The 43,727-nt window shown below is 73.5% G+C and carries 46 protein-coding genes (1 of these 46 only partly in view); 27 read left to right on the top strand and 19 right to left on the bottom strand.

Going from position 1 to position 43,727, the window contains the following annotated elements; translation table 11 throughout:
- Positions 1–1,879: LuxR family transcriptional regulator (locus Aru02nite_RS17495; protein ID WP_203658741.1), on the bottom strand; the 1,879-nt coding region annotated here is incomplete at its 3' end.
- A gap of 211 nt (positions 1,880–2,090) precedes the next feature.
- On the opposite strand from Aru02nite_RS17495, the gene Aru02nite_RS17490 reads away from it, so the two are divergent.
- From Aru02nite_RS17490 to Aru02nite_RS17475, 4 genes are read left to right on the top strand one after another with little or no spacing between them, the layout of a single operon-like run.
- Positions 2,091–3,593, top strand: a complete 1,503-nt coding sequence (locus Aru02nite_RS17490) for a dynamin family protein (RefSeq protein WP_203658739.1) — start codon at positions 2,091–2,093, stop codon at positions 3,591–3,593.
- A 41-nt stretch (positions 3,594–3,634) separates the two neighbouring features.
- A complete protein-coding gene (locus Aru02nite_RS17485) occupies positions 3,635–4,333 on the top strand; it encodes a nucleotide exchange factor GrpE (protein WP_203658737.1) in 699 nt (232 codons plus the stop codon).
- On the top strand, positions 4,330–6,210 hold the full coding sequence (locus Aru02nite_RS17480) for a dynamin family protein (RefSeq protein WP_239076747.1): 1,881 nt from the start codon (positions 4,330–4,332) through the stop codon (positions 6,208–6,210). Before Aru02nite_RS17485 ends, Aru02nite_RS17480 begins: the two co-directional genes overlap by 4 nt.
- A 6-nt stretch (positions 6,211–6,216) precedes the next feature.
- Complete coding sequence (locus tag Aru02nite_RS17475; RefSeq protein ID WP_203658735.1) at positions 6,217–6,879, top strand: hypothetical protein; 663 nt, start codon at positions 6,217–6,219, stop codon at positions 6,877–6,879.
- Between the two features lie 141 nt (positions 6,880–7,020).
- Here Aru02nite_RS17475 and Aru02nite_RS17470 read toward each other — a convergent pair whose 3' ends face one another.
- Both Aru02nite_RS17470 and Aru02nite_RS17465 read right to left on the bottom strand, forming a co-directional pair.
- The gene (locus Aru02nite_RS17470; protein WP_203658733.1) at positions 7,021–7,359 is read right to left on the bottom strand and encodes a hypothetical protein; all 339 of its coding nucleotides are present in this window, start codon (positions 7,357–7,359) and stop codon (positions 7,021–7,023) included.
- A 45-nt stretch (positions 7,360–7,404) separates the two neighbouring features.
- Positions 7,405–8,841, bottom strand: coding sequence for an Hsp70 family protein (locus Aru02nite_RS17465; protein WP_203658731.1), 1,437 nt, complete (start codon positions 8,839–8,841; stop codon positions 7,405–7,407).
- A 105-nt stretch (positions 8,842–8,946) separates the two neighbouring features.
- Between Aru02nite_RS17465 and Aru02nite_RS17460 the strand changes: the two genes are divergently transcribed.
- The 3 genes from Aru02nite_RS17460 (at position 8,947) to Aru02nite_RS17450 (ending at position 11,927) form a co-directional block, all read left to right on the top strand.
- On the top strand, positions 8,947–9,747 hold the full coding sequence (locus Aru02nite_RS17460) for a glycerophosphodiester phosphodiesterase family protein (RefSeq protein ID WP_203658729.1): 801 nt from the start codon (positions 8,947–8,949) through the stop codon (positions 9,745–9,747).
- Positions 9,748–9,796: 49 nt separating this feature from the next.
- The gene (locus Aru02nite_RS17455; protein ID WP_203658790.1) at positions 9,797–11,176 is read left to right on the top strand and encodes an MFS transporter; all 1,380 of its coding nucleotides are present in this window, start codon (positions 9,797–9,799) and stop codon (positions 11,174–11,176) included.
- Between the two features lie 76 nt (positions 11,177–11,252).
- On the top strand, positions 11,253–11,927 hold the full coding sequence (locus tag Aru02nite_RS17450; RefSeq protein ID WP_239076753.1) for a thymidine kinase: 675 nt from the start codon (positions 11,253–11,255) through the stop codon (positions 11,925–11,927).
- Here Aru02nite_RS17450 and Aru02nite_RS17445 read toward each other — a convergent pair.
- A complete protein-coding gene (locus Aru02nite_RS17445) occupies positions 11,909–12,949 on the bottom strand; it encodes a patatin-like phospholipase family protein (protein ID WP_203658725.1) in 1,041 nt (346 codons plus the stop codon). The two genes, Aru02nite_RS17450 and Aru02nite_RS17445, sit on opposite strands and share 19 nt — an antisense overlap.
- Positions 12,950–13,084: 135 nt before the next feature.
- Here Aru02nite_RS17445 and Aru02nite_RS17440 point away from each other — a divergent pair, with 135 nt between their 5' ends.
- A complete protein-coding gene (locus tag Aru02nite_RS17440) occupies positions 13,085–14,815 on the top strand; it encodes an acyl-CoA dehydrogenase family protein (RefSeq protein WP_203658723.1) in 1,731 nt (576 codons plus the stop codon).
- A 163-nt stretch (positions 14,816–14,978) separates the two neighbouring features.
- On the opposite strand, the gene Aru02nite_RS17435 is transcribed toward Aru02nite_RS17440, so the two are convergent.
- On the bottom strand, positions 14,979–15,908 hold the full coding sequence (locus tag Aru02nite_RS17435; protein ID WP_203658721.1) for a tyrosine-type recombinase/integrase: 930 nt from the start codon (positions 15,906–15,908) through the stop codon (positions 14,979–14,981).
- A 71-nt stretch (positions 15,909–15,979) separates the two neighbouring features.
- Here Aru02nite_RS17435 and Aru02nite_RS17430 point away from each other — a divergent pair, with 71 nt between their 5' ends.
- From Aru02nite_RS17430 to Aru02nite_RS17420, 3 genes are all read left to right on the top strand, one after another.
- The gene (locus Aru02nite_RS17430; RefSeq protein ID WP_239076745.1) at positions 15,980–16,687 is read left to right on the top strand and encodes a tyrosine-protein phosphatase; all 708 of its coding nucleotides are present in this window, start codon (positions 15,980–15,982) and stop codon (positions 16,685–16,687) included.
- Between the two features lie 74 nt (positions 16,688–16,761).
- The gene (locus Aru02nite_RS17425) at positions 16,762–17,037 is read left to right on the top strand and encodes a helix-turn-helix domain-containing protein (RefSeq protein ID WP_203658717.1); all 276 of its coding nucleotides are present in this window, start codon (positions 16,762–16,764) and stop codon (positions 17,035–17,037) included.
- 57 nt (positions 17,038–17,094) lie between these two features.
- Complete coding sequence (locus Aru02nite_RS17420) at positions 17,095–18,972, top strand: ABC transporter ATP-binding protein (RefSeq protein WP_373324887.1); 1,878 nt, start codon at positions 17,095–17,097, stop codon at positions 18,970–18,972.
- A 16-nt stretch (positions 18,973–18,988) separates the two neighbouring features.
- Here the strand turns inward: Aru02nite_RS17420 and Aru02nite_RS17415 are convergent, their stop codons facing one another.
- Positions 18,989–19,792 (bottom strand): methyltransferase domain-containing protein, encoded by an 804-nt coding sequence (locus tag Aru02nite_RS17415; RefSeq protein ID WP_203658715.1) that lies wholly within the window; start codon positions 19,790–19,792, stop codon positions 18,989–18,991.
- A 55-nt stretch (positions 19,793–19,847) separates the two neighbouring features.
- On the opposite strand from Aru02nite_RS17415, the gene pdxR reads away from it, so the two are divergent.
- The 3 genes from pdxR (at position 19,848) to Aru02nite_RS17400 (ending at position 23,214) form a co-directional block, all read left to right on the top strand.
- Positions 19,848–21,317, top strand: a complete 1,470-nt coding sequence (gene pdxR / locus Aru02nite_RS17410) for a MocR-like pyridoxine biosynthesis transcription factor PdxR (protein WP_203658712.1) — start codon at positions 19,848–19,850, stop codon at positions 21,315–21,317.
- Positions 21,314–22,318, top strand: a complete 1,005-nt coding sequence (locus Aru02nite_RS17405; RefSeq protein WP_203658710.1) for a winged helix DNA-binding domain-containing protein — start codon at positions 21,314–21,316, stop codon at positions 22,316–22,318. The genes pdxR and Aru02nite_RS17405 overlap by 4 nt, the downstream gene beginning before the upstream one ends.
- Before the next feature lie 122 nt (positions 22,319–22,440).
- Positions 22,441–23,214 carry a putative protein N(5)-glutamine methyltransferase gene (locus Aru02nite_RS17400; RefSeq protein WP_203658708.1) on the top strand — a complete coding sequence of 258 codons (774 nt, stop codon included), beginning with the start codon at positions 22,441–22,443 and terminating at the stop codon, positions 23,212–23,214.
- A gap of 2 nt (positions 23,215–23,216) precedes the next feature.
- On the opposite strand, the gene Aru02nite_RS17395 is transcribed toward Aru02nite_RS17400, so the two are convergent.
- Positions 23,217–23,816: a TetR/AcrR family transcriptional regulator gene (locus Aru02nite_RS17395; protein ID WP_203658706.1), complete on the bottom strand. Its 600-nt coding sequence runs from the start codon at positions 23,814–23,816 to the stop codon at positions 23,217–23,219.
- A 70-nt stretch (positions 23,817–23,886) separates the two neighbouring features.
- On the opposite strand from Aru02nite_RS17395, the gene Aru02nite_RS17390 reads away from it, so the two are divergent.
- Positions 23,887–24,768, top strand: a complete 882-nt coding sequence (locus tag Aru02nite_RS17390) for an NAD(P)H-binding protein (protein ID WP_203658704.1) — start codon at positions 23,887–23,889, stop codon at positions 24,766–24,768.
- Between the two features lie 212 nt (positions 24,769–24,980).
- Here the strand turns inward: Aru02nite_RS17390 and Aru02nite_RS17385 are convergent, their stop codons facing one another.
- Entirely contained in the window at positions 24,981–25,553 is a 573-nt protein-coding gene (locus Aru02nite_RS17385) for a hydrolase (RefSeq protein WP_203658702.1), read from the bottom strand.
- A gap of 37 nt (positions 25,554–25,590) precedes the next feature.
- Positions 25,591–26,043 carry a MarR family winged helix-turn-helix transcriptional regulator gene (locus tag Aru02nite_RS17380; protein ID WP_203658700.1) on the bottom strand — a complete coding sequence of 151 codons (453 nt, stop codon included), beginning with the start codon at positions 26,041–26,043 and terminating at the stop codon, positions 25,591–25,593.
- Between the two features lie 239 nt (positions 26,044–26,282).
- Between Aru02nite_RS17380 and Aru02nite_RS17375 the strand changes: the two genes are divergently transcribed.
- Together Aru02nite_RS17375 and Aru02nite_RS17370 are read left to right on the top strand one after the other, a co-directional pair.
- Complete coding sequence (locus tag Aru02nite_RS17375; protein ID WP_203658698.1) at positions 26,283–28,142, top strand: ABC transporter ATP-binding protein; 1,860 nt, start codon at positions 26,283–26,285, stop codon at positions 28,140–28,142.
- Between the two features lie 52 nt (positions 28,143–28,194).
- Positions 28,195–29,013 carry a phosphotransferase family protein gene (locus tag Aru02nite_RS17370; protein ID WP_203658696.1) on the top strand — a complete coding sequence of 273 codons (819 nt, stop codon included), beginning with the start codon at positions 28,195–28,197 and terminating at the stop codon, positions 29,011–29,013.
- A 29-nt stretch (positions 29,014–29,042) separates the two neighbouring features.
- On the opposite strand, the gene Aru02nite_RS17365 is transcribed toward Aru02nite_RS17370, so the two are convergent.
- Entirely contained in the window at positions 29,043–29,474 is a 432-nt protein-coding gene (locus Aru02nite_RS17365; protein ID WP_203658694.1) for a VOC family protein, read from the bottom strand.
- Between the two features lie 80 nt (positions 29,475–29,554).
- Between Aru02nite_RS17365 and Aru02nite_RS17360 the strand changes: the two genes are divergently transcribed.
- From Aru02nite_RS17360 to Aru02nite_RS17350, 3 genes are read left to right on the top strand one after another with little or no spacing between them, the layout of a single operon-like run.
- Positions 29,555–29,878: an ArsR/SmtB family transcription factor gene (locus Aru02nite_RS17360; protein WP_373324884.1), complete on the top strand. Its 324-nt coding sequence runs from the start codon at positions 29,555–29,557 to the stop codon at positions 29,876–29,878.
- Between the two features lie 2 nt (positions 29,879–29,880).
- The gene (locus Aru02nite_RS17355) at positions 29,881–30,336 is read left to right on the top strand and encodes an SRPBCC family protein (protein WP_203658690.1); all 456 of its coding nucleotides are present in this window, start codon (positions 29,881–29,883) and stop codon (positions 30,334–30,336) included.
- Between the two features lies 1 nt (position 30,337).
- A complete protein-coding gene (locus Aru02nite_RS17350) occupies positions 30,338–30,694 on the top strand; it encodes a VOC family protein (protein ID WP_203658687.1) in 357 nt (118 codons plus the stop codon).
- 4 nt (positions 30,695–30,698) lie between these two features.
- On the opposite strand, the gene Aru02nite_RS17345 is transcribed toward Aru02nite_RS17350, so the two are convergent.
- The 4 genes from Aru02nite_RS17345 to Aru02nite_RS17330 all read right to left on the bottom strand — a co-directional run bounded on the left by Aru02nite_RS17345 (position 30,699) and on the right by Aru02nite_RS17330 (position 35,134).
- Positions 30,699–31,367 carry a nucleotidyl transferase AbiEii/AbiGii toxin family protein gene (locus tag Aru02nite_RS17345; protein WP_203658685.1) on the bottom strand — a complete coding sequence of 223 codons (669 nt, stop codon included), beginning with the start codon at positions 31,365–31,367 and terminating at the stop codon, positions 30,699–30,701.
- The gene (locus Aru02nite_RS17340) at positions 31,364–31,702 is read right to left on the bottom strand and encodes a hypothetical protein (RefSeq protein WP_203658683.1); all 339 of its coding nucleotides are present in this window, start codon (positions 31,700–31,702) and stop codon (positions 31,364–31,366) included. The genes Aru02nite_RS17345 and Aru02nite_RS17340 overlap by 4 nt, the downstream gene beginning before the upstream one ends.
- Positions 31,703–31,950: 248 nt before the next feature.
- Positions 31,951–33,378 carry an FAD-dependent oxidoreductase gene (locus tag Aru02nite_RS17335; RefSeq protein ID WP_203658786.1) on the bottom strand — a complete coding sequence of 476 codons (1,428 nt, stop codon included), beginning with the start codon at positions 33,376–33,378 and terminating at the stop codon, positions 31,951–31,953.
- A gap of 883 nt (positions 33,379–34,261) precedes the next feature.
- On the bottom strand, positions 34,262–35,134 hold the full coding sequence (locus tag Aru02nite_RS17330) for a phosphotransferase family protein (RefSeq protein WP_239076752.1): 873 nt from the start codon (positions 35,132–35,134) through the stop codon (positions 34,262–34,264).
- 326 nt (positions 35,135–35,460) lie between these two features.
- Between Aru02nite_RS17330 and Aru02nite_RS17325 the strand changes: the two genes are divergently transcribed.
- Positions 35,461–35,691: a recombinase family protein gene (locus tag Aru02nite_RS17325; RefSeq protein ID WP_239076743.1), complete on the top strand. Its 231-nt coding sequence runs from the start codon at positions 35,461–35,463 to the stop codon at positions 35,689–35,691.
- A 321-nt stretch (positions 35,692–36,012) separates the two neighbouring features.
- A complete protein-coding gene (locus Aru02nite_RS17320; protein ID WP_203658681.1) occupies positions 36,013–36,714 on the top strand; it encodes a hypothetical protein in 702 nt (233 codons plus the stop codon).
- Between the two features lie 126 nt (positions 36,715–36,840).
- Here Aru02nite_RS17320 and Aru02nite_RS17315 read toward each other — a convergent pair whose 3' ends face one another.
- Entirely contained in the window at positions 36,841–37,473 is a 633-nt protein-coding gene (locus tag Aru02nite_RS17315; protein ID WP_203658679.1) for a TetR/AcrR family transcriptional regulator C-terminal domain-containing protein, read from the bottom strand.
- Between the two features lie 91 nt (positions 37,474–37,564).
- On the opposite strand from Aru02nite_RS17315, the gene Aru02nite_RS17310 reads away from it, so the two are divergent.
- Entirely contained in the window at positions 37,565–37,783 is a 219-nt protein-coding gene (locus Aru02nite_RS17310) for a hypothetical protein (protein ID WP_203658677.1), read from the top strand.
- Positions 37,780–37,947: a hypothetical protein gene (locus Aru02nite_RS17305; RefSeq protein ID WP_203658675.1), complete on the top strand. Its 168-nt coding sequence runs from the start codon at positions 37,780–37,782 to the stop codon at positions 37,945–37,947. Before Aru02nite_RS17310 ends, Aru02nite_RS17305 begins: the two co-directional genes overlap by 4 nt.
- A gap of 165 nt (positions 37,948–38,112) precedes the next feature.
- Here Aru02nite_RS17305 and Aru02nite_RS17300 read toward each other — a convergent pair whose 3' ends face one another.
- Positions 38,113–39,138, bottom strand: a complete 1,026-nt coding sequence (locus tag Aru02nite_RS17300) for an NAD(P)/FAD-dependent oxidoreductase (protein WP_203658673.1) — start codon at positions 39,136–39,138, stop codon at positions 38,113–38,115.
- A 63-nt stretch (positions 39,139–39,201) separates the two neighbouring features.
- Positions 39,202–39,804, bottom strand: a complete 603-nt coding sequence (locus Aru02nite_RS17295; protein WP_203658671.1) for a TetR/AcrR family transcriptional regulator — start codon at positions 39,802–39,804, stop codon at positions 39,202–39,204.
- Between the two features lie 72 nt (positions 39,805–39,876).
- Here Aru02nite_RS17295 and Aru02nite_RS17290 point away from each other — a divergent pair, with 72 nt between their 5' ends.
- Both Aru02nite_RS17290 and Aru02nite_RS17285 read left to right on the top strand, forming a co-directional pair.
- Positions 39,877–41,367, top strand: coding sequence for a carboxylesterase/lipase family protein (locus Aru02nite_RS17290; RefSeq protein ID WP_203658668.1), 1,491 nt, complete (start codon positions 39,877–39,879; stop codon positions 41,365–41,367).
- A gap of 48 nt (positions 41,368–41,415) precedes the next feature.
- Positions 41,416–42,006: a helix-turn-helix domain-containing protein gene (locus tag Aru02nite_RS17285; RefSeq protein ID WP_203658666.1), complete on the top strand. Its 591-nt coding sequence runs from the start codon at positions 41,416–41,418 to the stop codon at positions 42,004–42,006.
- Here Aru02nite_RS17285 and Aru02nite_RS17280 read toward each other — a convergent pair.
- The gene (locus Aru02nite_RS17280; protein ID WP_203658665.1) at positions 41,991–42,590 is read right to left on the bottom strand and encodes an SRPBCC domain-containing protein; all 600 of its coding nucleotides are present in this window, start codon (positions 42,588–42,590) and stop codon (positions 41,991–41,993) included. The two genes, Aru02nite_RS17285 and Aru02nite_RS17280, sit on opposite strands and share 16 nt — an antisense overlap.
- Positions 42,591–42,625: 35 nt before the next feature.
- Entirely contained in the window at positions 42,626–43,585 is a 960-nt protein-coding gene (locus tag Aru02nite_RS17275) for a helix-turn-helix transcriptional regulator (RefSeq protein WP_203658663.1), read from the bottom strand.
- 67 nt (positions 43,586–43,652) lie between these two features.
- On the opposite strand from Aru02nite_RS17275, the gene Aru02nite_RS17270 reads away from it, so the two are divergent.
- Positions 43,653–43,727, top strand: partial view of a GNAT family N-acetyltransferase gene (locus Aru02nite_RS17270; RefSeq protein WP_203658661.1) — the 5' end (the start) only. It continues 450 nt past the right edge of the window; only the first 75 of its 525 coding nucleotides appear in the window; it begins with the start codon at positions 43,653–43,655; its stop codon lies beyond the right edge, outside the window.

Here is a 43,727-nt window from a genome sequence, read left to right as displayed (position 1 = left end):
CCACGCTCGCCGCGGCCCGCGCCGGACGCGCCGCCAGCCGGGCCCGCGCGGAGGCCAGCAGCCCGCCGTCCGCCTCGGCCAGGCTCGCCGCCGCCGTCGCGTACCCGTGGGCCACCGCGGGCAGCGTCCGGTCCACCAGGCCCACCGCCCGGCGTACCACGTCGTCGAGCTGCTCGCCGCGCAGCGCCGTGCACCACAGCTCCGCCGCCACGAACCGGGTCTGCCACGAGTACGCCAGGTCGGCGGCGCAGGCGTCCGCGGCGAGCCGGGCGTTGTCCGCCGCCTCGGCCAGCCGGCCGTCCGCGGCGAGCGTCTCCACCAGCAGCCACGCGCTCCACCGGGCCGCGAGCGCGTCGCCGGCCGTACCGGCGGCGGCGGTCGCGGTGGCCAGCGCACGCTCCCAGGCCGGGGCGCGGCGGGCCGCGTCGACCGCGGCCAGCGCGGCGCGCAGCCCGGTGTGCTCCGGCGTCGCGCCGTGCCGGCCGATCGCCGCGGCCGCCAGCTCCACCGCCCGGTCGGTGTCGGTACTCAGCGCGCCCAGCAGCAGCACCCGGTCCCGGGCGGCCACCACGTCGGCACCGGCCGCATCCGGTACGACGGTCACCGCGGCGACCGCGCCGGCCGCGTCACCCAGCTGCAGCAGCGCCTCACCGCGCAGCACGGCCGTGTCGGGGTCCTCGGCGTCACCGAGGGCACGCAGCGCGGCACGCGGCCGGCCCACCTCCAACGCCGCGGCCGCCGCGTCCCGCCGTACCACCGGGCGCGGCTCGGCGCCGGGCAGCCCGCAGGCCAGCAGCAGCAGGTCGGCGCGCTCACCGGCGGTGTCGGCGGCCGCCGCCGCGGCCAGCGCCCGCCGGTATGCAGGCTCGTCGTCACCGGCCGCGGCCAGGTGCCGGGCCGCCTCCGCATCCGGTACCAGATCGGCGAGTCGGCGGTGCAGCCCGGCGCGCTCGTCGGCGGTCAGCAGCCCGGCGGCCACCTCCGCCACGTACGGCGAGACGGCGGCCAGCAGCGGCGCCCCGCCCGCCGGATCGTCCTCGGTGGTGACCAGGCCCGCCTCGGTCAGCTCGTCCACGCCCGGCCCGAGCAGGCCGCGGCCGGCCGGACGGCGCAGCATCCCCAGCGCCGCCATCGCCGTACGCGCCGGGCGGGTCAGGTCCGCCAGCGCCTCGGCCACGGCGTGCGCGACGGTGCCCGCCTCGCCACGGGTGTCGGACTGCGGCGGCGCCGACACCGACTCCGGATGCGTCACCGCGTGTCGCGCCAGCGCCTCCACCGCCAGCGGTACGCCACCGGCACGCGCCACCACCTCGGCCACGCCCGCCGGCCCCAACCCCGGTGCCGTACGCCGGGCCAGCTCGGTGGCCTGCGTCGGGCTCAGCGGTGGCAGCGCCACCCACTCGGCGGCCGCGTCCCGCAGGGCGCGCACGGCGGCCTCCGGCAGCCGGTGCGGCGTACGCAGGGCGACCAGGACCCGGCAGTGCGCGGCCAGCGCCGGCAGCGTCGCCAGGGTCAGCGGATCGGCCCACTGCACGTCGTCGACGACCAGCAGCCCGCCGCGCACCCGGGAGCGGACCGCCTCGGCGGTCAGCGCCGCATCCTCGACCGGCAGGCGGGCACGTACGGCACGCGACAACGCCAGCGCGGGGACGGTGCGTAAGATCGCCAGGCCACCACCGGCACTCACGACACCCGGGAAGGATTCGGCGATCGCACGCAGAGCCGTACTGCGGCCGGCGCCCGGCGCACCCGTCACGACCACCAGGCCGGGCAGCGCCAGCCGGGACAGCAGAGTACGCACCGGATCGGCGTCCCCGGCGGGCTGCCGGTCCGGCACCGGTGGTTCGACGGCAGCCCGACCAGCAGGCGCGTCACGCACGTGGGCCTCCCCCCGCGGGCTGGCACGAATCCGGGATCCTAGGTCGGTGAGGATATGCCTAGGGTTGTGGCCGGTGAGCGCCGGCCACGCCACCGAACCTGACACCAGAGTAGTGGGAGGTACCAGCGGCCATGACTGACGTGGACAGCGGCGGGCGAGCCGACGCGCCCCGTGGTGGCGACACCACGAGCAGCGACGTGGGCCTCCCGGCATGAGCTCCGGTCCACTCAGTTCCCGGGTGCAGGCGCTCTGCGCGGAGTCCGGGCCACGGCTGGCCGGTAACACCCGGGCCTCGGTCGCCGACGTGCAGCGCCGCCTCGGCGAGCCGCTGCGGGTCGCGATCGCCGGGCGACTCAAGTCCGGGAAGTCCACGCTGGTCAACTCGCTGATCGGCCGGCGTGTCGCGCAGACCGAGGTCGGTGAGTGCACCCGGCTGGTCACTCAGTTCCGGTACGGCACGGCCGACCGCGTCGACGTGGTGCGCCGGGACGGTTCCCGGGCGAGCCTGCCGCTGGACGAGTCCGGGATGATCCCGCAGAAGCTCGGGATCGCCCGCGACGACGTGGCGTACGTGGACGTCACGCTCACCTCCGACCGGCTGCGGGACCTGACCGTCGTCGACACGCCCGGCCTGTCGTCGACCAACGCGTCCATCTCCGACGAGGCCCGCAAGTTCCTGTTCAACGAGGCGCCGATCGACGACGACATCGACGACGACTCCGCCGGCGCGCTGTCCGGCGCCGAGGCCATCGTGTACGTGTTCACCCAGTCCGTACGCGAGGACGACCTGCAGGCGCTGGAGTCGTTCCGGTCGATGTCGTCGAAGCTGTCGAGCAACCCGATCAACTCCCTCGGCCTGTTCAACAAGGTGGACAAGCTCGCCGGCACCGGCGACCCCTGGCCGGTGGCGGGGCCGCTCGCCCAGGCACAGGGCCAGGTGCTGCGCCGGGTGGTCTCCGACGTGGTGCCCGTCATCGGGCTGCTCGCCGAGACCACCGAGGCCGGCAGGCTCACCGCCGCCGACTGCGAGGCACTGCGCACCATCGCGAGCATGTCCGACACCGACCGGCAGGTACTGCTGGCCTCCGTCGACCTGTTCACCGCCCGCGACTGCGAGGTCTCCCGCGAGCAGCGCAACCGGCTGCTACGGCTGCTGGACATCTACGGGATCTCGTTCGCCGTCGCGCAGTTCGTCGCCGAGCCGACCCTGGCCACCGGCGAACTGGTCCGGCGGCTGTTCCTCGCCTCCGGGTTCCCCCGCGCCCGCAGCACGCTGGAGCAGGCGTTCCGCTGGCGTACCGACGCGATCAAGGCCGGATGGGCGCTGACCAGCCTGGAGAAGATCGCCGGGCACGCCGAGCGGCCCCCGGACCGGGAACTGCTGCGCGACGCCGTCGAACGGGTGCTCCAGCAGCCCGAGTACCACCGGCTGCGGATGCTGGACGTGGCGCAGCAGGTCACCACCGGTTCGGTCGACCTGCCGGACGAGATGGAGAACGAGCTGACCCGGCTCGCCCTGTCCGACGACCCGGCCTGGATCCTCGGCATGAACGGCGCACCCGCCGACCAGATGGCCAAGGCCGCACTGGAGGCCGCGACCCGCTGGCGGGCGTTCGCGGTGGCCGGCGCCAGCCCCGCGCAGGCCCGCATCGCCCACGTCGTCCACCGCGGCTTCTACCTGCTGTCCCAGCAGGTCAGACAGCAACCCGCCTGAGCCAGCAGATTCGCGACGCGCTTTCGCGTAAAGGAGCTTCGATGTCCACCAGCAACCTTCGCGTCATCGCCGCCGGCATAGCCGCGATCGTCGCGGTGCTCACCGGCATCGTCGCCGGCTGGGTCGGCGCGCAGGCCGGCACCTGCGTACAGGAGGTGAAGAGCGTGCCGGCCGGGCAGAACCCCGGTGGCGGGCCCGGTCAGGGCCTCGGCGACAAGCACGACGACCAGAACCAGAAGACGATCGTCAGCCAGTCCGGCGCCTGCGACAGCAGCTTCTCGGTGAAGACCGCAGCCGTCGGGTTCGCCGGCTCGGCGATCGCAGGCGGCGCGGCCGTGGCGTTCCTGTTCATGGGCCGCCGGGAGGACCGCACCGCGCCGGCCGTGGCGTCCGCGCCGCCCGCCGCCGGCGGCGACCCCGGCCTCGCGCAGCGCCTGGAGCAGGCCGAGTCCGAGCGCGGCAGCCTCGTCCAGACCTGCGTGTACGTGCGGGACCGCGCCACCAGCAAGGCGATCGCCGACACGCTCGGCCGGGCCCTGTCCGACGTGGGTGTCACCACGGTCGCACCGGTCGGGGTGCGGTTCGACCCGGCGCACCACGAGGCCGGCGGCGCCACGCCGACCCGCGACCCGCAGCAGGCCGGCACGATCGCCGCCGTCGAGGTACCCGGCTACGTGGACCGCGGCGTCGTGCTGCGCGCCCCCGTCGTCACCGTCTACAAGGAGGATGGTCGCCAGTGAGCGCCCCGGCCAAGACCAACGAGGCCGCCGCGAACGCCGCGCTGGAGAAGGCGCTGCGCGCCGCCGTCGACGGCGGGCTGGCGCACCTGCGCCGCATCGACCCCGACGCCGCGTCCGACATGGACGTGCTGCGCCGCCGCGAGCAGACCGTACCCAGCATCGTGATCGTCGGCGAAACGAAGCGCGGCAAGAGTTCCCTGACCAACGCGCTGGTCGGGGTGCCGAACCTGTCGCCGGTCGACGCCGCCGTCGCGACCAGCTCGTACCTGGAGTTCGTGCACGGCTCGCAGGTCGCCGCCCGGGCGTACGTGCCGGGGCGGGAGGACCCGATCCCGCTGCGCATGGAAGACGTCCGCGACTACGGCACCGTGCTGGGCAACCTGCCCGACGGGATCCGCCCGCCGCGCCGGCTGGAGATCTTCCACACCGCGCCGATGCTGCAGTACGCGACGCTCATGGACACCCCGGGCGTCGGTGGACTGGACTCGCTGCACGCCGAGGTGGCGCTGGACGCCGTGGAACGGGCCACCGCGCTGCTGTTCGTGGTGGACGCCTCCGCGCCGTTCTCCCAGCCGGAGCTGAACTTCCTCATCGAGGCCAGCAAGCGCGTCAACATGGTGCTGTTCGCGCTCACCAAGATCGACGCGTACCCGGGGTGGCGGACCATCCTGGACGACGACCGGTCGCTGCTGCGGGCGCACGCACCCCGGTTCGCCAACGCGCCGTTCTTCCCGGTGTCGTCCCGGCTGGCGGAGCTGGCGCTGCAGATGCCGAAGGAGGCGGCCAGCGAGGTCGTCAAGGAGTCCCGCGTCGCCGAACTGCAGCACGGGCTGATCGGGCTCGCCGCGAAGGGCACCGCGCTGAAGACGGCGAACACGCTGCGCGCGGTGCGTACCGAGTTCGTGCGGCTCGACATCGGCGTCGGCGACCGGATGAAGTCCGCCGACCCGGACCCGGCGCTGGCCGAGCGGCTCAAGGAAGAACGCCAGAAGGTCAACTCGCGGAAGCGCTCGGAGACCAAGCAGTGGTCGCTGGCGCTCAACACCGAGACGCAGCGCGCCCGGGTCGAGGCGCAGAGCCGGCTGCGGCAGTACATGACGAAGTTGCAGGAGGACTTCGTCAAGTCCATCGAGAAGGGCGCCAACAACAAGCAGCTGCCGTACGAGGTGGACCGCGCGCTGTACGCGGTGTCCGTACGGCTGTCGCACGAGCTGGAGCACCGCTTCCGGGTGATCGGCCAGCGGATCCTCGCCAGCGTGTTCAGCCCCCAGGAGCTGAACTACGTACTGCGCCGGCTCAACGCGCAGCTGCGGCACGCGCTGGCCAGCAAGCCGCAGAAGGAGTCCGGCGGCGACAACTCGATGGTCGTGATGGCCTCGGTCGGTTCCGCGGTGAGCATGGGCCGGCTGGCGATGCAGGGCGCGGCCGGCGCCGCGTCCGTGGCCGGCATGGCCGCCGCCGGCGGCGTGGTGTTCCCCGTCGTCGGCGTGGGCGTGGGCCTCGCGATCGGCGCGTTCATGATGTGGAAGCGCAAGGGGCAGGCCAGCAAGCAGCAGGCGAAGGTGTGGCTGCGGGAAGTCCTCGGCGAGGCGCGCGCGTCGCTGTCCGACGACATCGCCACCCGCTTCACCGACCTGCAGTACGCGCTGACCCTCGCGCTCGACGAGGCCATCGAGCGGCGGCTCAAGCAGCTCGACGCCCAGATCGCCGAGATCGACAAGACGATGGTCGAGGACAAGACCAGCCGGCAGAAGAAGCGTGCCGACCTGCAGAAGGAACGCGAGTCGCTGCGGGCCCGCATCAAGCAGCTCGACGAGGTACTGATCAAGGCCCGGAGCATCGCTCCGGACGCCCCGTCGGACACTCAGGGGGGGTAACGGGCCATGGATCACGACGGGCCGATGGACTTCGGCGACCACGACGGCGAGTACGCCGACGGGCACGGTGGCGACCAACTCGACGCCGACCACGGCGGCGGCGACCTCGCCGACACGCCGGGCGAGCAGGACGCGGCGGCCGGCCACCCCGACGGCGACCAGCTCGACGGCCACGGCTACGACGAGCACGGCTACGAGCCCGACGACACCTCGGGCGGCGAGCACGGCGTGGGGCTGGAGTTCAACGACCTGTCCGACGAGTACGGGCACGGCGACGGCGGGCACGACGCGGCGGACGAGCAGCACACCGACGTCGACGAGCCGGCCGGCGACCACGCCGAGCCCGTACCGGGTGCCGAGCCGGACCTCGACCTGGTCGGCGACGACCCGCACTGGGCGGCCGAGGACCCGTTCCCGCCGCAGCTGGACGTCGGCGAACCGCCGGAGCCCGTCGACGGCTTCCCGTGGAGCGACCCGGCCGTACTCGGCGAGCAGCACGACACCGCCGCCGACACGCCCGGCCCGGTCACGTCCGCGCCGCCGCCGTCGGACCTGCTCGACTACGACGCGCAGGAACTGCCCGACGGCGCCGACCCGTGGCACGCGCTGGCCGGCTCGGAGGACCCGGCGACCAGCTCGCTCGCCCGCTGGTGGGGCCCCGGCGCCTGAGCGCTCGGTCTTCGGTGCGGCCGCGCGTCAGCGGCCCAGCGGTCGCACCCTGAGCAGGCAGGGCTTGCCGGGCCATCGCCCGGACAGTATCTCCAGCGGCAGGAAGCTGCAGGCGGCGTGGCACCGCACCCGACGCTCGGGTCACTCGGCCCGAGCGTCGAACGGGCGGCGCTGACGATCCCGGTGACCGAGGTGGTGCCGCGGCCCCGGGTTCACCTGCTGCCGAGTCGTCACGCGCAGCAGCGGTACGCCCTCGGCGGTGAGCTCGGTGACCGGCGCACCGAGCCCGGCGACCGATCCCGTGTGTCGACGGCCACCAGGTGGATCTCGCCGGCGGGTGGCGAAACGCCGGCGCAGCAACAGCACGCCGACGGCCGTACCGTCGACGAGCGCCAGGTAGGTCGGCGGCGCCGCCGTGTACGGCTCGATGGCGGCAGGGATGCCGAACCAGTCGGGCAACCCCGCCAGCAGCCGACGCACCGCACCCGGGTCGCGTCGACCCCGCAGTACGGTGCAGTCGGGCGGCTACCGCGCCAGGGCGATGATCAGCAGACCGACGAAGCCCAGCACCAGCAGCACCGCCACGATCAGGGTCAGCACCACCGCCGGCTCCTGGTACCAGCGCTTGGAGGAGCCGTCGTCGTCCATCGACGCGGGCGGAGCGGACTGAACCGTCGAGATCGGGCGGGTCGGGGCCGGGGCCACGACCGGCGCCGGGGCCGGGCGCATCGCCGGCGCCTGTACCGGCGGGCGCGGCGCGGCCTGCGGGGCGGGCCGCGGCGGGCTCGGGATCACCGGGCGGGCCGGCGGGCGGTTCACCGGGCCGGGCTGCGGGCCGACCGGCGGGCGCTGCGGCTGCGCCGGACGCGGCGGCATGCCCTGCGCGGGCCGCTGCCCGGGCGGGCCGCCCACCGCGAGGGAACCCTCCACGACGACCGTCTCCGGCTGCTCCAGCGCGGTCGGCGCCACACCCAGCCCGGAGTGCACCAGGTGCCCGGCGAGCGGGATCCGGCTGGAGCCGCCGACCAGGAAGATGCCGACCAGGTCACGCGGGGTCAGCCGGGCCTCGGAGATGGTGCGCTGCAGGCACTCGACCGTCCGCTCCAGGTGCGGGCGGATCAGCCCCTCCATCTCCTCGCGGGTGATGTGGGCGTCGACCTCCAGCGCGGGCAGGTGGATGTCGGCGCTGGAGGTACGCGACAGCATCTCCTTCGCGCCGCGGACGTCCTCGTACAGCATGCGGCGGTAGCGGCGGTCGCCGGACTCCCGCGGCGTGATCAGCCGGGCCCACACGTCCGGGTGGGACTGCGAGTACGTCCGGCCGAGGTGTTCGACGATCGCGTGGTCGAAGTCCAGGCCGCCCACGTCGGGCAGGCCCTCCTCGGCCAGCACCTCGAACCCGGACTGGGTACGCCGCACCACGGTGGCGTCGAACGTGCCGCCGCCCAGGTCGTAGATGGCCAGGGAACGGCCGACCGGGACGGCGGTGCCCAGCACGGCCGTGAAGTACGACGCGGCGCCGACGGGCTCGGCGATCAGCTGCGGGCGGGGCAGGCCGGCGAGCCGGGCCCCCTCCACGAGCAGGCTGCGCCGCCGCTCCCCCCATCGGGCCGGGTGCGTCATCCGCAACTGCTCGGGCATGCCGCCGATCTGCCGGCGAGCCTCCGTGATCACCTGCTCCAACACGTACGCGATGACGCGCGGCACCGGGATCTCCTGGTCGCCCAGGAAAATGGTGCCGTCGTCGATGCGCCGCTTGGGATTCGGCTCGAACCGGGTGGGGTCGACCCGGGCGTTGCGCTCAGCGTCCCGGCCCACCAACATCCGCCCGTCAGGCGCGAGGTAGACCGAGGAGGGCAGCAACGGCGACCCGTCGAACAACAGTGGCCGGACCCTGCCATCAGGCATCCTCAACATGGCCACGGTGTTCGACGTGCCGAAGTCGATTCCGAGCACGCGCATACAAGATCTCCTTCCCGGGGCACACGATACTGCCCGTATGCCCGTCCATGCCGCGCCGGCGGGGCGGGTCGCCACGAGCCGGGCGGAAGCGGGGATACTCCACCCGTGAGCGAGCAGCCGAACCCCCGGGACACCCACCGCGCCGGGTATCCGTACCTGGACTCTGCGTTGCCGTTGGCGTTCGCGCACCGGGGCGGCGCGGCCGACGGCGACGAGAACACCACCGCCGCCTTTCAACGCGCTGTCACTCTCGGCTACCGGTACCTGGAGACCGACGTGCAGGCCACCGCGGACGGCGTACCGGTGATCCTGCACGATGCGAGCCTGCACCGGGTGGCCGGCCGGCAGGAACGCGTCGGCGCGCTGCGCTGGGCGGACCTGGCGACGATCCGGGTCGGCGGCGAGCAGGCCGTACCGCGGCTGGTGGACGTTCTGGGCGCCTGGCCGGCCCTGCGGTTCAACCTGGACGTCAAGGCGTGGCCGGCGGTCCGGCCGCTGATCGACGCGATCCGGCACACCGGCGCGCTGGAACGGGTGCTGGTCGCGTCGTTCTCCGACCGGCGCCTGGCGTACGTGCGGCGCGCGTTGGGGCCGCGGCTGGCGACGTCGCTCGGCCCGGCCGAGGTGGCCCGGCTGCGCTTGGCGGCGCTCGGCCGGCGCGGGATGCTGGGGCTGACGCCGGGCGTACCGGCCGTACAGGTGCCGGTACGGTTCGGCCCGGTGCGTGTCGTGGACCGGTCGTTCGTCACGTACGCGCACCGGCTCGGGATGCAGGTGCACGTGTGGACGATCGACGACCCGGACGAGATGAACCGGCTGCTGGACCTCGGCGTCGACGGGATCATGACCGACCGGATCGAGGTCCTGCGCGACGTGTTACTGAGCCGTGGCCGGTGGGACACCTGAACCTCGCGCGCTGCTGGCACGCTGAGCGTCCCCCTCTTCCGCAACGGAGATCAACGTGACCGTCGGTGTCGACGCACCGGTACCGGGGCTGACCTCCAGCCGCCGCGACCGGATCGGCTGGTACTTCTACGACTGGGCCAACCACGCGTTCATCACGGTGGTGTCCACCGTGTTCCTCGGGCCGTACCTGATCGCGGTGACGAAGGTGGCCGCCGGCTGCGGCGCCGGTGACGCCTGCACCAACCGGTACGTGCACCCGCTGGGCATCCCCGTCGCCCCCGGCTCGTACTTCTCGTACCTGGTGGCGATCTCGACGCTGCTGACGGTCGTGGTGCTGCCGGTCGTGGGTGCGCTGGCGGACCGGTCGGCGCACAAGAAGCGGATGCTCGTCGTCTTCGCGTACGTGGGGGCCGCGGCGACCACGGCGATGGTCTTCGTCACCGGCGGCCGGTACCTGCTGGGCGGGGTGCTGTTCCTGGTCGCGAACATCTCGCTGGGCGCGGCGACGGTCGTGTACAACTCGTTCCTGCCGCAGCTGGCGGGGCCGGAGAAGCGCGACTCGATCTCGTCGATCGGCTGGTCGTTCGGCTACCTGGGCGGCGGCCTTCTGCTGGCGTTGAGCCTGGTGGCGAACCTGCTGAAGCTCGGCGACACGCTCACCGTCGCCCGCTACTGCATCGTCGCGGCCGGGCTGTGGTGGGGCGGCTTCACGCTGGTGACGGTCTTCCTGCTGCCGGAGCGGCACGAGCCGGTCGCGGAGATGCCGACGCGCGGCAGCGTGCTCGGCGCCGGGTTCCGGCAGCTCGGCGGCACCCTGCGCGGGCTGGTGAAGAGCTTCCCGCTGACGGTGTTCTTCCTCGTCGCGTTCCTGATCTACAACGACGGCATCCAGACGGTCATCTCGCAGGCCAGCGTGTACGGCACCAACCAGCTGCAGCTGTCGCAGGCGGTGCTGCTGGTGACGATCCTGGTGGTGCAGATCGTCGCGTTCGGCGGGGCGCTGCTGCTGGGCCGGCTGGCGAAGCTGATCGGCGCGCGCAAGACCGTACTGATCGCGCTGGTGTGCTGGATCGCGGTCATCGTCACCGCGTTCTGGTTGCCCGCCGGCAAGGCGCTGCCGTTCATCGGGCTCGGCGTGGCGATCGGTCTGGTGATGGGCGGCAGCCAGGCCCTGTCCCGTTCGCTGTACTCGCAGCTCATCCCGACCGGCAAGGAAGCCGAGTACTTCGGCATCTACGCCATCGGCGACAAGGGCACGAGCTGGCTGGGCAGCCTGCTGTTCGGGCTGGTGTACCAGTTCACGTTCAACTACCGGCTGGGCATCGTGTCGCTGCTGGTGTTCTTCGTGCTCGGCTTCGTACTGCTGGCCGCGGTGCCGATGCGCCGGGCGATCCAGGCCGCGGGCAACACGCCGCCGCGGCTGCTGTGAGCCCGGCCGGGAGACGCGACCGTACCGGCCTCTAGGCTGTGCGGTCGTGACCTCCGATGACCCGAGCGCGCTGGCCGTGCCCGTACCGCGGCATGCCGGCGCGCACGACCGGTCCTGCCAGCAGGCCACGTTGAAGTTCTTCTACGGCCCGATGGACTGCGGCAAGTCGACGCTGGCGCTGCAGATGGACCACAACCACGCCCGGCAGGGCCGCCGCGGGCTGCTGCTGACCCGGCTGGACCGGTCCGGCCAGCCGCGGATCTCCAGCCGGATCGGTTTGGACCGGCGCGCCATCGAGGTCACCGACGTCCTGGACCTGCGGGACCTGGTCCGCGGCGAGTGGGCGCGCGGACGGCGCGTCGACTACCTGATCTGCGACGAGGCGCAGTTCTACAGCCTGGAGCAGGTCGAGCAGCTCGCCGACCTGGTCGACGAGTCCGACGTCGACGTGTACGCGTTCGGTCTGGCCACCGACTTCCGCAGCGAACTGTTCCCGGCGACGAAACGGCTGCTGGAACTGGCCGACGGGGTGTACCGGCTGCAGGTGGAGGTGCTGTGCTGGTGCGGGCGGCGCGGCCAGCTCAACGGCCGCGTCGTCGGCAACCGGGTCGTACGCGAGGGGGCGCAGGTGTTGACCGGCGACACCGGCGGCGACGACCCGGTGCGCTACCAGGTGCTGTGCCGAGCCCACTACCGGTCGGGTGACCTGGGCCCGGCGGCGCCGACGGCCGGTCAGCTGCCGCTGGGCTGAGCGGCCGGCAGCCGGCCCAGGAACGTCTCGGCGGCGCGCCGGCCCGTCGCGTACAGCGTCTGCTGGGTTTCGCGGTCGATGCCGAAGTCGAGGCCGGAGACCTTGTCGGTGTCGACGAACACGGTGCGGGCCGTGACGTGCTCGTCGTCCAGGTGGTACGCGTCGTGCGCGTCCATCAGCGTGTGCAGCGCGGCCAGGGCCAGGTCGACGGGGCCGTCGACCTTGTGGCTGACCTGCCGGGCGTCGCGCCGCGCGGACAGCTTCACCCCGTACGTGGGCCAGCGGGGCGGCTTCTCGTCGCTGCGGTCGAAGATCTCGATCGGGAAGTTCGACAGCAGCCCACCGTCGACCAGCGTGCATTCCCCGAGGCCCTGCCCGGCGCGCAGGGTGACCGGCCGGAAGAAGAACGGCACCGACATCGACGCCCGTACGGCGGGGGCGACGGGCTGGCTGTCGGCGTCCAGCCCGTACTGGTGGTAGTCCCAGGGCAGCCGGACGAGCTGGCCGCGGGACAGGTCGGAGGCGGTGACGACGAGCCGGTAGCGGCGGTCGGGGGGCAGGCCGGTGTCGGGGTCGTCGTCGATGCGCAGGTCGCCCCAGGTGTGCACACCCAACTCGGCGAGCTGGTCGCGGATCCAGGCCAGCGCGTAGTCGCCCTTGTAGATGCCGTCGTGCAGCAGCAGCTCGACGCCCTTGCCGACGGGGCCGAACCGGTCGAGCAGGGTCGCGTCGGCGAAGCGCCGGTAGTCCAGCGACTCCATCAGTTCGACCAGGTCCTCCAGCGGGCGGCCGGCGCGCAGCGACGCGGCGGTCAGCGAACCGGCGATGGCACCGGCCGACGTGCCGGCGATCCGCGGGAACGTGTAGCCCCGCTCGGCGAGGCCGACGATCGCGCCGAGCAGGCCGATGCCCTTGACGCCGCCGCCTTCGAGTACCAGGTCGGCGCGGTGTTCGGCGGTGGACGCCGGGTCGTCGCCGCGGCGCTGGGTGGGTGCTGGTGGGGTGGGCGGCTCGACGGTCATGGCGGTCCCCTCGCTGCTCGCGCACAGTCGGCGCAACTGTGCGGAATGTCCACCGATGACCCTAGGGCACCGCACAAACCGACAGGTACCACCTTTGGGCTACTCATCGGTAACCGGAGCTGGCAGACTGCACGCATGGACCGGTACGTGCAGACCTACCCCGACCTGCCCGACCTGTACGCCGCGGACACCGTGCTGCGTACCTGGCTGGACCGGCTGCTCGGCGACGACGGGCACGCCGCCGCCCGCGGCCGCCTCACCGAGCTGGCCGCCGACGCCCACGGGCCGCTGCGCGCGGCACACCACGACGCCGAGAACCACCCGCCGGTACTGCGCCGGTACGACGCGTTCGGCGCGCGGATCGACCGCATCGAGGCCGCGCCCGGCTGGGACACGCTGCGCGCCGCGGCGGCCCGGCACGCGCTCGTGGCCCTGCCGTACCAGGCGCAGGCGCGCGCGGTGTGGGGCGCGGCGACCCGCGTCGTGCAGTACGGGCTGCTGTACCTGTACGGGCCGGAGTCGGCGACGTTCAACTGCCCGGTGGCGATGGCCGACGGCGCGTCGGCGCTGCTGTCGCACCCGGACACCGACCCGGCGCTGCGCGAGGCGTGGCTGCCGCGGTTGACCGCCACCGACCCGGACGTGGCCGTCACCAGCGGCCAGTGGATGACCGAGGCGCAGGGCGGCTCCGACATCTCCGGCAGTACGACGGTGGCCGCGCGCGGCGCCGACGGCTGGCGGCTCACCGGCGAGAAGTGGTTCTGCTCGGCGGCCGACTCGGCGATGGCCGTGGCGCTGGCCCGGCCGGACGGCATGGACGGGCTGACCCCGTTCCTCGTCCCCCGGTACGCCGCGGACTCGCCGCTCGGCGCCGGGCTCGCCCCCGACGCCCCCGCCCCCGGCGTACGGGTGCACCGGCTCAAGGACAAGCTCGGCACCCGGGCGCTGCCGACCGCCGAGATCGGCCTCGACTCCGCGTACGCGGTGCCGGTCGGTGAGCCGAGCCCGCACGGGGTGGCGCGGATGATGACGCTGCTGCGGGTGGCGCGGCTGCACAACGCGGCGGCGTCGGCGGCCGGCATGCGCCGCGGGCTGTGGCTCGCCCGGGCGTACGCGGCGGGGCGGCACGTGTTCGGCGCGCCGCTCGCCGCCCAGCCGCTGCACCGCGCGACGCTCGGCCGGCTCGCCGTCCACGCGGAGGCCGCGCACGCCCTTGCGGTGCACGGGTTCTCGCTGCTCGGCCGGGTCGAGGTGGACGGCGACGAGGATGCCGCCGCGGAGCTGCGACTCGCCGCCACGCTGGCGAAGCTCGCCACCGGCAAGCTCGCCGTCTCCTCCGCCGCGGAGTACGTGGAGTGCTTCGGCGGCGCCGGGTACGTCGAGGACACCGGCGTACCGCGGCTGATCCGCGACGCGCAGGTACTCCCGATCTGGGAGGGCACCACCAACGTGCTGTCGCTGGACCTGCCGCGCGCGATCGCGGGTCGTGGCGCGCACCGCCCGCTGCTGGCCCGGGTCGCCGCCGCGGCCGACGCGGCACGCCAGACCGGTGGGCGCTGGCTCGGCCCCGCCGCCCAGACGCTCACCACCGCGCACGCCGAGCTGTCCGCCGCCGCCGACAAGGTCGGCACCGACCCCTCCGCCCGTACGGTGCTGGCCGGGGCGCGCGGGCTCGCGATCCGGCTGGCCGACGCGTACGCGGGGGCGTTGCTGGTCGAGCAGGCCGGTCACCAGCTGGACCGGGGCGACTCGCGTGCCGCTGCGGTCGCCGGGCTGTGGTGCGCCGACCGGCTCGCCGGCGAGGACGTGGCCGCCGACGCCGACGCCGCGTTCGAGTCCCTTGTGGACGGTGCCCCGCTGGCCTGACGCGTCAGCCGCCGACCCGCACCGCTTCCGGGTCGGCGGCTGACGGTGGAAGCGGGTCGGGTGCGGCTGGCGTCGGGCTGGAGATGCGCCGACCGGCCGACACCGACGCGCCTTGCGCGGTGTCGTGGAGCGCCGGAATGCGTTGCGTGGCAACGTTTCCGGCTCAGCGTGGGTCGGTGTCGGCGAGCAGCAGGGCGAGCCGGTGCGACGGGGAACGGTCCAGGTTGTGGCGGGCCCGGTCGTACCGGCGGGTGGTGCGGCTGTCGGCGTGGCCGAGCAGGTCCTGGACGTCGCGCAGCGACGCACCGGCCTCCAGCGACAGCGTCGCGCACGCGTGCCGAAGGTCGTGCGGGTGCAGCGAGTGCGCCAGGTGCGGCAGGGCGTCGGCGGCCAGCGCGCGCAGCAGCTTCCAGATCGCGTGCCGGTCGAGCGCCCGGCCGGTCGAGGTCACCACCAACGGCCCCTCGGTACGGTCGGCCAGGTAGCGGTCGAGGACGTCGGCGGCGCGCGGGGGTACGACCATGGTCTGGGAGCGGCCGCCCTTGCGGGTGACGCGCAGGACCCGGTGGCCCCGCTCGTACGACAGGTCGGGGACGGTGGCGCCGCACAGTTCGGAGACCCGCAGCCCGCAGAGCAGCAGCAGGGTGACGACGACCTCGGCGCGGGCGGAGTGCCGGTGCGCGGCGGCGAGCAGGATCCCGGCCTCGTCGGCGGACAGGCCGGTGGACTGCACGTTGTCGCCGACCTTGGGCCGGCGTACGCGTTGCACCGGGTTGCGGTCGACCAGTTCCTCGTCCATGCCGTACGAGTAGAAGCCGGACAGTGCCGACAGCCGGCGTACCACGGTGGACGGTGCGGCCCCCTCGGCGTCGAGCTGCTCGCGGTAGCCGTCGATGTGCACCCGGCGCGCGGTCAGTACGTCGACGCCGAGCCGGGCGCACCAGTCGAAGTAGTGCGCCAGGTCGTAGGCGTACGCCTCGCGGGTGCGGCCGCTGTGCGACAGCAGGAACGCCGCGGCGAGCCGGCCGGCCGGTCCGGTGTCGGCGGTCGGTGTCGCCACCTCGGCGCTGCGGACCACGACCTCGTTCGACACACCGGGCACTGTAGAGCCCCGCGCGGGCCGGGCGGGTGCCGCCTCGCCGGGCTGTGCCACCATGTTCGACCGTGCCCGACAGAGACTGCGCCTTCGACGGCTGCTTCAACGCCCGCGACCTCGGCGGACTCGCCACCACCGACGGCCGGAGCACCCGGTTCGGCGCGGTGGTGCGCGCCGACCATCCGAACATGCTGACCGCCGCCGGCTGGACCGCCGTGTACGACCACGGCATCCGTACGGTGGTGGACCTGCGCAACGACGACGAGATCCGGGCCGACGCCGTACCGCGGCCGGCGGGGGTGACGACCGTGCACGTCCCGCTGGACGGGGTGGAGGACACGGCGCTGTGGGCGCGGATCGCGGCCGACGGCCTGGACGGCAGCCCGCTGTACTATCCGCTGTTCCTGGCGCGGCGGCCGGACCGGTGTGCCGCGGCCGTCACCGCGGTGGCGCGGGCGGCGCCGGGCGGCGTACTGGTGCACTGCGGCATCGGCCGGGACCGTACCGGGCTGGTCGCGATGCTGCTGCTGCGTCTCGCCGGCGTACGGCCGGACGAGATCGCCGCCGACTACCTGCGCAGTACGGAGCGGTTGGCGGCGCTGTGGCCGGCGCGCGGCCTCGACGACCAGACCGACGAGATCGCCGGGCTGCTCGCCCGCGCCGGTACGACGGCGCGCGAGGCGCTGCTGGCCGCGCTGCCCGACCCCGGCTACCTGCGTACGGCGGGGGTGGCGGAGGCGGACCTGGCGGCCCTGCGTACCCGCCTGCTGGGCTGACGCCGGCGGGGACGGACCGTGAGCTGCGTCCCGGGCGGTGGACCAATACCTATACCGGTATTAGTATCACGTTCGTGATTCGACCGCCGCTGACCGGACCCGACCGCGACCGTGGCCAGCGCCTCGGCGCGCTGCTGCGTACCGCGCGGGGCGAGCGCAGCATGGCCGAGATCGCCGCGGCCGCCGGCATCTCCGCCGAGACGCTGCGCAAGATCGAGACCGGCCGGATCCCGACCCCGGCGTTCTTCACCGTGGCCGCGCTCGCCGCGGCGCTCGGCGTCTCGCTGGACCGGATCGCCGAGTCCTGCGCCACCGCCGGGCTCACCGCGCCGGACGGCCCGCGGCACTGAACCCGCGCACCGCGTTGACTTGAAGCTCGCTTCAGGTTCTAAGGTTGCCCGGTGAGCATGGAGATGACCGCCTGGGCGCAGCTGCACCACGCCCGTAACGCCGAGAAGTCCCGACCGTTCTCCGCCGCGACGCTGCGCCGCGTCCTGCGGTTCGCCCGGCCCCACCGGGCCCGACTCGTCACGTACGTGATCCTGTCCGTCGTCACCGCGGTCACCGCGGTCCTCACCCCCGTACTCGCCGGTCGGGTCGTCGACGCGATCGTGCACCGGTCCGCCTGGACGGTCGTGGCCGGCCTGGCCCTGGCCATCGCGGCGATCGCCGTCGCGGAGGCCGGCATCGGCATCGGCGCCCGCCTGCTGTCCGCGCGGATCGGCGAGGGCCTGATCCTCGACCTGCGCACGGCCGTGTACGACCACGTGCAACGGATGCCGGTCGCGTTCTTCACCCGTACCCGGACCGGTGCGCTGGTCAGCCGGCTCAACAACGACGTGCTCGGCGCGCAGCGGGCGTTCTCCAACACGCTGTCCGGCGTGGTCAGCAACGTCGTCACGCTGGCGCTGACGCTCGCGGTGATGCTGACGCTGTCCTGGCCGGTCACCGTACTGGCGCTGGTCCTGCTGCCGGTGTTCGTCCTGCCGGCGCGGCGGATGGGCCGCCGGCTGGCGCGGATGTCGCGCGAGGCGGCCGAGCACAACGCCGCGATGGGCAACCAGATGACCGAACGGTTCTCCGCGCCCGGCGCGACGCTGGTGAAGCTGTTCGGGCGGCCGGACCGGGAGTCGGCCGAGTTCGCCTCGCGCGCCGGCCGGGTCCGCGACATCGGCGTACGCACCGCGATGGTGCAGTACGTGTTCGTCTCGGCGCTCACGCTGGTCTCGGCGCTCGCCCTGGCCCTCGTGTACGGGGTGGGTGGCGCGCTGGCGCTCGCGCACCGGCTGGCGCCCGGCGACGTGGTGGCGCTCGCGCTGCTGCTGACCCGGCTGTACGCGCCGCTCACGTCGCTGGCCAGCGCCCGCGTCGAGGTGATGAGCGCGCTGGTGAGCTTCGAGCGGGTGTTCGAGGTACTCGACCTCAAGCCGCTGATCGCCGAGCCGGCCGACCCGACACCGCTGCCCGACGGGCCGGTCGGCGTCGAGTTCGAGCACGTGCGCTTCGCGTACCCGGCGGCGGACAAGGTGTCGCTGGCCTCGCTGGAGGAGGTCGCGAAGCTCGACACGCGCGGCGGTACGGAGGTGCTGCACGACGTGTCGTTCACCGCCGAGCCGGGCCGGATGGTGGCGCTGGTCGGCTCGTCCGGCGCCGGCAAGTCCACGATCGCCTCCCTGCTGCCCCGCCTGTACGACGTGGACGCCGGCACCGTACGGCTCGGCGGCGTCGACGTACGGGAGCTGTCGTTCGACACGATCCGCGGCGCGCTGGGCATGGTGACGCAGGACGGGCACCTGTTCCACGAGTCGATCCGGGCGAACCTGACGCTCGGCGCGCCCGCCGCCAGTGACGACGAGCTGTGGGCGGCGCTGCGCCGCGCCCGGCTGGAGGAACTGGTCGCGGAGCTGCCCGACGGGCTGGACACGATCGTCGGCGAGCGCGGCTACCGGCTCTCCGGCGGGGAACGCCAGCGCCTCACGATCGCCCGGCTGCTGCTCGCGCAGCCCCGCGTGGTGATCCTCGACGAGGCGACCGCGCACCTGGACTCGACGTCCGAGGCGGCCGTACAGGAGGCGCTCGGTGCGGCGCTGGCCGGGCGTACCGCGGTGGTGATCGCGCACCGGCTGTCCACGATCCGCGCCGCGGACGAGATCCTCGTGGTGGAGGCCGGCCGGGTCGTCGAGCGCGGCACCCACCCGGAACTGCTCGCCGCCGACGGCCGGTACGCGGAGCTGTACCGCACGCAGTTCGCCGCGGACGCCGACGACGAGGAGTCCGTCGCCTGACCTGTCACCGCCCGCGTCACGGCCGTACGGCGCGGGCGGTGAAGAACGTGTAGTGGAACGTACCGTCGGCCCAGGTCGTACGGTGCAGGTGGGCGATGCCGCGGCGCCAGTCGTCCGGGGTGGTCAGCCCGGCCGCGAGCGCGTCGGCGCCGACCGCGGCCACCATCGCGATGAACGTGTTGCGGGTGAACCCGTCGACCAGGCCCGGCCGGTCCGCATCGACGTACACGGCGCGCGGCGTCACGTCGACCTCGGCGTACCCGGCGGCGGTGAGCAGCGGGTGCAGCCGCCGGCCGATCCGCGCGTCACCGCCGGCCGCCGCCTGGAGACGTACCTGGCAGTCGATGGCGGCGCGGGCGTACGCGCTGTCCGGATGGAAGAACGCCGAACCGTGGTCGCCCTCGACGACGGTGAGCGTGCCGCCGGGCCGCAGCACCCGGCGCAGCGCCGCCAGCGCCGAGCGCGGATCGGGCAGGTGTTCCAGCACGAAGCACGCGAACACGTGGTCGAACGCCCCGTCCGGGTACGGCAGCCGGTGCAGGTCCGCCCGGCAGAACGTCACGTCCTCCCCCGGGTACGCCGCGGTCACCGTGGCGCGGGCGGCGGCCAGCGACGCGGCCGACACGTCCACCGCGACCAGCCGTACGCCGGGGCTGCGGGCCAGCAGGTGCACGGTCTGCGCGCCGACGCCGCACCCGACCTCCAGTACCCTGCTGCCCGCCGGGTACGCGATGCCGGCGTGCAGCAGGTCGGCCAGGGTGTCGGCCTGGTCGCCGAGCCGGCGGCCCTCCCGTACCGAGTAGCCGTGCACGTAGCTCATCGTTCCCCTTTCCCGTGGCCGGTGGTGTCCTTCAGCCTGCTGCCAGAATGGTCCGGTGCACAGGTCCAAAGAAGCGCCGTACGACAGGACCACAACGTCAGGATCGGACTTCCTGCACCTGTCCGCCGGCGACGCGCCGCGCGGCCGGGGCCTGGCCGACTGGCTCGCCGACGCCATCCGTGCCGCCGTCGGCGACGGCCGGCTCGCGGCCGGCGACCGGCTGCCGCCGACCCGGCAACTCGCCGCCGACCTGCGGGTCTCCCGCGGCGTGGTGACCGAGGCGTACCGGCGGCTGGCGGAGGACGGGCACGTCGCCGCCCGCGGCCGGGCCGGCACCCTGATCGCCGCCCCGGTGACCGCACCGCCCGCGCCGGCCGCCGCGGAACCGCCGCCGCGCGAGGTGTTCGACCGGCCCGGCCCGGACGCCTTCGACGCCGTACGGGCCGCCGCCGCGGGCGTCGACCTGACCCCGGGAGTACCGGATCTGGGGGCGTTTCCGCGGGCCGCGTGGCTGCGCGCCGAACGCGACGTACTGGCCACCGCACCGGCGTCCGCCCTCGGCTACGGCGATCCCCGCGGTACCCCGGAGCTGCGCGCGGCGGTGGCCGGCTGGCTGGCCCGGTACCGCGGGATCCGCGCCGACGCGGCCGAGATCCTCGTCGTGGCCGGTACGGCGCAGGCGCTCACGCTGCTCGGCCGGGTGCTGCGCGACGACGGCACCGACGCGGTCGCCGTCGAGGATCCCGGCTCGCTCGGCGCCCGGCAGCACCTGCACGCCGCCGACCTCGCCACCCCGCCGGTACCGGTGGACGACGACGGGCTGCGCGTCGACGCGATCACCGCCCCCGCCGTCCTCGCCACGCCCGCCCACCAGTTCCCGACCGGTGTCGTACTCGGGGGCCGCAGGCGCCGGGAGCTGCTGGCCTGGGCGGCCGACGGTGGGCTCGTGATCGAGGACGACTACGACGCCGAGCACCGCTACGACCGGCCGCCGGTGCCGGCGCTGCGCGCGCTGCTGCCCGACCGGGTCTGCCACGCCGGCAGCGTGTCGAAGCTGCTCGCCCCGGCACTGCGGATCGGCTGGCTGCTCGCACCGCCCCGGTACCGCGCCGCGCTGGTGGACGCCAAGCGTGTCACCGATCTCGGCAACCCGGCCCTGCCCCAGCTGGTACTGGCCCGGCTGATGGCATCGGGCGCGCTGGAACGGCACCTGCGGCTCGTACGGCGCCGGCACCGGGCCCGCCGTGACGCGATGCTCGCCGCGATCCGTACCCACCTGCCGGACGCGACGGTGCACGGCGCGCCGGCCGGGCTGCACCTGACGGTCACGTTCGACGGCGGGTTCGACGACACGACACTGGCCGCGGCGGCGTTGGCGGCCGGCGTGACGGTGCAGCCGCTGTCCTGGCACTGCCAGCGCCCGTACCGGCCGGGCCTGGTCCTCGGATACGCGGCGAACCCGCCGGACGTGCTCGCCGCCGCGGTCGCCACGCTCGCCAACGCGCTGCGTACGGTACGGCGATGAGCGACGAGACGGTGCGCCGCGCCCGGGCGTACGCGCAGGCGGTCGGAGGTGGCGTCCGCGAGCCGACCCCGTACGCCGTGGTGCGCCGGGTGGTCGCGGTGCAGGCGCAGGACCGCACCGCCGCCGACCTCGGCATCCGGGTACGCGGCGCCCGCGTGACCGCCGCCGCCGTGCGCGCCGCGTACGAGCGGGAGCGCAGCATCGTGCGCAGCTGGTACCTGCGCGGGACGCTGCACACGGTCCCGGCCGAGGACGCCCACTGGCTGGGCGCGCTGCTCGGCCCGCGTACGATCGCCGCCTCCGCCGGCCGGTGCGCGCAGCTCGGCCTCGACGCGGACCTGCTGGCCCGCGCCGACCACCTGATCACCCGCGTACTCGCGAACGGACCGCTGACCCGCGCCGAGCTGACCGGGCACCTGGCCGGCATCGGGATCGGGCCGGACGGGCAGGCGCCGTTCCACGCGATCCGGCACGCGGCGCTTCGTGGGCTGGTCTGCCACGGGCCGTTCCGCGCCGACGACGCGACGTACGTGCTGGCCGGGGACTGGCTGCCAACGCCCGGCCGCGTACCCGAGGATCCGGTGGTGGAACTGGCGGTCCGCTACCGCCACGGGTACGGCCCGGCCGGCCCGGCGGACTTCGCCGCCTGGTCGGGTCTGCCCGCCGGCATCGCCCGCGCCGCGTGGCGGCAGACGACCGCCCCACCGGACCCCGACGTACCGGACGGCCCGGACGTACGGCTGCTGCCGGCGTACGACGGGTACCTGCTCGGCTACCGGGACCGGACGCTGTCGGTGCCCGAGCCGTACCGGCGGCGGGTGTGGCCGGGCGGCGGCCAGCTGCGGCCGACCGTTCTCGCCGACGGGCTGGCCGTCGGCACCTGGAGCAGGCAGGCCGGAACGCCCGTCGTGGAGCCGTTCGCGCCGCTGCCGGCGGACGTGAGCGCGGCGCTCGCGGCCGAACGGGACGCTGTCGCCACGTACCTCACGGCCGCCGGGTAGTGTTGCGCTCCACGGCACGACGTCGAGGAGGTGGGCCCCATCAACGCCAGTACGATGCGCCCGCCTCGCGGACTCGCCTGAGTCGCCGCCGGGCGCGCGAGCCCGTCTGCGAAAGGCCCGTGATGCCCGATCCGTTGTTCCCCGTGGTGGCGCGGCTGCGCGCCGCCGGCTGCGTGTTCGCCGAGGACGAGGCGCGGTTGCTGACCGCCGCCACGACCGACCCGGCCACCCTCGTCACTCTCGTCGACCGCCGCGTCGACGGTGAACCGCTCGAACAGATCCTCGGCTGGGCCGAGTTCCGCGGCCTGCGTATCGCCGTCGAACCCGGCGTGTTCGTCCCGCGCCGCCGCACCGAACTGCTCGCCGATCTTGCCGCCCGCCACATCGACGCCACCTCGGTCGTCGTCGACCTCTGCTGCGGTACGGGTGCGGTCGCCGCGGCGCTGGTCGCCGCGCACCCCGGCCTGGTGCCGTACGCGGTGGACGTGGACGCGGCCGCGGTGCGCTGCGCCCGCCGCAACGTCCCGACCGGCCACGTGTACGCCGGCGACCTGTACGATCCGCTGCCCGCGGCGCTGCGCGGCCGGGTCGACGTCATCGCCGCGAACGCCCCGTACGTGCCGACCGACGAGATCGGCCTGATGCCGCCGGAGGCGCGCGACCACGAGCCGCGTGTCGCGCTCGACGGCGGCGGCGACGGCCTGGACATCCAGCGCCGGGTGGCGGCCGGCGCGCCGGGCTGGCTGGCGCCGGGCGGCCGGCTGCTGATCGAGACCAGCGTCGCGCAGGCGCCGGACACCGCGGCGGCGATGGCCGCGGCCGGGCTGGCCACGACGGTGGTCGGCGACTCCGACCTGGCCGCCACCGTCGTCGTCGGTACCGTCCGGGCCGGCTGAGCTCAGGGCAGCAGCCGCGCCGCCGCCGTACGGATCGGGTCGAGGTCGAGTCCCGGTACGGCAGCCTCGTCGGGCCAGTCGTCGATCGGCTCCTCCACCCCGAACAGCGCCCGCACGAACCTCGGGTACGCGCTGCGCCCGAGCAGTTCGTGCGCGGCGTCCTCGGCGTGGTCCAGCTCGTACCGCTCGCGCAGATAGTCGGCGAGGCGCTGGTGGGCGCTGGCGAAGATCGCGTCGTGGTAGCGGGCGGCGGCGTCCGGGAGCCGTTCGGCCTCGGTGATGCCGAGCCGGCAGGTACGCAGGGCCGGGCGCCACAGCAGCATCTGCTGGAACCGGCCGCAGAACAGTACGACGGCCTCGCGCGGGTCGTCGCTGTAGTGCCCGGGCGTCTTGAGCCGGTCGAGGTACAGCTCGCGGGTCAGGTCGACGACGGCCAGGAACAGCGCGTCCTTGCTGGGGAAATGGGCGTAGAGGGACCGTTTGGACGTGGTGGCGCGGGTGGCCACCACGTCCATCGACGCGCGCTCGTACCCGGTCTCCAGGAACACGTCCTTGGCCGTACGCAGGATGTGGTCCCGCAGTTCGTCACCGCGCCTTGCCATGTGGTCGCTCCTTCGGCAAAGTAAACGGTACAGTAGAGTTTACTTCTGTTCCGCTCATCGGGAGAGGTCCATGATCGTCGTCTCCACCCCCACCGGCAGCATCGGCCGCCAGGTCCTCGACACCCTCGTCGACACCGACACCGCCGTCCGCGTGATCGTCCGCGACCCCGCCCGCCTCGACCCGCGCGTACGCGAACGCGCCGAGGTGGTCCAGGGCTCCATGACCGACGTGGACGTCGTGACCAGCGCGTTCACCGGCGCCGACACCGTGCTGTGGGTCGTACCGCCGGATCCGCGGGCCGCCAGCATCGCCGGCCACGTGCTCGACTTCGTCGGGCCGCTGTGCGCCGGCATCACCACCCAGGGCGTACGCCGGGTCGTCGGGGTGTCGAGCCTCGGCCGCGGCATCGCGCGCAACGCCGGACAGATCTCCGCGATCTTCGCCATGGACGACCTGGTGGAGAGCACCGGCGTGCACTACCGCTCGCTGTGCATGCCGGGGTTCATGGACAACATGCTCCGCCAGGTCCACCCGATCCGGCACCAGGGGGTCTTCTACTCCACGCTGCCCGCCGGCGTACGGGTGCCGACCTGCGCCACCCGCGACATCGCCGCGGTCGCCGCCGGGCTGCTGCTCGACGACACCTGGACCGGCCAGCAGAACGTGCCGGTACTCGGCCCCGAGGACCTGTCCGACGACGAACTCGCCGAGATCATGACCGAGGTACTCCAGCGTCCCGTCCGGGCGCAGCAGGTGCCGGCCGAGGCGTACAAGGCGAGTCTGGTGGACCACGGGCTCAGCGACGCGTGGGCGCAGGGCCTCGTCGACATGTCGGCCGCGGTCCAGACCGGCATCTACGCGGTCGAGCCAGGTACGTCGCGGGCGGCGACGCCGACCACGTTCCGGCAGTGGTGCACCGACGTGCTGCGGCCCGCCGTCCTCGCCGCCTGACCCCGGTCGCCGCGTGGCCAGCTCGCGCCACGCGGCGACACCGGCGGCCAATGTCGTACTTGCCTTGCGGGGCAAGGAGAGCGCACATCCGTACGGCCTCGGCCGGCAGGACGTGGCCCCGTGGGGGGCGAGGCGCGTCAGGCTGGCGGAACGCCCGTCGCTCCAGCCGGTTCAGTCGGGACGGCTGCTGGGCGTCCGCGAGCTGTGCGAGGTCACGGCAGCAGGTCGAGGATCTCGGCGGTGGTACCGGTCTCGCCGAGCCGCGGGAAGATCCGCTCGACGCTGTGCCGGTGCGACTCGGCGTCCCGGTCGGTCATCGCGTCGGTGGCCAGCGTGACGTGGTAGCCGTGCTCGTACGCGGCGCGGGCGGTGGACTCCACCCCGATGCTGGTGGCGACGCCGCCGAGCACGATCTGCGTGACGCCGCGCCGCCGCAGGTGTACGTCGAGGTCGGTGCCGTGGAAGGCGCCCCAGTTCCGCTTCGTGACGGTGAGGTCGCCGGGGTGGCCGGCGAGGTCGTCGACGATCAGGTCCCACCCGGCCGGCGGCGTGCCGCCCATCCCGGTCTTCTCGGTACGGCCCGGCACGACGTCCGCGCCGTCGTCGGCGAACGACACGCGGACGAGGACCACCGGCAGCCCCCGCGTACGGAAGGCGTCGGCGAGCCGCGCCGACCGGGCCACCACCTCGGACGTGGTGTGCGGTGCGGTGGGGGCGGCGACGATGCCGTTCTGCAGGTCGATCAGGACCAGCGCGGTGCGGTCGTCGAGGGTGCTGACAGCCATCGGGTACGAACCTTTCGGGTGGGGTGGGGCAACGGGCTCACGCGTCGGTGAGCCGGTCGAGCAGGGCCATCGCCGCGACGATGGTGTCCCGCTCCTTCTCCGTGTACCGCTCGGCGATGGCGCGGGCCAGCCACTCCTCCCGCGCCTGCCGGCTGCCCGCGATGTACTCCCGGGCCTCGGCGGTCAGGGTGACGAGCTGGCGGCGGCCGTCGGCCGGATCGGGGTCGCGGCGGACCAGGCCGCGTTCGGTGAGCACGGCGACGGTCGCGGCCATCGACTGTGGCCGGACCCGTTCGACGGCGGCGAGCGCGCTGGCGGTGGCCGGGCCGTCCTTGTCCAGGCGGCTCAGTACGGAGGTCTGGGAGGGGGTGAGGTCGCGGGTGTCGGTGGACACCTCGCGCAGCCGGCGCCGCAGCCGGCTGAACACGACCCGCAGGTCGCGCGCCGCCTGCACGGCCGACGCCGGCACGTCACTGGTGCGCTTCGCCATGTCCCCAGCCTAATCCATCAGCCTGAACTGTCCAGTCCAGGCTGCATAGTTCGAGGTGACTGCTCCGCCACAGCGGAATATCGGATGCCCGCCCCCGACTCCCCCGCTAACGTCCCCGGCGAGCACGACACGAAGGAGACGCCCATGAGGACGACCGGCAGTACTCCGCGCTGAACGCCGGTGCCGACGTCGGGGCCCGCGTTCACCCCCACCGTCGTCCTCTTCCCTGGAGCGCATCCGTGTTTCGTCTGCTCGAAGACACCGTCGACCCGTTCCGTACCCGTGACGTCGGCACGCCGCCGGCCGGGGTGTGGTCGTTCCTGGTCCGCGAGTTCCGGCCGCTGCGCGCCGTGGTGGCCGCCAGCCTCGCCGTGACCGTCGTCAACGCCGGCAGCGAGGTCTGGCTCATCGGGTACGCGGGGCGCCTGGTCGACCTGCTGTCCTCGACCACACCCGCCCGGCTGTGGGCCGACCACGGCCCCGAACTGATCGCCGTCGCCGCCCTGGTACTCGTGCTGCGCCCGCTGGTACACCTGCTCGGCGAGGGGCTCGACGACCTCGCCTTCCGCCCCAACGCGCAGGCGCTCGCCCGCTGGCGCGCCCACCGGTACGTCTCGCGCCAGTCCGTCGGCTGGTTCCGCCGCGACCTCGCCGGCCGGATCGCCTCCTGGGTACGCGACGGCGGCGACGCCGCCACGACCGCCGCGTACTGCGTGGTCCACACCCTGTCGTACGTGCTGGTGTACGTGGCCGGGTCGGTGTGGCTGCTGGCGGCGACCGACCCGCGGCTGGCCCTGCCGCTCGCCGCCTGGATCGCCCTGTACGCCGGGCTGGCCTGCTGGATCGTGCCGCGGTACCGGACCGCGTCGGCGCGGCTGCAGGACGCGAACTCGGCGGTGACCGGACTGCTCGTCGACTCGTACGCGAACATCGACACGCTCGCGCTGTTCGCCGACCGGGCCAGCGAGGACCGCACCGGACGGCGGGTGTTCGACACCGCGCGCCGCGCGTACTTCGGGGTGCAGCGCCTGGAAGTCACGATGAACGCCGGCATGCTCGGCCTCGGCGGCCTGCTGATGGTCGGCCTCGTCGGGTACGGCATCGTGCTGTGGCACGCCGGCGCCGCGCCGATCGGCCTGGTCGCCGCCACCCTGGCGTTGAGCTTCCGGATCACCGCGATGGCCGAGTGGCTGCTCGACGCGGTGTCGTCGCTGTTCGGCGCGGTCGGTGCGCTGCGCCGGGCGCTCGCGGCCGTCGCGCAGCCGCTGGAGGTCACCGACCGTGCCGGCGCCACCGCCCTCGCCGTACGTGGGGGTGGGATCCGGCTGGTCGATGTCAGTCACCACTACGGCAAGGGATCCGGTGGCCTGGACCGGCTGTCGCTGGCGATCGCGCCGGGCGAGAAGGTCGGCCTGGTCGGACGTTCCGGCGCGGGCAAGTCCACCCTGGTCAACCTGGTGTTGCGGTTCTTCGACCCGGAGGCCGGCCGGATCGAGATCGACGGCCAGGACATCGCCGGCGTCACGCAGGACAGCCTGCGCGCGCAGATCGCGATGGTGCCGCAGGAGGCGTCGCTGCTGCACCGTTCCGTGCGCGACAACATCGCCTACGGTGCGGCCGACGCGGCGGTGGAGGTGGCGGCGGGCAAGGCCGCGGCGGACGGGTTCATCGCGGACCTGCGCGACGCGGACGGCCGCACCGGCTACGACGCGTACGTCGGGGAACGTGGTGTCACGCTGTCCGGCGGCCAGCGGCAACGCATCGCGCTCGCCCGCGCCCTGCACAAGAACGCCCCCATCCTGGTACTCGACGAGGCCACCTCGGCGCTGGACTCGGAGGTCGAGGCCGCCATCCACGACACGCTCGACACGGTCATGGCGGGCCGTACCGTGATCGCCATCGCGCACCGGCTCGCCACCATCGCCCGGATGGACCGCATCGTCGTCCTCGACAGTGGCCGGATCGTCGAGGACGGCACGCACCACGAACTGCTCGCCCGCGACGGCCTGTACGCGGCGCTCTGGGCCCGCCAGTCCGGCGGCTTGCTCGGCCTGTCCCCCGACGGCCGACCCGCGGAAGCGTCCCGTACCGGGGACTGACGCGACGGGCGGCCGGTACGGCATCGTGGTCGGCGACGAAGGGACGCCCGCGATGACCGCACCGGTACGCCACTGGTGGCGCCTGCTCGGCCGTACCGACGAGGTGAGTGACGTGCGGCCCGTCGGCGCCGGCGCGTCCGGCGCCACCGTGTACCGGCTCCGCGCCGGAGGCCGCGACCTCGTCCTGAAGACCACCCGGCACACCCGGGAACTGCGCTTCCACCGGGAGCTCGCCGCCGGCGTACCGGTGCGGGTGCCGCGGCTGGTCGCCGCCGCCGACGGCTGCCTGCTGTTCGAGTGCGCCGGTACGCCCGCGCGCCCGGACGGCTGGCCCACCGCGCGCTGGTGCCGGCTGGCCACCGAACCCGGCACGCTGCACCGCGCCCGCGTCCCCGCCCTGCCGTGGCTGAAACCCGCGTCCCGGCCGGCGTCGGTCACCGCGGCCCGCCGTACCTGGGCCGGTCTCGGGTACCCGGACTGGCCGGACGTGGCGGAACTCGACGCGGCGCTGCGCGCCCTGCCGTACTGCCTGCTTCACGGCGACTGGCACCTCGGCAACGTCCTCACCGGCCCGGCCGGGTTCGTCTGGATCGACTGGCAGGAGGTGGGGTCGGGGCACGGGCCGGAGGACCTGGCCCTGTTGTGGCAGCGCGCCGAGGCCGACGGGTGGACGCCGCCGCGTGCGGCCATGCGCACCGCGTACGCCGCGGCCCGCGGCATCGCCGACGACCAGGTACTGCGCCGCGCCACCGGCGCCGCCGAACTGCTGCTCCTGCTGCTGGACTGGCCGGACCACCTGCGTACGGCGCCGGCGCCGGTCCGTACCCGGCTGCTGCGGCGTCTCGCGCGGTTGCTCGCCGACTGGGACTGACCGGGCACGGTCCGCGCGGGAGCCGGCCGTCAGCCGAAGGAGACGAGGGCTCCGCGGGCGTCGAACACGGCGCTCGACGCGTACGCGATCTCCCAGCGGTTTCCCTCCGGGTCCGCCACGTACCCGGATCGGCCGCCCCACTCGCGCGTCGTCGGCTCCGCGACGGGCGTGGCGCCCGCGGCCAGGGCCGCCTCGTACGCGGTGTCGACCTGCTCGGCGCTGTCGACGTTGCAGGCCAGGGTGAACCCGGCCGCCGGTGCGGTGGCGGCGAGTGCGGCCTCGGCGGCCAGCTCGGGCAACGGGTACAGCGCGAGCAGGACCCCGCCGACGAGGAACCCGGCCCACGCGTCGTCGCTGCCGTCGACCTGCGGCCAGCCGAGCGTGGCGTAGAAGCGGCGCAGCGTGGGCAGATCCCGCGCGCCGAGCGTCACCACGGTCAACCGCGCCGGTACGTCACCCATGCGCGCACCGTACCGGACAGGGCCGTGAATGGTTAAGCAGGGGCTTGACTTTCGGGTGGCCCACGGCGATGGTTAAGCATGTGCCTAACCATTCCGATCCGATCGGCCTCGTCTTCCGAGCGCTGGCCGACCCGACCCGCCGCGCCATCGTCGAACGGCTCGTGCGCGGCCCGGTCGCCGTCAAGGCGCTCGCCGAGCCGCTGGCGATGTCCCTGCCCGCCGTGATGCAGCACCTCCAGGTACTGGAAGCGGCCGGCGTCATCGTCACCGAGAAGGTCGGCCGGGTACGCAGCTGCCGGATCGAACCGTCGGCGCTGCGGACGGCCGAAGCCTGGCTCGGCGCGCAACGTACGGAATGGGAACGGCGCCTCGACCACCTCGACGACTACCTGAAGGAACAGTGATCATGGACGTGACGCATGCGACGTTCACCCTCGAACGCCGGTACCCGGTCCCGGTCCAGCGTGTGTTCGCGGCGTGGGCGACACCCGAGGCGCGGAAACGCTGGATGGCGCAGGGGGCGGAGCACTCCCAGGACTTCGTCGTCGGCGGCCTCGAAACCGTCAAGGGGTACGACGGCGAGGGCCGCCAGCTCACGTACGAGGGGCGCTACATCGACATCGTCACCGACGAACGGATCCTCACCACCTCGACGCTGCACACCGGCGACGTGCTGTCGACCGTGTCGGTCACCAGCGTCGAGTTCGCCGCCGACGGCGCGGGCGCCCTCGTGGTCCTCACCGAACACGGCATGTACCTGCCCGGCCAGGAGCAACCGGCCTGGCGCGAGGCGGGCACCGCGCAGCAACTCGACACCCTGGCCGCGGAGTTCGCCGCGACCGCCCGGACCGACGGGAGCTGACATGGCACACGTCGAGCACGTACTCGCGGTCGTCGCGGTCCGCGACATCGGCGCCGGCCGCGCCTGGTACACGAGGCTGTTCGGCCGCGAACCCGACAACAACCCGATGCCGAACCTGGTCGAGTGGCAGGTCGTCGACGGCGGCTGGGTACAGGTCACCGAGGACCCGCGGCGGGCCGGGCACGGGCTGCTCAACCTGGCCGTGTCCGACATCGACGAGGGCGTCCGCGAACTGCGCGAGATGGACCTCGACCTCGGCGAGATCGTCGACGCCAACAAGGGGGTACGACTCTGCCCGCTCGCCGACCCGGACGGCAACACGATCCACCTGGTCGGCCACTTCCGCATCCGGTACTGACCCCTCAGCGCTCCGGTCGGGGCCAGTCGGCGAAGCGTGCGCGCAGGGCGTCGATCTGCACCTGGTCCAGCCGGTACACGTCGCGGAACACCACGTCGGCGAGCCGGTCCAGCCGCACCATCGCATCCGCGTACTCGTCGGGCCCGATGGCGGGATCGGCGGCCGCGGCCAACTCCAGCAACTGCTCCCGGGTACGGGTGTCCAGCGCGGCGGCCACGTCGATGTAGTCGCGCGGCTCGGCGCGGGTGGCGAGCGCCGCGACCTTCGTGGCCAGTACGTCGTCGAGGTGCAGCACCGGGCCGATCGCCATCATCACCGGCTCGTGCCGCCGGTCGAACCGGGCCAGCTGCAGCCGCATCATGTTCTCCCCGCACGACACCTCGTACTCGGCGATGTCGGCGGCGAACCCGTCGATGAGGTCGGACAGGTCGTCGACGTCGTCGACGGGTTCGACCGTGTACCCGGCGTCGGTAAGCGCCGCCTCGACCGCGACCGCCGCCCGGCGTACCGCACCGTCGGTGGCGGTGAACAGGTCGACGTCCTCGGTGGGCCGGTGGATGACGTCGTGCGCGGCGAGAGCGTGCCCGCCGGCCAGCGCGAACCCGTGCTCGCACGCGACGTCCAGCACCAGCCGGGCCACGTCACGCTGGAACGCCTCGGCCGGGGTCGTCACGCGGCCGCTGGCGTCCGCAGCTCGGGGTGCTTGCGCTCCCACTGCTCCCGCACCGCCCGCGGGAGGTACAGGTCGGGCCACAGGCGGATCAGCGTCTCGCCGTCCAGCCAGGTCTCCAGTTCCTCACCGGTGTGCGCCTCCCGCAGCACCGTCTCGTACAGGAACTGCAGCAGCGCCCGGTCGCTCAGATCGAGATGTACGTCGGGCTGCCAGAGCAGCCGGTTCGGCAACTGGACCACACCAGTGGTAGGACCGTTCAGGCGGGTGAGGTCGTCCTCGACCGGTACGCGACGGATGCCGCGCGCCCGCCCCCGGGTACCTGTCGCCTGCGTCATGCCCAGAGCCTAACGCCTGCCGGTCGTCGCCCACGACAGACAACACGAGGAGTGCCGGCCAGTACCCCCTGCGTGAGGTCGAGGCGGCCCGCTTCCGCCACTCTGGCCCGACCTGCGCGCATCCACCCCCGCCGCGACGTTCAGCCCGTGACGTACCGACGGTCGCACTGACGCCCGCGCCGGAGCCGGTCGAGAGCTCCGGCGCGGATGTCGTACCGACCGGGTTTCGTGGGTGCTCGGGTCCGAGGTCAGGCGGTGGGGGTGCCGAACCAGCGGGTGAGGTGGTCGTCGAGGTCGTGCTGGTCGTCGCCGATCCAGGCGACGTGGCCGTCGGGGCGGAGCAGGACACCCGGAACGTCCAGCGCCACGGTGGGGTCCGCCAGCAGGTCGACCCGGTCCGACCAGCCGCCGACGGTCAGTCCCCGGGTACGGTCCAGCAGCAGCCCGCGGCCACGATGGAGCAGGTCGTAGAGGCGGCCCTGCCGTACGTCGAGGTCACGCAGGCGGCGGCCGAGCAGGTCGGCGGGGCCCGCACCGAGGTCGTACCGGATGTCGATCGCGGTGACCTTCTCGATGAGGTACCGGTTCACCACGTCGAAGTCCATCAGCTCGGTCAGCAGTCTGCGTACCGCGCGCGGGCCTGGTTCGGTGGAGTGCAGCTCCATCTGTGCCCGGGTGTTGTCCAGTACGTCGGCGGCGACCGGATGGCGTTCCGCCTGGTACGTGTCCAGCAGCGGGTCCGGCGTCCAGCCGCGGACCTGTGCGGCCAGCTTCCAGCCCAGGTTGAACGCGTCCTGCATGCCGAGATTGAGTCCCTGCCCGCCGGTGGGTGGATGGATGTGCGCCGCGTCGCCGGCCAGCAGCACCCGCCCGACCCGGTAGCGGTCGACCAGCCGGGTGGCGTCGCCGAAGCGGGACAGCCAGCGCGGAGAGTGCACACCGAAGTCGGTACCGGCGATGGCGTGCAGCTCTCGTCGGAAGTCCTCGATGGTGGGCGGCTGCGCGCGGTCGCTGACTCCCGCGGCCGGGACCACCACGCTGTAGACCCCGCCGCCCACAGGCCGGAGCGAGAACCGCTGGTAGGTCTCGCGGACCTCCCTCGTCCTGGCCGCGATCTCCTCCCGCGGCGCATCGAGCTCCATCTCGCCCATCAGCGTGTCGTGACGCGACGGCTCACCGGGGAACCCGACTCCGAGCAACGCCCGCATCGTACTGTGCGCGCCGTCGCAGCCGACGAGGTAGCGCGCACGCAGCCGGACGCCGTCGGCCAGTTCGACGGTCACACCCTCGTCGTCCTGCACGACGCCGGTCACCGCGCAACCGCGGCGGATCCGCGCGCCGAGTTGGCTCGCATGCTCCTCCAGCAGCCGTACGAGTACCGGCTGCGGGATGCCCAACAGGTACGCGTGCGCGGAGTCCAGACCCTCGGGCGCGGGTTTGTCGATGGCGGCGAAGAACCCGCCGGCAGGCCGCTGCCGTCCGTGCTCGCGTACGCGGTCCAGCAGCCCACGCATGGCCAGCAGTTCGAGACTGCGGATGTGCAGTCCGACGATGCGGACGTACGACGCGGGCTCGGTGTCCTGCTCCAGCACGAGTACCCGAACGTCGTGCAGCCGCAGCTCGGCGGCCAACACCGCGCCGGTCGGGCCACAGCCGGCGATGATCACGTCGAACATGCCCGCCCGGTCGGCGCCGGCATCCATCGACCCGGCATCACGCACTGGTACGTCGTGCTCGGCGGGCAACTGTGAAGAGTCCATAGGTCGTGCCTTTCGGGAGTGCCTTGGTGGCGAGGCGCTCCCGGCGACACCTACGTCAGTCGCTGGCCGTGACGGGAAGGCGGAGCACCCACGTCGGTACCACGGTCATGGGTCTCACCTCCTCAAGCGGTGTCACGGTTCGCCGCACGCTACAAGCCCGAACGCCGCCCGTCCAACCCTTTCCGGCGCCCCGCGAACACGGCTGCCGGTGCTGGCCCTCACGGTCCACGTCGCTGGGACACGCACCGGCCGACCACAACGGAGCGATGCAACCTAACAGGAATTATGTTGTACCGCCCTGCAGTCCCCCTGATGCTCTTTACTGGATTATTGATATTGATATTCCCGTAACTAGCGCGAGGAAGAGCCGGAAGTGATCGCTGAGTTTCGTCAGTGTCGAAAGGTCGGCCGTAGACCCAGACACACCGATTCGGCCGTCTGACAGCGCCTGTCCGCCCCCGCACATGAGCTCACAGAGCCCGGCCCCTCACACAGCAGAGAATCCAGGCGTTCGTGCGGCAGTTCCGCGGTCAGGCCAACGTGCTTGGCGCGGCTGTGCGGCTCTCACGCTGCCGTGGCGCCCGCCTGTCGCAGCGGCTCGAAATCCCGGTCGGCGAGCTGCGCGCGTACGGGCAGCGGGAGCAGACCGTACCGAGCACCTGCGGCAGATCGCCGGCTGAACACCGAGCTGATCACAAGCATGTCGGACGACAGTCAGCTGGACCACCGAGTACCACGGCCTGGCCGTCGCCGCACTACGCCGCGGCGGGCCGGTGGATCGACGATGAGGGAAGACGATCTACCAGATGAGTTCGTCTAGGTGGTTATGGCCGGAAAGCAGGCGAGTGATGCGGTCCTGCGCCGCTTCGCGGATGTCAGCCTGCGGGTGGTGTGCATAGAGCGTGACTTCCCCGTACATGTCATAGAAGTCCAACCGCTCGCGCAGATGCTCGCGCTCGAACAGCTCCGGATACGCATCGTGCAGCCATCCGGGAACCTCAATGAGCGTGGCCTCGTCGAGCCCCTGTTTGTCGGGTACGGGTGGGAACTCTCGCGCCTTCGCGCACCAGCGCAGGATGGTATCGAGCTCGACGTCCGCCGGCTGAGCCAACGCCTCCGCGAAATCGATAAGACCGGTGACGTGTCCCTGGTCGACGATCACATTGGATCCATGTAAATCACCATGGACGAGGACCGGCTCGTCGTCGGCGAACGACACCAACCGTTCCTGGATCCAATCAGTGACGTCGGCAAGCAGCTGCGAGTCATGGCCGGGCACTCGTCGGGCAGCCTCGACCTGCTGGAGCGCCGCACTCACCACAGGTGGATGGAACGCAGCCCAGGGCTTCTTGCCGGCAAGCGCGTCGGCCAGCCAAGGCGGCAGCAGGCCCGCCGGGACAGGTATCCGGTGCAGGGCGCGCAACGCAGCACCGAGGCTCTCGGTGATTGCTTGGCGCGTCGACGAGTCCGCCGCCGGCCACGCTTCGTACAGGGTTCGGCCGGGCAGGCGCTCGGAGACGTACCACGGCCCGTCCGGGCCCTCGCCATGAGCGAGGTGCCGGGCGTGCGGGACCTCGCTGCCGGCGAGCAGGTTGACGACGGCAGCCTCGTGGCGATACGCGTCGCGGTGCCGTTCGTCGGTGTTGAGTCGTACGACGTATTCGTCGCCGATCCACGCGCGGCTAACCCAGCCAGCCTTTCGAACAAAGCGCCCGGTTGCCGGCAGGCCAGCGGCCGCCAGCGTCCTCAGCAGCGCCGGGTCGACAGCCGGCTCGTCGCCGACCGGTATCGGTTGGGTGATCGATGCTCCTCGGAACGGCCGACAACGACATTCAACGTAGCGATATCAACCGCGCAGAACGATCGATTTCTTGGCCAACCAGAACTTGCCTGGCGTGGCCGCAAGCTGCCCGTAGCAGGAGCCCCCAACGAACACCGAGACGGACTGGCCGCGGCCGACATCGACCAGCACGGGCGCCGTCTCATACAGCCCGTCCGGTGAACGTCTCAGTTGTCGGGGGCTATCCGTACGCTGCCGGACATGATCCCACGCTGATCGGCTACGCCCGCTGCTCCACCGACGCCCAAGACCTCACCGCCCAACGCGAGGCCCTCGCCGCCGTCCGCGCCGGCGACACCCTCATCGTCCCGAAGCTCGCCCGGCTCGCCCGCAACGCACCCGACGCCCACGACATCGGCCACGCGCTGGAAGCTACGGCGACCCCTTGACCGATAAGCCCTGAGGTGGAGCGCTGGTCAGGTCACGGAGCCACGGGACCCGAGCGGATCATCGCCATGCGGCGTGGGTCGGCACGGTCGGCGACGCGTGGCGCACCAGTGGACAGCGGTGACGGTGTGTCGTGGCTAGCGCGTCTGGCAGGACCGGCCCGCGTGCGTACTGCCGCCCGGCAGCACAGTCCGGCGCGCTGCTCCCGACGCTGTGCACGCTCGCGGTCGCCTTCGGACTTCTCGTACTCTCCGCCGGCGACGACCACTGGTACTTGACCGTGTCCGGTACTGTCCCCCGACACGAGGCGTGGAGGTGCGTGGATGCAGGGCAAAGCGGTCGTCGCGATGCTGGCGCTGGTGGTGTTGGGCGTGACGGGCTGCGGCCCGGACAAGTCCGCTGCGGGATCGCATGGTGATCCGCGAGGGGCGTCGTCCAGCGCACCGAAGTCGGCTGACGCCTCCAGTTCGGCGGGCAGCGGCACCGGCGTCGCCTCGCGGCCACGCCTCACCAGGGCCCAACAGGAGCAGGTCCTGCTCACGCTCGACGACCTGCCGAGCGGGTACACGAACGACGCCGACCCGAGCGTTCCCGAGGGGCGGTGTATGAAGCGGCTGAGCGAGGTGATCGTGGGCGACGTGCACCATCAGTTCACCCAGGACTCGTCCGACTCGTTCGGGGCCGTGGTCTCGTCCAGCTCGACGACCGCACCGGGCAAGGGGCACGCGCGCATTGCGCAGGCCGCGGACCTGGCCGACCAGTGCGCCAGCTTCAGCATGTCCGAGGACGGCATGCCGATGACCGGACGGTTCGTCACCCACGAGGCGCCGCAGGTACTCGACGAGAGTCAGATGATCGTGTTCACCGGCAGCGCCTCGGGCTTCACGCTCAACGAGACGTTCCTGGTCTTCCGGTACGGCGACAACGTCGCCGCGGTCGGCGTGATCCCTGGCGACGGCTCGGTCGCCGTCGACGAGGCCGTGCGGTACGCGCGCATCGTGGCGGACCGCATCCGCAAGTCCTGAGCGCCTGACGGAGCGCCCGCGCCATGACGTGAGGGCCGCGCACTCCCCCGCGCGACGGTTCGGCACGTGTCGACGGCATGTGGACCACGGTCACCGCGTACGCCAGGGGAGCACGTCTTCCGGCGGTCAGGGCTTGGGCTGGGACTTCGCGACCGCGCCCTCGATGACCACGTCGAGACAGTCACGGAAGAGGTCGTCGACCGTCGCGCCGGGCTGGAAGTACTCGGTGATTCCGGCCATGACCGTGGGGTGCTGCTCGGTGAAGGCGGCCATGTCGAAGTCGCCGAGTTCGTCCGGGCCGGGGCGGGCGGCCTGTTCTTCGAGTACGTGGCCGACGGTGAAGCGCTCGACCGTGAGGACGATGACGCGGGCCCGCCGTAGCGGGATTCCGCGGGTCACGAGGGTACTCATGGCGAGCTCGGAGATCGCGGCCATTCGGCGGGAAAGCTGGGAGGCGGACAGGACGCGGGCGCCGTCGGGGTGGGCGAGCAGCGCGTGGCGCAGCCGTACGGCGAGATCCGTGAGCCATTCCTGCCAGGGTTCGTCGGGGCCCGGCGGCGTCAGGTCGGGAAACTCCTGCTCCAGGATGTTCTCGGCGAGCGCGGTCACCAGCGCGGCCTTGTTGGGCATGTGCCAGTAGAGGGTGGGCGACTGGACGCCGAGCCGCGCGGCCAGTTTGCGGGTGGTGACGCTGTCGAGACCTTCCGCGTCCAGCAGGGCCACGGCCTCCTCGACGATCCGCGCTCGGTCCAACGCCAACTCGGCCACCTCCCGCCCGCACTCTATCAGTGCTAGATTCTCTCTATCGATGATAGAGGCGCGGTGCGTCGTACCCCGAGGAGGACGAACGATGGCAGGCCAACACCCGCTGAGGACACGGCTGCACCGGGCGACCCATCGCGTACCCGCGGTCCCCCGGCACGTCGAGCACCCGACCGGGCACCAGGGCAAGACCTCCCAGCGCCACGGCACCAGCACGCGAAACCACCACTCCCGCGTACGGCAGCCCCGCGTACTGGTGGCGTGGCAGCGTCGGGTCGCCCACTTCCTCGGTCAGGAGTCGTCATGAAGGCGGCGGCACTGCACGAGGTCGGCGGCGTCCCGCGGTACGAGGAGTTCCCGGATCCGGTGGCCGGCGCCGGTGGGGTGATCATCGACGTGCGGGCGGTCGCCGTGGAAAGGGCGATCGCGGCCGGGACCTGCGGGGGCCGGCGGCTCGTCGTCGTGTCCTGACATGCGCGAGCACGCTTCGGGTACACCGTCGATGCGGCGCGGCCAAGCACGAGCACTCCCGCAGTCAGGGTTCGCAGAAGGTACGCGGGGGACGTGCCCGCTCCGGGAGCGGTGCCATCGATGCCTCGGCCGCCATCCATCCCGTATGCAGGGGATGGTCGGACGTCAGGCGAAGCGGTGCGGGCGGCAGCCGGCGAGTTCGGGGGCGGGCGATCCGGTGAGGATCTCGGTGGCGGCGAGGCGGCCTGCGGCGGCGGCGAGGGTGATCGCCGAGTGCATGACGGCGACGTACAGGCCGTCGGTGCCGGGGGGCGGGCCGATGACCGGTTCCCCGTCGGCGGGCATGGGGCGCCAGCCGATCTCGACGGAGTCCACCTCCGCGTCGCCGGCGCCCGCGAACGCGGCGGCGAACCGGTCACGTACGCGGTGGGCGGTGGCGAGCAGCGCGGCCCGGTCGGTCTCGCCGCCGTACGCGACGGGCGCGAGTACCGTGCCGTCGTCGAGCTGGCGGGCCTCCAGCGCCGGCGTCGCGACGATGCCGCGGACCAGACCGGGCGCCGCGCGTAACCGTACGAGGATCGCGGGTGACGGTTCGACGGGCAGCGTGACACCGATCCCGGCGCAGAGGGCGACCGTTCCGGTGCCGGCGGCCAGGACGACGGTCCCGGCGGGTACGGGCCCGGCGGTGGTCCGTACGCCGTGCACCGTGCCGTCCCGGTGGTCGAGGGCGGTGGCGAGCGTGCCGGTCAGTACTCGGGCGCCGCGGTCACGGGCGGCGGCGATCAGCACCTCGCTCCCGGCGACGGGGTCGAACGCGGCGTCGTCCGGGCGGTGCACGGCCTCCGCGGGTGGCGCGTTCAGGTTCGGCTCCAGCGCCGCCGCGTCGTGAGTACGCGGGCCCGCGGACGTGTCGAAGCCGTCCCAGCTCACCGACCCGGACCAGCGGATCGCCAGCGCGGGCAGCTCGGCCTCCACCCGCCGGTACTCGTCCAGCGCCAGGCGGCGCAGCGGCGCCGAGGGCAGGGCGCCGTCGACCGAGCGGCCGATCCAGGCGAACGAGGCCCGGGTGGCGCCCGACGCGGGCAGCCCGGCGTCGAGCACGGTGACGGACCGACCGTGCCCCGCCAGGTGGTACGCCAGCGACGCGCCCACGATGCCGGCGCCGACCACCACGATGCCGCGATCCGTCATGCCGGTGTTGTAGCAGTTCGTGGTGCCCGACGTCGCGGGACTTTCGGGCGGGCCGGGCCGGGGTCAGGACGGCGGGGTGAACAGTCGGGCGAGGTGGCTGTCGATGGCGGCGCGCGCGGCGGCGGGGCCGACGACGTCGAGTTCGAGGAGGGTGGTGAGGCCGGTGAGGGCGAGCAGCAGGTCGGTCTCGGTCGCGGGGTCGCGGTCCGCGGCGATGTGTCCGTCGGCGACCGCCTGACGTACCAGGTCCTCGACGGCGGTACGCGCCTGGCGCAGTCCGTCGCGGGCGCGGGCGTGGAGTTCCTTGTCGTGCAACGCTTCCAGCACGTACGCGGTGCTCATGCGGCTGGTGGCGCGGGCGTCGGGGTGGACGGGGAGCATCTCGGTGAGCATCAGCCGCAGCACGTCGCGCGGGTGCGGGTGTTCGCCGAGGGCGGCGAGTCCCCGCTGGACGCGGGCGGCTCGCTGCTCGGCGGCGAAGTCCATGGCGAAGCTGAGCATGGCCGCCCGGGACGCGAAGTAGTGCTGCAACTGGCCGAGGGAGATGCCCGCCTCGTGCGCGACGACGCGCATGGTCGCGTGGGCGACGCCGCGCCCGTCCACCACCCGCCACAGGGCGCGGGCGATCGTTTCGCGGCGGTGCTGGTGATCGACCGTCTTCGGCATCCGGGCCCCTTCCCGACCGTTCCGCTGCACCTGAAACAATACAGTTGACCTGAAAACGGTGGAGGGGGCGGCATGCGTGATGCGGCGACGGGACCACGGATCCGTACGGCGGAGGGCGTGGTGGAGGGGCGGTGGCGCGCCGGGCTGGCCGAGTTCCGCGGCATCCCGTACGCCCGGCCGCCGGTGGGGGATCTGCGCTTCGCCGCGCCCGCCGCGCCGACGACCTGGGACGGCACGCGGCGCGCCACCGAGTTCGGGCCTCCCCCGCCGCAGTCCGGGCCGGCCCAGACCGACGCGGCCCGCGACACCGACTGGCTGACGCTCAACGTCAGCACCCCCGATCCCGGTACGGCCGGGTTGCCGGTGCTGGTGTGGATCCCCGGCGGCGCGTACATCACCGCCGTGAGCGGCGACCCGTCGTACGATCCGGCGCGGCTGTGCGCCGCCGGGCTCGTCGTCGTGAGCCTCAACTACCGGGTGGGGGTGGAGGGCTTCGCGCTGGTCGACGGCGCCCCGCCGAACCGGGGGCTGCTGGACCAGGTGGCCGCGCTGGACTGGGTGCGGCGCAACGTCGCGCGGTTCGGCGGCGACCCCGCGCAGGTCACCGTCGCCGGGCAGTCCGCCGGGGCCGGCTCGATCGCCGCCCTGCTCACGATGGCGCCGGCGCGGGGACTGTTCCGCCGGGCGATCACCCACTCGGTACCGGGGAGCCACTGCACGCCGGCGCTCGCCCGCGAGGTCACCGCCGCGCTCGCCGTACGGGTCGGGGCGAAGCCGACCGCGGCGGCCCTGGGTGCCGTCGATCCGTGGCGGCTGGCCGACGAGGTGACCGCCCTCGGCGCCGAGCTGTCCGCCGACCGCGGGCGCTGGGGACGGATCGCCCAGACCGGTGTGCCGGTCTGCCCCGTACTCGACGGCGAGGTCCTGCCGGACACGCCGTGGTCGGCGTTGACCGGTGGGCGGGCGGCCGGAATCGACCTGGTGGTCGGCCACACCCGCGACGAGTTCCGGTTGTTCTCCGTCATGACCGGCCGCGCCGGTACGTTCACCGAGCAGGAGGCGCGCACCGCGCTGGAGGTGTGGGCGCCACCCGGCGGCGCGGACGCCTACCGTGCCGGGTACCCGGATGCCGGGCCGGACGTCCTGCTGGAGACGGTGTCGTCCGACGCGCTGTTCCGGATGCCGTCGCTGCACCTGGCCGAGGCGAACACGGCCGCGGGCGGCACCTCGTACCTGTTCGAGCTGTGCCTGGAGGCGCCGGGGCTGGGCGCCTGTCACAGCCTCGACGTGCCGCTCGCGTTCGGCACGCTCGACGGCCCCACCGGCAGGCAGGTGTTCGGCGCGGACCCCGACGCCGGCACCGTCCGCCTCGCGCAGGAAATGCAGCAGAGCTGGGTACGGTTCGCCGGCGGCGGCGACCCCGGCTGGCCCGCGTACCGGCCCGGGGACCGGCTCACCCGCGTACTGGACCGCGAGTCGCGGACCGTGCCGTACCCGGAGGAGGTGTCGCGGCGGATCTGGGCGGGGCACGCGCCGGTGCCGTTCGACCTCACCACGGCCTGAGCGGCGCGGAGATGGCAAATGCTGTTGCCGGCGTGGCACGGTGGTGGGGTGGACGACGACCTGGGACGCACGCTCGACGGGGTCGGCCCGCGGCTGCGCGCACTGCGCCGCCGGCGTACGACGACGCTGGCTGAGCTGTCCGCGGCGACCGGCATCTCGGTCAGTACGCTGTCGCGGCTGGAGTCGGGGGCGCGCCGGCCGACGCTGGAGTTGCTGCTGCCGCTGGCCCGCGCGCACGGCGTCACGCTGGACGAGCTGGTCGACGCGCCGCCGACCGGCGATCCGCGCATCCATCTGCGGCCGGTGACCCGCGGCGGGATGACGATGCTGCCGCTGACCCGGCACGTCGGCGGCGTCCAGGCGTACAAGCTGATCCTGCCCGGTGGCGGCGGGCGGCGACCGGAGCTGCAGACCCACGAGGGCTACGAGTGGCTGTACGTGCTGAGCGGCCGGCTGCGGGTGCTGCTCGGTGAGCACGACCTGGAGCTGGCGCCCGGGGAGGCCGCCGAGTTCGACACGCGCACGCCGCACTGGTTCGGCAGCGCGACCGACGAGCCGGTGGAGTTCCTGAGCCTGTTCGGCAAGCAGGGCGAGCGGGCGCACCTGCGGGCCCGGCCGTCGCGTCAGCGCGCCGAGTAGAACGCCGCGGTCCGTTCGGCGGCGGCGCGGGCGGTCTCGTCGTCGACCCCGGTCCCCCGGTACGCCTCGGCCCACGCCTCGCCGACCCGGGTAAGGTACGCGCGGCCCTCGGTGGTGGCGGGCCAGCCCGCCGGGTCCGGTGGCGGGTCGCCGGCCAGGTGCAGCGCGAGGCCGAGCAGGGTCAGGTCCCAGCCGACGCCGACCGCGCCGGGCCCGTACCGTTCCCACATGCCCGGCGGCGGCGTGGCCCGGTACGCCAGCGTCAGGGTCGTGCCGGTGTCCGCGCCGGCCAGGGCCACGTCGAGCCGGCCGCCGTCGGCCGCGTCGTACTCCCAGGTCACGGCGAACCCGGTGGGCGCCTCGCAGCGCAGGACCCGGCCGCGGGCGTTGCCCGGCAGGCGGAAGTGGCCGCCCTCGCCGAGCTGCCCGCGGACCGGCAGGTACCAGGCGGCGATGCGCCGCGGGTCGGTGCAGGCCGCCCACACCGCGTCGACGGGCGCGTCGTACCGGCGGCTCAGCCGTACGGTGCCGGTGCCGTCGACGGCGCGGCGTACCTCGGTGACCTGCCCGACGATGTCGATCATTCACGCATTGTGCCCGCCTCGACGCACAGTGTGGGTCACGGTGTCGGCGTGGCGCGGGCGTACCGGTCGGCGAGGGCACGGACCGCGGCGACCAGCTCCGGCGGGTCGAGTACCTCGAAGTCGGCGCCGAGCATCCCCAGGTACACGGCGAGGCTGTCGATCCGGTCCGCGCCGGTGCGCAGCAGGCTCACCCCGTCGCCCGCCGCCTCGATGGACCCCACCGAACGCGGCAGCCGCGCCGTCAGCGCCGCCGCGTCCGCATGCACCCGTACCGTCGCCTGGTGCGGCCACGGCGCGGTCGACACCCGGTGCGCCACGTAGTCGGCGAGGTCGGCGGCGGGCGGTTCACGCGGCGTGAACCGCGGCCCGACCGGGGTCCGCGGCACGATCCGGTCCACCCGGAACGTGCGCCAGTCCGCCCGGTCCCGGTCGAACGCGACCAGATACCAGCGCCGGCCCCAGTTCACCATCCGGTACGGCTCGGTACTGCGCACGCTCGCCGTACCGTCGTGGTTGCGGTAGTCGAAGCGGAGCCGGTCCTGGTCCCGGCAGGCCGCGGCGATCACGGTGAGTACGTCGGCGTCGACGGTCGGGCCGGCCAAGGGGATCTGCACCGTCGCCGCGTTCAGCGCATGTACCCGGCGGCGCAGCCGCGCCGGCAGGATCTGCTCCAGCTTCGTCAACGCCCGTACCGAGGTCTCCTCGATGCCGGTGACCGCACCACCCGCCGCCGTCCGCAGGCCCACGGCCACCGCGACCGCCTCCTCGTCGTCGAGCAGCAGCGGCGGCAGCGCCGCACCGGCACCCAGCCGGTAGCCGCCGAACGTGCCCGTCGTGGCCTGCACCGGGTAGCCGAGCTCGCGCAGCTTGTCCACGTCGCGGCGGACCGTACGGGCGCTGACGCCGAGCCGGTCGGCGAGATCCGCGCCCGGCCAGTCCCGGCGGGTCTGCAGCAACGACAGCAGGCGCAGCAGGCGCGCCGAGGTCTGCAACATGCGCCGAGTCTCGCACCCGTTGCGGCCAGCTGTCGGCCGCAGCCCCGGCCTCGGGCATCATGGGCCGGTGATCACCACCCGACTCATCGCCGCCGACGACGCGCCGGCGCTCGCCGACCTGCTCGTCGCCAACCACGAGCAC

It is taken from the genome of Actinocatenispora rupis (genome assembly GCF_016861975.1).
GTDB lineage: Bacteria > Actinomycetota > Actinomycetes > Mycobacteriales > Micromonosporaceae > Actinocatenispora > Actinocatenispora rupis.
This window is presented reverse-complemented; position numbering and strand designations above follow the sequence as displayed.

What these genes read in the sequence shown, in the direction of transcription:
- Aru02nite_RS17490 (WP_203658739.1), top strand. Translation starts at nt 2,091, where the DNA reads ATGAGCTCCGGTCCACTCAGTTCCCGGGTGCAGGCGCTCTGCGCGGAG.
- Aru02nite_RS17485 (WP_203658737.1), top strand. Translation starts at nt 3,635, where the DNA reads ATGTCCACCAGCAACCTTCGCGTCATCGCCGCCGGCATAGCCGCGATC.
- Aru02nite_RS17475 (WP_203658735.1), top strand. Translation starts at nt 6,217, where the DNA reads ATGGATCACGACGGGCCGATGGACTTCGGCGACCACGACGGCGAGTAC.
- Aru02nite_RS17465 (WP_203658731.1), bottom strand. Translation starts at nt 8,841, where the DNA reads ATGCGCGTGCTCGGAATCGACTTCGGCACGTCGAACACCGTGGCCATG.
- Aru02nite_RS17445 (WP_203658725.1), bottom strand. Translation starts at nt 12,949, where the DNA reads ATGACCGTCGAGCCGCCCACCCCACCAGCACCCACCCAGCGCCGCGGC.
- Aru02nite_RS17440 (WP_203658723.1), top strand. Translation starts at nt 13,085, where the DNA reads ATGGACCGGTACGTGCAGACCTACCCCGACCTGCCCGACCTGTACGCC.
- Aru02nite_RS17420 (WP_373324887.1), top strand. Translation starts at nt 17,095, where the DNA reads ATGGAGATGACCGCCTGGGCGCAGCTGCACCACGCCCGTAACGCCGAG.
- Aru02nite_RS17415 (WP_203658715.1), bottom strand. Translation starts at nt 19,792, where the DNA reads ATGAGCTACGTGCACGGCTACTCGGTACGGGAGGGCCGCCGGCTCGGC.
- Aru02nite_RS17405 (WP_203658710.1), top strand. Translation starts at nt 21,314, where the DNA reads ATGAGCGACGAGACGGTGCGCCGCGCCCGGGCGTACGCGCAGGCGGTC.
- Aru02nite_RS17400 (WP_203658708.1), top strand. Translation starts at nt 22,441, where the DNA reads ATGCCCGATCCGTTGTTCCCCGTGGTGGCGCGGCTGCGCGCCGCCGGC.
- Aru02nite_RS17395 (WP_203658706.1), bottom strand. Translation starts at nt 23,816, where the DNA reads ATGGCAAGGCGCGGTGACGAACTGCGGGACCACATCCTGCGTACGGCC.
- Aru02nite_RS17390 (WP_203658704.1), top strand. Translation starts at nt 23,887, where the DNA reads ATGATCGTCGTCTCCACCCCCACCGGCAGCATCGGCCGCCAGGTCCTC.
- Aru02nite_RS17385 (WP_203658702.1), bottom strand. Translation starts at nt 25,553, where the DNA reads ATGGCTGTCAGCACCCTCGACGACCGCACCGCGCTGGTCCTGATCGAC.
- Aru02nite_RS17380 (WP_203658700.1), bottom strand. Translation starts at nt 26,043, where the DNA reads ATGGCGAAGCGCACCAGTGACGTGCCGGCGTCGGCCGTGCAGGCGGCG.
- Aru02nite_RS17370 (WP_203658696.1), top strand. Translation starts at nt 28,195, where the DNA reads ATGACCGCACCGGTACGCCACTGGTGGCGCCTGCTCGGCCGTACCGAC.
- Aru02nite_RS17365 (WP_203658694.1), bottom strand. Translation starts at nt 29,474, where the DNA reads ATGGGTGACGTACCGGCGCGGTTGACCGTGGTGACGCTCGGCGCGCGG.
- Aru02nite_RS17355 (WP_203658690.1), top strand. Translation starts at nt 29,881, where the DNA reads ATGGACGTGACGCATGCGACGTTCACCCTCGAACGCCGGTACCCGGTC.
- Aru02nite_RS17350 (WP_203658687.1), top strand. Translation starts at nt 30,338, where the DNA reads ATGGCACACGTCGAGCACGTACTCGCGGTCGTCGCGGTCCGCGACATC.
- Aru02nite_RS17340 (WP_203658683.1), bottom strand. Translation starts at nt 31,702, where the DNA reads ATGACGCAGGCGACAGGTACCCGGGGGCGGGCGCGCGGCATCCGTCGC.
- Aru02nite_RS17335 (WP_203658786.1), bottom strand. Translation starts at nt 33,378, where the DNA reads ATGTTCGACGTGATCATCGCCGGCTGTGGCCCGACCGGCGCGGTGTTG.
- Aru02nite_RS17320 (WP_203658681.1), top strand. Translation starts at nt 36,013, where the DNA reads ATGCAGGGCAAAGCGGTCGTCGCGATGCTGGCGCTGGTGGTGTTGGGC.
- Aru02nite_RS17310 (WP_203658677.1), top strand. Translation starts at nt 37,565, where the DNA reads ATGGCAGGCCAACACCCGCTGAGGACACGGCTGCACCGGGCGACCCAT.
- Aru02nite_RS17305 (WP_203658675.1), top strand. Translation starts at nt 37,780, where the DNA reads ATGAAGGCGGCGGCACTGCACGAGGTCGGCGGCGTCCCGCGGTACGAG.
- Aru02nite_RS17300 (WP_203658673.1), bottom strand. Translation starts at nt 39,138, where the DNA reads ATGACGGATCGCGGCATCGTGGTGGTCGGCGCCGGCATCGTGGGCGCG.
- Aru02nite_RS17295 (WP_203658671.1), bottom strand. Translation starts at nt 39,804, where the DNA reads ATGCCGAAGACGGTCGATCACCAGCACCGCCGCGAAACGATCGCCCGC.
- Aru02nite_RS17290 (WP_203658668.1), top strand. Translation starts at nt 39,877, where the DNA reads ATGCGTGATGCGGCGACGGGACCACGGATCCGTACGGCGGAGGGCGTG.
- Aru02nite_RS17280 (WP_203658665.1), bottom strand. Translation starts at nt 42,590, where the DNA reads ATGATCGACATCGTCGGGCAGGTCACCGAGGTACGCCGCGCCGTCGAC.
- Aru02nite_RS17275 (WP_203658663.1), bottom strand. Translation starts at nt 43,585, where the DNA reads ATGTTGCAGACCTCGGCGCGCCTGCTGCGCCTGCTGTCGTTGCTGCAG.